The sequence below is a fragment of the Geothrix terrae genome (assembly GCF_022808775.1).
GTDB classification, from domain to species: domain Bacteria; phylum Acidobacteriota; class Holophagae; order Holophagales; family Holophagaceae; genus Geothrix; species Geothrix terrae.
In genome coordinates this window covers 55603-111168 of sequence record NZ_JAKZLA010000006.1, presented here as the reverse complement: position 1 = coordinate 111168, position 55566 = coordinate 55603, and the positions used below count along the sequence as shown (strand labels likewise).

Annotated in this window: 52 protein-coding genes, 1 tRNA gene and 1 riboswitch (2 of these 54 cut by a window edge); of the genes, 21 read left to right on the top strand and 32 right to left on the bottom strand. The window is 68.0% G+C overall.

Annotated features, from left to right (window positions below; genetic code table 11):
- The 4 genes from MLE42_RS12200 to MLE42_RS12185 form a co-directional block, all read right to left on the bottom strand.
- Positions 1–675, bottom strand: the 5' portion of a protein-coding gene (locus MLE42_RS12200) for a branched-chain amino acid ABC transporter permease (protein WP_243288162.1). The gene continues 375 nt to the left of window position 1, outside the view; only the first 675 of its 1050 coding nucleotides appear in the window; the start codon lies at positions 673–675; its stop codon lies off the left edge, out of view.
- A 10-nt stretch (positions 676–685) separates the two neighbouring features.
- Complete coding sequence (locus tag MLE42_RS12195; protein ID WP_243288161.1) at positions 686–1555, bottom strand: branched-chain amino acid ABC transporter permease; 870 nt, start codon at positions 1553–1555, stop codon at positions 686–688.
- 106 nt (positions 1556–1661) lie between these two features.
- Positions 1662–2807 carry an ABC transporter substrate-binding protein gene (locus MLE42_RS12190; protein WP_243288160.1) on the bottom strand — a complete coding sequence of 382 codons (1146 nt, stop codon included), beginning with the start codon at positions 2805–2807 and terminating at the stop codon, positions 1662–1664.
- Positions 2808–2956: 149 nt separating this feature from the next.
- Positions 2957–4219: a porin gene (locus MLE42_RS12185; protein WP_243288159.1), complete on the bottom strand. Its 1263-nt coding sequence runs from the start codon at positions 4217–4219 to the stop codon at positions 2957–2959.
- 477 nt (positions 4220–4696) lie between these two features.
- On the opposite strand from MLE42_RS12185, the gene MLE42_RS12180 reads away from it, so the two are divergent.
- The 6 genes from MLE42_RS12180 (at position 4697) to MLE42_RS12155 (ending at position 12259) form a co-directional block, all read left to right on the top strand.
- Positions 4697–5938, top strand: coding sequence for a porin (locus MLE42_RS12180; RefSeq protein ID WP_243288158.1), 1242 nt, complete (start codon positions 4697–4699; stop codon positions 5936–5938).
- 129 nt (positions 5939–6067) lie between these two features.
- On the top strand, positions 6068–7348 hold the full coding sequence (locus MLE42_RS12175; protein ID WP_243288157.1) for a sensor histidine kinase: 1281 nt from the start codon (positions 6068–6070) through the stop codon (positions 7346–7348).
- Positions 7345–8088 carry a LytR/AlgR family response regulator transcription factor gene (locus MLE42_RS12170; RefSeq protein ID WP_243288156.1) on the top strand — a complete coding sequence of 248 codons (744 nt, stop codon included), beginning with the start codon at positions 7345–7347 and terminating at the stop codon, positions 8086–8088. Before MLE42_RS12175 ends, MLE42_RS12170 begins: the two co-directional genes overlap by 4 nt.
- Positions 8089–8218: 130 nt before the next feature.
- A complete protein-coding gene (locus MLE42_RS12165) occupies positions 8219–9622 on the top strand; it encodes an SLC13 family permease (RefSeq protein ID WP_243288155.1) in 1404 nt (467 codons plus the stop codon).
- 4 nt (positions 9623–9626) lie between these two features.
- Positions 9627–11030 carry an FAD-binding oxidoreductase gene (locus tag MLE42_RS12160; RefSeq protein WP_243288154.1) on the top strand — a complete coding sequence of 468 codons (1404 nt, stop codon included), beginning with the start codon at positions 9627–9629 and terminating at the stop codon, positions 11028–11030.
- Positions 11027–12259: a (Fe-S)-binding protein gene (locus tag MLE42_RS12155; RefSeq protein ID WP_243288153.1), complete on the top strand. Its 1233-nt coding sequence runs from the start codon at positions 11027–11029 to the stop codon at positions 12257–12259. Before MLE42_RS12160 ends, MLE42_RS12155 begins: the two co-directional genes overlap by 4 nt.
- Before the next feature lie 160 nt (positions 12260–12419).
- On the opposite strand, the gene MLE42_RS12150 is transcribed toward MLE42_RS12155, so the two are convergent.
- Positions 12420–12496: transfer RNA gene (locus MLE42_RS12150), tRNA-Arg, on the bottom strand.
- 16 nt (positions 12497–12512) lie between these two features.
- Positions 12513–13745, bottom strand: a complete 1233-nt coding sequence (locus MLE42_RS12145; protein WP_243288152.1) for an FAD-dependent oxidoreductase — start codon at positions 13743–13745, stop codon at positions 12513–12515.
- A gap of 60 nt (positions 13746–13805) precedes the next feature.
- Between MLE42_RS12145 and MLE42_RS12140 the strand changes: the two genes are divergently transcribed.
- Positions 13806–15029 carry an MFS transporter gene (locus MLE42_RS12140; protein WP_243288151.1) on the top strand — a complete coding sequence of 408 codons (1224 nt, stop codon included), beginning with the start codon at positions 13806–13808 and terminating at the stop codon, positions 15027–15029.
- A gap of 120 nt (positions 15030–15149) precedes the next feature.
- Here MLE42_RS12140 and MLE42_RS12135 read toward each other — a convergent pair whose 3' ends face one another.
- The 3 genes from MLE42_RS12135 to pgsA all read right to left on the bottom strand — a co-directional run bounded on the left by MLE42_RS12135 (position 15150) and on the right by pgsA (position 17271).
- A complete protein-coding gene (locus MLE42_RS12135; protein WP_243288150.1) occupies positions 15150–15878 on the bottom strand; it encodes an SDR family NAD(P)-dependent oxidoreductase in 729 nt (242 codons plus the stop codon).
- Positions 15875–16513, bottom strand: coding sequence for a DUF502 domain-containing protein (locus MLE42_RS12130; protein ID WP_243288149.1), 639 nt, complete (start codon positions 16511–16513; stop codon positions 15875–15877). The genes MLE42_RS12135 and MLE42_RS12130 overlap by 4 nt, the downstream gene beginning before the upstream one ends.
- A gap of 104 nt (positions 16514–16617) precedes the next feature.
- Positions 16618–17271 (bottom strand): CDP-diacylglycerol--glycerol-3-phosphate 3-phosphatidyltransferase, encoded by a 654-nt coding sequence (gene pgsA, locus MLE42_RS12125; protein ID WP_243288148.1) that lies wholly within the window; start codon positions 17269–17271, stop codon positions 16618–16620.
- Positions 17272–17396: 125 nt separating this feature from the next.
- On the opposite strand from pgsA, the gene queG reads away from it, so the two are divergent.
- A complete protein-coding gene (gene queG / locus MLE42_RS12120) occupies positions 17397–18341 on the top strand; it encodes a tRNA epoxyqueuosine(34) reductase QueG (RefSeq protein WP_243288147.1) in 945 nt (314 codons plus the stop codon).
- A gap of 92 nt (positions 18342–18433) precedes the next feature.
- A complete protein-coding gene (gene speA, locus MLE42_RS12115) occupies positions 18434–20323 on the top strand; it encodes a biosynthetic arginine decarboxylase (protein WP_243288146.1) in 1890 nt (629 codons plus the stop codon).
- 24 nt (positions 20324–20347) lie between these two features.
- Here speA and MLE42_RS12110 read toward each other — a convergent pair whose 3' ends face one another.
- Together MLE42_RS12110 and MLE42_RS12105 are read right to left on the bottom strand one after the other, a co-directional pair.
- Positions 20348–20800, bottom strand: a complete 453-nt coding sequence (locus tag MLE42_RS12110; RefSeq protein ID WP_243288145.1) for a nucleoside deaminase — start codon at positions 20798–20800, stop codon at positions 20348–20350.
- A gap of 70 nt (positions 20801–20870) precedes the next feature.
- Entirely contained in the window at positions 20871–21353 is a 483-nt protein-coding gene (locus MLE42_RS12105; RefSeq protein ID WP_243288144.1) for a DinB family protein, read from the bottom strand.
- Between the two features lie 121 nt (positions 21354–21474).
- Between MLE42_RS12105 and MLE42_RS12100 the strand changes: the two genes are divergently transcribed.
- A complete protein-coding gene (locus MLE42_RS12100) occupies positions 21475–22362 on the top strand; it encodes a 3-hydroxyacyl-CoA dehydrogenase family protein (RefSeq protein WP_243288143.1) in 888 nt (295 codons plus the stop codon).
- Positions 22363–22386: 24 nt separating this feature from the next.
- Positions 22387–22734 carry a hypothetical protein gene (locus tag MLE42_RS12095; protein WP_243288142.1) on the top strand — a complete coding sequence of 116 codons (348 nt, stop codon included), beginning with the start codon at positions 22387–22389 and terminating at the stop codon, positions 22732–22734.
- 40 nt (positions 22735–22774) lie between these two features.
- Here MLE42_RS12095 and purD read toward each other — a convergent pair whose 3' ends face one another.
- Positions 22775–24079, bottom strand: a complete 1305-nt coding sequence (gene purD, locus MLE42_RS12090) for a phosphoribosylamine--glycine ligase (protein WP_243288141.1) — start codon at positions 24077–24079, stop codon at positions 22775–22777.
- A 221-nt stretch (positions 24080–24300) separates the two neighbouring features.
- Between purD and MLE42_RS12085 the strand changes: the two genes are divergently transcribed.
- Complete coding sequence (locus MLE42_RS12085) at positions 24301–24870, top strand: hypothetical protein (protein ID WP_243288140.1); 570 nt, start codon at positions 24301–24303, stop codon at positions 24868–24870.
- 49 nt (positions 24871–24919) lie between these two features.
- Here MLE42_RS12085 and MLE42_RS12080 read toward each other — a convergent pair whose 3' ends face one another.
- Positions 24920–25672 (bottom strand): LytR/AlgR family response regulator transcription factor, encoded by a 753-nt coding sequence (locus MLE42_RS12080; protein ID WP_338029971.1) that lies wholly within the window; start codon positions 25670–25672, stop codon positions 24920–24922.
- Complete coding sequence (locus MLE42_RS12075; protein ID WP_243288139.1) at positions 25669–26748, bottom strand: sensor histidine kinase; 1080 nt, start codon at positions 26746–26748, stop codon at positions 25669–25671. Before MLE42_RS12075 ends, MLE42_RS12080 begins: the two co-directional genes overlap by 4 nt.
- Before the next feature lie 154 nt (positions 26749–26902).
- On the opposite strand from MLE42_RS12075, the gene tpx reads away from it, so the two are divergent.
- A complete protein-coding gene (tpx, locus tag MLE42_RS12070; protein WP_243288138.1) occupies positions 26903–27448 on the top strand; it encodes a thiol peroxidase in 546 nt (181 codons plus the stop codon).
- A 9-nt stretch (positions 27449–27457) separates the two neighbouring features.
- On the opposite strand, the gene MLE42_RS12065 is transcribed toward tpx, so the two are convergent.
- The 8 genes from MLE42_RS12065 to polA all read right to left on the bottom strand — a co-directional run bounded on the left by MLE42_RS12065 (position 27458) and on the right by polA (position 36698).
- A complete protein-coding gene (locus MLE42_RS12065) occupies positions 27458–27808 on the bottom strand; it encodes an antibiotic biosynthesis monooxygenase family protein (protein ID WP_243288137.1) in 351 nt (116 codons plus the stop codon).
- Positions 27805–28146: an NIPSNAP family protein gene (locus MLE42_RS12060; protein WP_243288136.1), complete on the bottom strand. Its 342-nt coding sequence runs from the start codon at positions 28144–28146 to the stop codon at positions 27805–27807. The genes MLE42_RS12065 and MLE42_RS12060 overlap by 4 nt, the downstream gene beginning before the upstream one ends.
- Positions 28147–28721: 575 nt before the next feature.
- Entirely contained in the window at positions 28722–29213 is a 492-nt protein-coding gene (locus MLE42_RS12055; protein WP_243288135.1) for a 3-isopropylmalate dehydratase small subunit, read from the bottom strand.
- Positions 29214–29216: 3 nt separating this feature from the next.
- Positions 29217–30503 (bottom strand): 3-isopropylmalate dehydratase large subunit, encoded by a 1287-nt coding sequence (locus MLE42_RS12050; protein WP_243288134.1) that lies wholly within the window; start codon positions 30501–30503, stop codon positions 29217–29219.
- A gap of 10 nt (positions 30504–30513) precedes the next feature.
- On the bottom strand, positions 30514–31713 hold the full coding sequence (locus tag MLE42_RS12045; RefSeq protein ID WP_243288133.1) for a CaiB/BaiF CoA transferase family protein: 1200 nt from the start codon (positions 31711–31713) through the stop codon (positions 30514–30516).
- On the bottom strand, positions 31710–32618 hold the full coding sequence (locus MLE42_RS12040; RefSeq protein WP_243288132.1) for a hydroxymethylglutaryl-CoA lyase: 909 nt from the start codon (positions 32616–32618) through the stop codon (positions 31710–31712). Before MLE42_RS12040 ends, MLE42_RS12045 begins: the two co-directional genes overlap by 4 nt.
- Before the next feature lie 7 nt (positions 32619–32625).
- The gene (locus tag MLE42_RS12035; protein WP_243288131.1) at positions 32626–33744 is read right to left on the bottom strand and encodes an isocitrate/isopropylmalate dehydrogenase family protein; all 1119 of its coding nucleotides are present in this window, start codon (positions 33742–33744) and stop codon (positions 32626–32628) included.
- A 155-nt stretch (positions 33745–33899) separates the two neighbouring features.
- Complete coding sequence (gene polA / locus MLE42_RS12030) at positions 33900–36698, bottom strand: DNA polymerase I (protein ID WP_243288130.1); 2799 nt, start codon at positions 36696–36698, stop codon at positions 33900–33902.
- 126 nt (positions 36699–36824) lie between these two features.
- Between polA and MLE42_RS12025 the strand changes: the two genes are divergently transcribed.
- Together MLE42_RS12025 and MLE42_RS12020 are read left to right on the top strand one after the other, a co-directional pair.
- Positions 36825–37478 carry a TetR/AcrR family transcriptional regulator gene (locus tag MLE42_RS12025; RefSeq protein WP_243288129.1) on the top strand — a complete coding sequence of 218 codons (654 nt, stop codon included), beginning with the start codon at positions 36825–36827 and terminating at the stop codon, positions 37476–37478.
- A gap of 7 nt (positions 37479–37485) precedes the next feature.
- Complete coding sequence (locus MLE42_RS12020; RefSeq protein WP_243288128.1) at positions 37486–38415, top strand: alpha/beta hydrolase; 930 nt, start codon at positions 37486–37488, stop codon at positions 38413–38415.
- On the opposite strand, the gene MLE42_RS12015 is transcribed toward MLE42_RS12020, so the two are convergent.
- The 3 genes from MLE42_RS12015 to ispH form a co-directional block, all read right to left on the bottom strand.
- Complete coding sequence (locus MLE42_RS12015; RefSeq protein WP_243288127.1) at positions 38412–39236, bottom strand: SDR family oxidoreductase; 825 nt, start codon at positions 39234–39236, stop codon at positions 38412–38414. The two genes, MLE42_RS12020 and MLE42_RS12015, sit on opposite strands and share 4 nt — an antisense overlap.
- A gap of 249 nt (positions 39237–39485) precedes the next feature.
- A complete protein-coding gene (locus MLE42_RS12010) occupies positions 39486–39773 on the bottom strand; it encodes a hypothetical protein (RefSeq protein WP_243288126.1) in 288 nt (95 codons plus the stop codon).
- Positions 39774–39831: 58 nt separating this feature from the next.
- Positions 39832–41553 (bottom strand): 4-hydroxy-3-methylbut-2-enyl diphosphate reductase, encoded by a 1722-nt coding sequence (ispH, locus tag MLE42_RS12005; protein ID WP_243288125.1) that lies wholly within the window; start codon positions 41551–41553, stop codon positions 39832–39834.
- Between the two features lie 143 nt (positions 41554–41696).
- Between ispH and ppc the strand changes: the two genes are divergently transcribed.
- Positions 41697–44459, top strand: a complete 2763-nt coding sequence (gene ppc / locus MLE42_RS12000; protein ID WP_243288124.1) for a phosphoenolpyruvate carboxylase — start codon at positions 41697–41699, stop codon at positions 44457–44459.
- Between the two features lie 51 nt (positions 44460–44510).
- Here the strand turns inward: ppc and MLE42_RS11995 are convergent, their stop codons facing one another.
- Together MLE42_RS11995 and MLE42_RS11990 are read right to left on the bottom strand one after the other, a co-directional pair.
- The gene (locus MLE42_RS11995) at positions 44511–45695 is read right to left on the bottom strand and encodes a S53 family peptidase (protein ID WP_243288123.1); all 1185 of its coding nucleotides are present in this window, start codon (positions 45693–45695) and stop codon (positions 44511–44513) included.
- Positions 45696–45895: 200 nt separating this feature from the next.
- The gene (locus MLE42_RS11990; protein ID WP_243288122.1) at positions 45896–48127 is read right to left on the bottom strand and encodes a nitric-oxide reductase large subunit; all 2232 of its coding nucleotides are present in this window, start codon (positions 48125–48127) and stop codon (positions 45896–45898) included.
- A 212-nt stretch (positions 48128–48339) separates the two neighbouring features.
- On the opposite strand from MLE42_RS11990, the gene MLE42_RS11985 reads away from it, so the two are divergent.
- On the top strand, positions 48340–48780 hold the full coding sequence (locus MLE42_RS11985; RefSeq protein WP_243288121.1) for an ATP-binding protein: 441 nt from the start codon (positions 48340–48342) through the stop codon (positions 48778–48780).
- Positions 48777–49400: a cation efflux transmembrane domain-containing protein gene (locus MLE42_RS11980; RefSeq protein ID WP_243288120.1), complete on the top strand. Its 624-nt coding sequence runs from the start codon at positions 48777–48779 to the stop codon at positions 49398–49400. The genes MLE42_RS11985 and MLE42_RS11980 overlap by 4 nt, the downstream gene beginning before the upstream one ends.
- Before the next feature lie 24 nt (positions 49401–49424).
- Here MLE42_RS11980 and MLE42_RS11975 read toward each other — a convergent pair whose 3' ends face one another.
- The 5 genes from MLE42_RS11975 to MLE42_RS11955 all read right to left on the bottom strand — a co-directional run bounded on the left by MLE42_RS11975 (position 49425) and on the right by MLE42_RS11955 (position 53494).
- On the bottom strand, positions 49425–49754 hold the full coding sequence (locus MLE42_RS11975; protein WP_243288119.1) for a DUF190 domain-containing protein: 330 nt from the start codon (positions 49752–49754) through the stop codon (positions 49425–49427).
- 9 nt (positions 49755–49763) lie between these two features.
- A complete protein-coding gene (gene crcB, locus MLE42_RS11970; RefSeq protein WP_243288118.1) occupies positions 49764–50150 on the bottom strand; it encodes a fluoride efflux transporter CrcB in 387 nt (128 codons plus the stop codon).
- Between the two features lie 14 nt (positions 50151–50164).
- A riboswitch (Fluoride riboswitch) is annotated at positions 50165–50230 on the bottom strand.
- A gap of 3 nt (positions 50231–50233) precedes the next feature.
- Positions 50234–51148, bottom strand: coding sequence for a divergent polysaccharide deacetylase family protein (locus MLE42_RS11965; RefSeq protein WP_243288117.1), 915 nt, complete (start codon positions 51146–51148; stop codon positions 50234–50236).
- A 1-nt stretch (position 51149) separates the two neighbouring features.
- On the bottom strand, positions 51150–52313 hold the full coding sequence (locus MLE42_RS11960; protein ID WP_243288116.1) for a S41 family peptidase: 1164 nt from the start codon (positions 52311–52313) through the stop codon (positions 51150–51152).
- Positions 52314–52396: 83 nt separating this feature from the next.
- Positions 52397–53494: a D-alanine--D-alanine ligase family protein gene (locus MLE42_RS11955; RefSeq protein ID WP_243288115.1), complete on the bottom strand. Its 1098-nt coding sequence runs from the start codon at positions 53492–53494 to the stop codon at positions 52397–52399.
- 140 nt (positions 53495–53634) lie between these two features.
- Between MLE42_RS11955 and MLE42_RS11950 the strand changes: the two genes are divergently transcribed.
- The 3 genes from MLE42_RS11950 to coaD form a co-directional block, all read left to right on the top strand.
- Positions 53635–54873 carry a DUF438 domain-containing protein gene (locus tag MLE42_RS11950; RefSeq protein ID WP_243288114.1) on the top strand — a complete coding sequence of 413 codons (1239 nt, stop codon included), beginning with the start codon at positions 53635–53637 and terminating at the stop codon, positions 54871–54873.
- Between the two features lie 8 nt (positions 54874–54881).
- On the top strand, positions 54882–55391 hold the full coding sequence (locus MLE42_RS11945) for a DUF1858 domain-containing protein (protein WP_243288113.1): 510 nt from the start codon (positions 54882–54884) through the stop codon (positions 55389–55391).
- 73 nt (positions 55392–55464) lie between these two features.
- Positions 55465–55566, top strand: partial view of a pantetheine-phosphate adenylyltransferase gene (gene coaD / locus MLE42_RS11940; RefSeq protein ID WP_243288112.1) — the 5' end (the start) only. Its footprint extends 381 nt past the window's final position; only the first 102 of its 483 coding nucleotides appear in the window; its start codon is at positions 55465–55467; the stop codon falls past the right edge of the window.

Genomic DNA, 55566 nt, shown 5'->3' with positions numbered 1-55566 from the left:
CGACGTCAGCACCGCCGAGATGACCAGCCCGATGTTCTTGTAGACCGAGATGTGGATGCCCAGGGAGTGGGCCGCGTCCTGGTCCTCCCGGATGGCCTGGAAGTAGTAGCCCAGCTTGGAGTGCTGCACCCAGTAGGCGATCGCGAGGGTCAGCAGGGCCAGGAAGAGGCCGATGTAGTAGAAGGGCACCTTCGTGAGGAAGTCCGTCACCACCCGCCCGCCGATCTTGAAGGCGGGGATCTCGGTGACCAGGATGCCCTCGGCGCCGTTGGTGAGCGTGGTGAGGTTGATGGCGGACAGCCGCATGATCTCGGCCACCGCGATGGAGGCCAGCACGAAGTAGGGGCCGCGCAGCCGGAAGCAGATGCTGCCGATCACGAGGGCCACGACGATCACCGCCGCCACGCCGGCCCAGACCCCCACCCAAGGCGCCACCTGCTTGGAATACATGAGCATCATGGTGGTGTAGGCGCCCACGCCGAAATAGGCGGCGTGGCCGACGGAATACTGACCCGCGTAGCCGCCGAGGATGTTCCAGCTCTGGCCCTGGGACACGCTGAGGAACAGCAGAATCATCATGTGCAACGCGTACGGGCTCTCCACGAAACGCGGAATGACCAGGAGGCCCGCCAGTACGATGAGGCCGATCGCGGCCTTGAGCATGCTCTTGTTCATGTCGTCCTCCTCAGGTCCGCGACTTGCCCATCAGGCCCGAGGGCTTGAAAAGGAGTACGAGCAGGAAGAGCACGAAGACCACCACATCCTTCCATCCGGAGGAGATGTAGACCGCGCTCATGGATTCGGTGATGCCGATGAGGATCCCGCCCAACGTGGCGCCCACCACGCTGCCCATGCCGCCGAGCACCGTGATGACGAAGGCCTTCAGGGTGAAGGTGCCGCCGACCTGCGGGAAGATGTAGTAGGTCGGCGAGATCAGTGCCCCCGCCGTCCCGGCCAGGGCCGCGCCGAGACCGAAGGCGATGACGGACATGCGGCTGACGTTGATGCCCATCAACTGGGCCGCGTCACGGTCCTGGGCCGTGGCCCGGATGGCCTGGCCCGTGTCCGTCTTCAGGAGGAACCAGCCCAGGGCCGCCGTGATGACGGCCGTGATCAGGAAGGAGACCAGCAGGGGGGTGGAGATCGACACCCCGCCACCCACCTGGATGGTGGAAGAGGAGTACGAGGTGGTGAGGATCTTGTAGTCCGACGTGAAGATCAGCATCACCGTGTTGCTCATGATGAGGCCCAGGCCGATGGTCAGCAGGATCTGGTTCTGGGCGACGGCGTTGAGCACGCGGTTGATGAAGACCTTCTGGAGGAATCCCCCGAAGAAGAACATCAGCGGGAAGCTGATGAGCACGGAAACGAAGGGGTCCACACCCATCAGCGTGAACAGCAGATAGGTGAGGTACATCCCGACCATCATGATGTCGCCGTGGGCGAAGTTGATGACGCGCATCACGCCGAAGATGAGCGTGAGCCCGATGCCGATGAGCGCGTATACGCCACCGATCAGGACGCCGCTGATGAGGGATTGTAGGAAGACAGCCATGGATTCGCGGGGCTCCGGAAGGAAAGTCCCAGTCCGGCTCCGCCGGACCGGGACACGGGGGCCCGGGGGTGTGCGCGCAGCGCGGAACCCCCGGTCAGATTCAGCCTCACTTCCACTTCGGGAAGGGGAAGATCGCCTTCTTGGTGGCGAACTTGGCGGGCAGCACCGTCTCGTAGTTCCCCTGGATGATCTGCTGCACGAGCATCTGGTGGTTGTTCTGGTTGGTGAAGCCGTCGTAGTCGGCGAACTGGACCTCGCCCATGACGCCGTTCCACTTGCCGGCCTTCAGGCCATGCTGCGTCTTGGCCCGGTCGCCGCCCGCGTTCCGGGCGGTCTCCGCCATGATCATCATGGAGGCATAGGCGCAGGCGGCGTGGTAGGTGGGCTCCTTGCCGAACTTCGCCTTGAAGCGGGCCTCGAATTCCTTGGCTCCGGGCCAGTTCACGTCGCCAGTCCACTGGGTGCAGGAGATGACGTTCTCGGAGATCGCGCGCTCCTTGGCGAACTCGGGTGTGGTGAAACCCGCGCCGGCGCCCAGGAAAGCCTGGGGCTGGAGGCCCACTTCCTTCGATTGCCGCATGAGCAGGATGGCGTCGGCCACGTACGACACCATGAACACCAGGTCCGGGTTCCTCGACTTCACCTTCGCCAGAGTGGACCGGTAGTCCGCGGCGCCCTTGGGGTAGGGTTCGTCGGCCACGACCTGCATGCCCTTCTTGGCCACGTACTCCTTGGCGGTCTTGGTCGTGGACGTGCCGAAGTCAGTGTTTTCGTAGATGAAGGCGATGGATTTCGGCTTGCCGAGGGCGGCGGCGGCATCGATGAGGCTGGAGGCGTACTTGTCCGCGGGGGCGTTCATCCGGAAGACGTACTTGAGGCCCTGGCGCGTGATCTCCTCCTTGGCGGCGGCGGGGATCAGGAGGGGGACCCGGTACTTCTCCGCCAGCTTGGCGACGGCGTTGGAGCAGGCCGAGGTGTAGGGGCCCACCACGCCCACGACGTTGTCCCGCGTGGCCAGCTTCTCCATGGCGCTCATGGAGATCTGCGGCTTGCCCGTGTCGTCCTCCCACACGAGCTGGAGGTTGATGCCCTTCTTCTTGAGGTCCTCTTCGGCGAGCTTGATGCCGTTGGTGATGTGTTCCCCGATGGGTGCCTCGGGTCCGCTCATGGAGTTGATGACGCCGATCTTCTGCGCCATGAGACACGGAGAAAGGGCTAGAACGGCGCCCAGGGCCAAGAGGTGCTTTCGCATGGCAGCTCCAATGCAAAAGAGATGTGGTTGGAAGGTATGGGAAGTCTACACCTGCCGAGGGCCAAAAAAATCACGGAACCCGCGGGTTGTGACCCGTGAGTTCCGTGACCGTGCAGAGAGAAGGATCTGCTAGGTAGAACGTGCTCTGATCAGAAGCCGATCATGAGCGAAGCGACGAGGCTGTCGCCGCCCTGCTCGCCGGTCTGGCCGGCGCGGGGAGCCAGGAAGTTCTTGCTGCGGTGGACGTAATCGAGCTTCAGCTTGCCCGCGCTGTACTTCGCCGGGTTGAAGAGGAAGTTGTAGCCCACGGTGACTTCGGTGTACTTGGGGCTGTAGTCGCCACCAGCGGCGGGCGTGTAGGGGCTGGTCGCGGTGTACCAGTCGTCGCCCGAGTTGTAGTTCATCACGTCGTAGCGGGCGGTGAACCAGTGGCGGCCCATCTTGTAGGCGCCATCCACGGCGATGCCCTGGAACTTCTGGTCGAGGTGCTCGCGGAGGGGATTGGTGGTGGCAGCCGCGAAGAGGGTGGGGAAGCGGCGGCCCAGCAGGCCCGTGGCGAACTCGGCGCTGGCATGCCAGGTGGCGTTGTCGAAGGCGTAGTAGGCGCCCATCAGGGTCGTCTTGTCCTTGTTGTCCTTGATCTGGGCGGCGCTGACATAGCCGGCGGTCACCCAGGCGGAGGCGTTGTTGAAGGTGGAATCCTTCAGGTTCGTCACGCCCTCGCGGTAGTAGGCGCCGAACTTGTGCTCGGGGCCGTAGGCGAACTCGAGGCGGGTGGTCCAGTCCTTCTGGGCGTTGCCGGAGCCGGTCACGGTGTTCTCGTTGTTCTTGCCGCCGCTGCCGTCATCGGTGGTGCCGTTGGAGACGGCGAGGTTGATCTTGCCGTTCCAGCCCTTGGCGTCGCCCCAGCTGTAGATGCCCCAGACGCCGCGGTCGCGCTTGTCACCGAACACGCGGTTGATCTGGTTGCGCTCGAAGAACAGGATGTTCGTGGCGGCGACCATGGTGGCTTCATAGGTCGTGGGCATCTTGAACTGGCCGGCCTTCACGCTGAAACCGCTGCCGATGTTCCAGGTGATGACGGCATCGTGCAGCACGTTGTTGGGAACGGCGGCAGTGTTGCTGTTGTTCGGATCGAACATCAGGTTCCAGCTGACGTCGTCGGTGATCTTCCCGTTCAGGTAGATCTCGGCGCGCTTGACCGCGAAGTTGTTCTCCTGGAACCGGGAGTCGAGGCCGTAGTACTTCGAGGCACCGGCCGTGGCGGTCGCGTTGTTGCGCAGGTTGCTGTCCAGCATCTGGGTCTGCCAGAACTCGATGAGGACGCCGGTGAGCTTGACGTCCTGGGCCTGGGCCTGGGTGACCCCAGCGGCGAGAAGGGCGGCAACGCCAGCAAGGCGGGTGATCTTCATGGGTGGGCTCCTAATAAGGGAGGGTTGAGGGGATTGAAGGGTGGAGGAGATGAGCGGACGGATCAGGTCAGACCACCAGATGTCTGGGACATCAGTCGCGGAAAATCTGGGGGATGATCAAACGGATTCAAGCTAAACGGGGGAGTCGCTTGCGTCTATCAAAAATGAACCAAAAGTTCCGATGGTTGTGATGATAGGCACAAAGGTGTGGCGACACCTCGAGGGCCGCCTGGCTGGCAGGAGATCCCGCCCCCTTCGCAACGAGTGATCGGCCAAGGTCCGCACTGGTCAAGAACCGTGGGTGGATTGGGCAAATCCAGATTTCCATAAGCCTGCGCCCCCTGTAGAAAATCGGGACCGGCGGGGGGCGGACTGAATTCACGTCTCAGACACAGGACCGGACCAAGGTCTTCGCGGGCATGTCACAGGGAGCCGGGAACCTTTCCCCCATCGGCCTGTCGGCCCCTAGGAGACCTCATGAAGCGCACGCGCACCCTCAGCCTGGCGGCCCTCGCCCTGGCCACCCTGCCCGCCTCGGCCCAGACCGCGAAGATCGGCGGCGACATCCAGCTCTGGTACACGCAGATGATGGACAGCAATCTCCGGTACAACAGCGCTGCTCCCGGTGGGTACTACAACCTCCGCAGCGAGTTCAAGGAGAACACGTTCGCCATCCGCCGGTCCGAGATCAAGATCTCCGGCAATGTGGCCGAAGGCGTGGATTACGAGGTCATGTTCGACCCCTCCATCTCCACGGGAGCGTCGAATCCCATCATCCTGCAGGACGCCTTCGTGGTCTGGAAGCCCATCGCCGGCATCGATGTGAAGGCCGGCCAGTTCAAGAACCTCCAGACCTACGAGGGCGTGACCAGCTCCACGGAACTGCTCTTCGCGGAGCGCAGCCAGCTGGGCCGGATGTTCGGCGACAAGCGCGACCGTGGCCTCGCCCTCGGCTTCTCCTACGGCGACCCCAAGGGCTTCGCCGGCAAGGTCACCGCGGCCGTGTTCAACGGCATGAACGACGCGACCTCCGGCAAGACCAACGACACCAATGCCCAGAAGGACTTCGTCCTGCGCCTGGACTTCAGCCTGGGCAAGGCGCACAAGTTCGGCGCCTACACCCTCCAGGGCGGCACGGACGTGGCCGACAAGGGCAACCCTCCCACCGCCATCGCGGCGAACCCTGGGGGCCTCTGGCCCAGCCAAGCCGCCATCTACGACAACAAGGACAAGACCACCAACCTGGGCGCCTTCTACGCCTACCAGGACGGCACCTGGACCTTCACCGCGGAATACATGACCGGCCAGCTCGGCCGCCGCTTCGCCACCCTCGCTGCCACCGCCCCCGCGGTGAAGCGCGAGCACCTGGACCAGAAGTTCACGGGCTACTACGTGACGGGCGGCTACACCTTCGGCCCCCACAGCTTCCTGGCCCGCTACGACCTGATGAACCTCAACAGCGGGGACGACTGGTACACCGCCACCAACCCCTACACCACGAACGTGGCCACCGGCCTGCCCACCGGCACCGACTACAGCCCCAAGTACACCGAGGTCACCGTCGGCTACACCTATGCCTGGATTCCCGAGAAGGTGAAGGCCGCCAACTTCAAGCTCAACTACATCGCCCGCAGCAAGAACTTCCTCAAGCCCTTCGGCACCGAGACCGGCGAGCAGGGCGGGAACACCGTCGTCGCCGCCCTGCTGGTGGCGTTCTAGGGCCCGGAGCCTTCCCCGGCGATCCAGCCCAGGCCTGCCTGACCGGGCAGGCCTGGGCTTTGCCGTGTCGTCCGGGGGCGGGACGCGCCCTTGGTGGGGCCGGTCGCGCGGTGGATACTTGAGCGGATGATGGACTGGACGAACTTCTCGTGGGGTCCGTTCGAAGGCAAGTTGCTCTGGGATGTCCTCCGCAACCTGGCCCTCAACGGCATGGGCGCCTATTTCGTGACCCGCCTGAGCGCGGTGCGACGCGCCCTCACGGGAACCCGCTCCCGGCGCCTGGACACGCTGGTGCTCATCCTGGTCTTCGGGCTGTTCTCGATCCTCGGCAACTTCCTGGGATTGCCCATCCATGGAGCCATCGCGAACACACGCATCGTCGGGCCCATCGCCGGCGGGCTGATCGGAGGCCCCTGGGTGGGGGCCGGAGCCGGCATCCTGGGCGGCCTGGCCCGCTATGCCATGGGCGGCTATACGGCCCTGGCGGCCCTCGTGGCGAACGTGCTGGCGGGCCTCGTGGGGGGCTGGGTCCAGACTGGGCTGGGCTACCGGCGGATCACGGTTCCCGTGGCCTTCCTCACGGGTGTGGCGGGGGAGCTGGTGCTGAAGGCCTGCATCCTGACCCTGTCCAAGCCCTTCGACATGGCCTGGAAGCTCGAGAAGACCATCGCGGTGCCCACCCTCCTGGCGAACGCCACCGCCGTGGCCATCTTCCTCCTGGTGGTGAAGGACGTGTACCGGGAACAGGAGAAGGCCACGGCCGACGCCCGCAACCAGGCGCTCCAGGTCCAGGCGGAACTCCAGGCCCTCCGGGCCCAGGTGAACCCGCACTTCCTCTTCAACACCCTGGCCACCATCGGCGCCCTGACCCGCACCAGCCCCGACCGGGCGCGGGAGATCGTCAAGCATCTCTCGGAGTTCCTGCGGAGGTCCCTGCACCGTCGCGAGGAGCAGATCCCCCTGGCCGAGGAGCTGAAGACGGTCGAGCTCTACCTGGGCATCGAGAAGGCCCGCTTCGGCCCCCGGATCGCCAGCCGGATCGAGGTGGACCCTGCCCTGTCGCACGCCCTGGTGCCCGTGTTTTCCGTCCAGGTCCTGGTGGAGAACGCCATCAAGCACGGGATCGGCCCCCGGCCGGAAGGCGGCCAGGTGGCGGTGACGGCTGGGCGCGAGGGCGGACGGCTGCTCATCCGCGTCGAGGATGACGGGTTGGGCCTCCCCCAGGACCGGCTGGACCAGATCAACCGCCGGGAGCCCGGAGGCTACGGGGAAGGCAGCGGGCTGCGGAACCTGCAGCGCCGGCTCGAGCTGTTGTGCGGTGATCCCGCGGGGCTGACGCTCTCGCGGGCCCGGGAGGGCGCCGGAACGCTGGCTACCCTGGACTTGCCGCTAAGCGAGGAGGCCCCATGAAGCGCCTCAAGGCCGTCCTCGTGGACGACGAGCCGCTCATCTGCGGGGAGCTCAAGTGCCTGCTCGAGGAGCAGGGCTGGGCCTGGGTGGTGGGCGTGTACCACGATGGCCCCTCGGCCCTGGCCTTCCTCGAGGCGGAAGGAGCCGATCTGGTTTTCCTGGACGTGGACATGCCGGGCATGGATGGGCTGGAGGTCGCGCGACGCCTGTTGTCCCTCCCGCAGCCTCCCAGGGTGGTCTTCGTGACCGCCCACGCCTCCTTCGCCCTGGAGGCCTTCTCGGTGAGGGCCGTGGACTACCTGCTCAAGCCCTTCGACGCCAGCGATCTCCGGCGGGTGGCGGAGCGGGTGCTTCCACGGCCGGCCCCGGCTCCGCACCCGGACCGTGAACCCTGGGTCCGCACCCTCCTGGTGGAGCACGGGGCCAGCCTGGAGGTGGTTCCGGTATCCGGCATCCGCCTGGTACTGGCACGGGAGCGGGAGGTGCTCGTCGAGACCCTCGACGGGCGCCAGTGGCCCATCCGCGCCAGCCTGCGGGACCTGGAGGAGCAGCTGGATCCGCGGATGTTCATGCGGTGCCACCGCAACTTCATCGTGAACCTCGACCAGGTCCAGCAGCTCACGCCCTGGTTCAACCACGGCTACCTGCTGAAGCTCCGGGCCCCCCGGGACCAGAAGGCCACCGAGGTGCCCGTGGGCCGGGCCTACGCGGACCGGATCCGGACCCATTTCCACCTTTAAGGTTTCCGCAAGGCCGCTCGTAGGCGCCTGAGGGCCGTTCGTCGCCCAGGGGATTTTCTTGACCCCCTTGTCGCGATCTGATGCCTGTGGCGGGCCGAGGGGCCCGGTTGCGCCTACGAGGAGGGTGGACATGGGTCCAAGGAAAATCGCATCGCTGGTGGCCGCGTTCGCGCTGCTCGCCGCGATCCTGTGGCTGACGCCCGCCGTCAAGGGGCTCAGCCCCCAGGGCAAGGCCTCCATCGCCGTGGCGGTCTTCGCCATCGTGGTGTGGGTCACAGAAGCCCTGGAGGACGCCCTCAGCGGCCTGGTGATCGTGTTCCTGCTGGCGGTGCTGAACGCAGTCCCTCTGGCGGCGGCGTTCGCCGGGTATTCCAACACCGCGCTCTGGCTCATCGTGATCGGCTTCATCATGGCCGGCGCCATGGAGAAGTCCGGCTTCTCCAAGCGGGTGGCCCTCTGGCTCGTGGCCCGGGCCGGAGGCAGCATCATCCGCATCTACTGGGCGGTGGCGCTGGTGATGGCGGTCATGACCTTCCTGGTCCCCTCCATCACGGCCCGCACCCTGCTGATGCTTCCGATCATCCTCGGCATCGGCCAGGCGGTGAGGGCCGAGCCCGGGAAGAGCAACACCATGAAGGCCCTGATGTTCATCGTGGCCATGAGCGGCACGATGATGAGCCTGGGCGTGCTCACGGCCCACGTGGGCAACCCCATCACGGCAGGCCTCATCGAGGCGGCCACGAAGCGCGCCGTCTCCTGGTCCTATTGGCTGAAGGTGGGCGGCATGCCGGCCTTCCTGCTGGCGTTCCTCAGCGTGTTCGTGATCCGCTGGATGTGGCCCCCCGAATCCGAAGCCGCCAGCGGCGGCGCCGACTACATCCAGAAGGAGCTCGAGGCCCTCGGTCCCTTCTCGGCTGCCGAGAAGTACACCCTGGCGGTCTTCCTGCTGACGCTGCTCCTCTGGGCCACGGACGCCTTCCACAAGGTGAACGTCGTCCTCGTGGGGGCGGCCTCCGTCATCGCCCTGCTCTGGCCGGGCAAGGGCATCATGAAGTGGAAGGAAGCCCAGACCCGGGTACCCTGGAACGTGTTCGTCCTCTACGGGGCGGGCCTCTCCCTGGGCACGGCCCTGGCATCCTCCGGCGCGGCCAAGTGGATGGCGGGCGTCTTCCTGGGCCCCATCGCGGGGATGGCCCACGTCCTGCAGGTGATCATCCTCATCTGGGTCGTGACGGCCCTCCAGATCTTCTTCACGGGGGGCGGCCCGAAGACCACGGCCCTCACGCCCATCGTCATCGCCCACGCCCTGGCCATCGGGGTGGATCCCATGGCCTTCGCCCTCGTCCTCGGCATGAACATGCAGCACCAGTACCTGCTGCCGGTCACCAACATGCCCAATGCGGTCGCCATGGGCAGCGGCCATGTCACCTCCCGGGAGATGATCCGCACGGGCGCCGTCATGAGCGTGCTGGCGGCCACCTTCATGTCCCTGGTCTCCCTCACCTACTGGTACTGGCTCGGCCTGACGCGGTGATCCCATGACGACCTTCACCGCATTCGAACCGGAGGTGCTGGACGGGTTCCGCGACGCTGTCGGCCGCGAGCACGTCATCGAGTCGCCCCTGGAAGTCTTCGGGTACTCCTACGACGCATCCTTCCTGCCCCTGGACCGGAACACCATGCCCCAGGCGGTGGTGCGCCCACGGACCACCGCCGAGATCAGCCGGGTCATGGCCCTCGCCCACCAGCGGCGCATCCCCATCACGCCGCGGGGGGCCGCCAGCGGCCGGACAGGGGGATCCGTACCGCTGCAAGGAGGGATCGTCTTGTCCCTGGACCGGATGACCTCCATCCTGGAGCTGGACACCGCCAACATGATGGTGAGCGCCGAGCCCGGCGTGCGCACGGTGGACCTCCACGACCACTGCGCCCGCCACGGGCTGTTCTTCCCCCCGGACCCCGGAAGCTGGAAGTTCTCCACGCTGGGGGGCAACGTCGCCGAGAATGCCGGAGGCATGCGCGCCGTGAAATACGGCGTGACCCGGGACTATGTGATGGGCCTGGAGGTGGTCCTGGCGGACGGCTCGATCCTCGAGACCGGGGGCAAGGCCGTGAAGAACGTCACCGGCTACGACCTCACGGGCCTGTTCGTGGGTTCGGAGGGGACCCTGGGCATCGTCTCCCGGGCCCTCTTCCGGCTCCGTCCCCTGCCGAAGGCCCGGGGCGTCCTCCGGGTGGTCTTCCGGACCATGGACGAGGCCTGTGCCGCCGTGCAGGAGATGCTGCTGGACGGGGTCACCCCCTCGGCCGCCGAGATCATGGACGCCACCTGCCTGGAAGCGGTGGCGCGGGCCCGGAACACCCCGGTGGAGGAGGAGGCCGGCGCCTGCCTCATCCTGGAGATCGACGGGGACGGCGCCGAGGCCCTGGAAGCCCAGTCCAGGCGGATCGAGGCCATCACCGGCAGGGCCGGATGCATCGCCTTCCGCTCCGCGGCCTCCCGCGAGGAGACCGAGGCGATCTGGGCCGAGCGCCGGGGTCTCAGCTCCGCCGTGGCGGCCATGGCGCCGAACCGGCTCGGTGAGGACATCTCGGTGCCCCGCAGCGCCTTCCCCGAAGTCGTGCGACGCATCAACGCCATCTCGACATCCAGCAGACTCCGCATCCCCGTGTTCGGGCACGCCGGAGACGGCAACCTCCATCCCTCCGTGCTCTGCGACCTGGCGGACCCCGACCAGGCGGCCCGGGCTCACCAGGCGGTGGACGGCATCTTCCAGGCCGCCCTGGACCTGGGGGGAACCCTGTCCGGGGAGCACGGCATCGGCATCACCAAGCGGCCCTACTTTGCCAACGCCGTGGGACCCGTGAGCCTGGAGACGCACCGGGCCGTCAAGCGGGCCCTGGATCCCCTGGGGCTCCTCAATCCGGGGAAGATATGGTGACCGCCGCCACGAAGGCCGGCCAAGGGCCCTTCGCGGCCGCTCGGGGGAAGGTGCTGGGCTGCGATCGCTGTGGCACCTGCCTGCCGGTCTGCCCGCTGTTCCAGGTCCAGGATGTGGAGCGGGCCAGCGCCCGGGGCAAGAACGCCCTCGTCCGGGGGCTGGCCGAGGGCCTCATCCCGCCGGACCGGGAAGCCCAGGAGGCCCTGGAGTTCTGCCTCCTGTGCCGGGCCTGCACGGACGCCTGCCCCGGCAAGGTCCCCACGGAGGAGGCCATGCTGCAGGTCCGCCAGGCCCTCGCCGACACGCTCGGGAGCACCCCACTCCGCAGCCGCTGGATCGGCCGGGTGCTCCGCCGCCGGAGGATGGTCGCCCTGGGTGCCGCCACCCTGGCCGGGCTGCGGGCGGTGGGGCTCCATCGTCTGCTACCGTCCCAGCTCGTACCCCGGGAGACCTCCCGCCAGGCCTACCTCGCGGAACACGCCGGCCCCGCCCTGCTGGGCGCCCCCGGTCCGAGACCGGAACCCGCCCTTCATCCTGGCGCCAAGGTCGCCTACTTCCAGGGCTGCGGCATGAAGCTGCTCTTCCCGGATGCCTCCCGGAGCACCCAGCGGATCCTTGCCCAGCTCTCGCCCTTCCAGCAGCCGGACCATCCCTGCTGCGGCCTGCCCCACCTCGCCCACGGCCAGCGCGAGGCGTTCCTCGAACTGGCGCGGGAGAACATCCGGGCCTTCGAGGCTGCGGACCTGGTGGTGACCGACTGCGCCAGCTGCGGCGGAACCCTCAAGCACCTGGCGTCGTGGTTCGCGGACGATCCCGTCTGGGAGCACCGGGCCGCGCGGTTCTCCACCAAGGTCATGGACCTGACGGAGTACCTCGCCGCGGCCGGCTACCGTCCTCAGGCTCTTCCCGGAGCCACCTTCACCTACCACGACCCCTGCCACCTGGCCCGGGGCCAGGGCATCCGCCGCCAGCCCCGGCAGCTCCTGGAGCAGGCCGGAAGGCTGATCGAGCTGGCGGAGAAGGAGCGCTGCTGCGGCGGCTCCGGCAGCTTCCACCTGGAGCACCCCCGCGCGGCCGAGGCCATCCTCCGCCGCAAGCAGGAGGACATCCAGGGAACCGGGGCGCAAGTCGTCGTCACCGCCTGCCCCGGCTGCCTGATCCAGCTGACCCGCGCCGCGGAGCAGAGCGGCGGGGCGTTCCAGGCGATGCACATCAGCCAGGTCATCTGATCCGCCCGGTTTCTCAACTCGGGGTGGCTTCTCCAGGCCGGTCATGCCCTGGCAGAAGGCCCCGAGGAGAAGCCCATCTTCCCGCGCGAGTCGACGCAGGAAGAAGGCAGGACCAAACAAAAGGCCCACCGGATCAGGTGGGCCTAAGTGTTGTAACGAGTGGTGGTCCCGGAGCGACTCGAACGCCCGACCCTCAGATTCGTAGTCTGATGCTCTATCCAGCTGAGCTACGGGACCGCGTGAAGAAATGATTCTACCGGATCTGCGCGGGCTGTCCATCCCAAAGGCGCAGGGGCGCGGTGCGGGAGGCGTCGCAGGGGCGGCCGGTGAGGTCGGTGGCCAGGCGGTCCATGAGGGCGCGGGCGGTGGTTAGCTTGCCGCCGAGCACCAGTGTGAGGTTCCGGAACTGAGAGTGGCGCTCGAGCACGGCCTCTCGGCTGAGGTGGGTCGTGGCGCCCCGGGCCGCCACCAGCGGCCGCACGCCCAGCTCCTCGGCCTGCACGGGCATCTCGCGCCAGGGGAGGATGGGCAGGTTGGCCTCCAGGGCGTCGAGGAGTTCCTCTCGCTCCGCCTTGAGGATGGGCACCCAGCCGTCCTCGACCTCCCGCTCGGTGGTGCCCACCTGGAGCATGCCGTCCCGGGGGATCACGAAGAGGATGCGCCCCTTCGGACGCCGGATGGCCCAGGGCCGCTCGCAACCGGGGACCGCATCGAACCAGAGGTGGACGCCCGCCGACAGGCGCAGGCGCTTCCGGCTCTCGCCGAACCAGCGCGCCATGGCACCGTCCGTCCAGGGCCCCAGGGCGAACACCCAGCGGCGAGCCGCGAGTTGCCGGAGGGAACCATCCCGGCGATCCACGAGGTGGAGGAGCTTCAAGCCGTCGCTGCCCTGATCGAACCGCTCCGCCTCGTGGAAATCCAGGAGCAGCGCCTCGCTGGAGGCCGCCAGGTCCTTCGTCAGGTCGCGGTCCCAGGTCATGAGGTCGGCGTAGGCCGTGGCCCCGCGGAAGGGACCGAGGGTGGCCCGCGGATCGATCAGGAAATCCGGCCGAGAAACGCGGCCCAGGCGCAGGTCCGCGGGCCAGCCGGGGCGCTCGGAGCCCCAGAAGTCGTAGAGGCCGATGCCCACCCGATGGGCGAGCCCTTCCAGCCGCGACCGGTGGGGCATCCAGAAAGCCTCCCAGCGGCAGCGGCGGGGGGCGATACGGGCCCAGGTGGCCCGCTCGGCCAGGCCCTCGCGCATCTGGCGGATGTCACCCGTGAGCATGTAGCGGATGCCGCCGTGCAGGAGCTGGCTGGACCACTGGCTGGTGCCGCCGCCCACCTCTCCCCGGTCCACGAGGGCGCAGGACACGCCGCGCAGGGTCAGCTCCCGGGCGAGGGCCGCGCCGTGGATGCCGGCGCCGAGGATCGCCACCTCGACCTCCAGGCGGGGCGGAAGGGCGCAGGGTCCCTGGGGTGGGGCGGGCCAGGCGGCGTCGGACATGGGCACCTCCCCAGCAGTGTGCCGGGATCTCACAAGGATTCGTATGGTTCAATGACCCCCATGCCCCAGACACGCCTTCGCGCCATCCTGAACCTCACGGTCCTCGTGGCCGCCCTGGGGTACTTCGTCGACATGTTCGACCTGCTGCTCTTCCCCATCGTGCGCCAGCCCAGCCTCACGGCCCTGGGCGTGCCCCAGGGCGACGCCCAGGTCTCGGCCACCTTCCTGCTGCTCAACGCGCAGATGGTGGGCATGCTGCTGGGCGGCATCCTCTGGGGCGTGCTGGGAGACAAGAAGGGCCGCCTGAGCACCCTGTTCGGCAGCATCGCCCTCTATTCCGTGGCCAACATCGCCAACGCCTTCGTCCACGGCATCCCCGCCTACGCCGTGTGGCGGTTCCTGGCGGGCCTGGGGCTCGCAGGCGAGCTGGGCGCCGCGGTGACGCTGGTGAGCGAGATCCTCCCCACGGACCTGCGGGCCTACGGCACGGCCATCGTGGCGGGCGTGGGGATCTTCGGGACCGTGACCGCCAGCCTGGTGGGCAAGTACCTGCCCTGGCGCGTGGCCTACCTCGCGGGGGGCGGCCTGGGCCTGCTGCTGCTGGCCACCCGCTTCGGTCTCCGGGAGAGCGGCATGTTCCGCGACCTGGGCCACCAGAACGTCAAGCGGGGCGACTTCTTCAGCCTGTTCACGAAGGGCGAGCGGTTCCTGCGCTACCTTCGCTGCATCCTCATCGGCCTGCCCACCTGGTTCGTGGTGGCCATCCTCATCACCTCCGCGCCGGAGTTCGCCCCCAAGATCGGGGTGGCCGGTCCGGTCAGCGCAGGCACGGCGGTAGCCTTCTGCTACAGCGGCATCACCCTGGGGAGCCTGGCCTCCGGCATCCTCAGCCAGGTGTGGGGCAGCCGGAAGAAGGTGGTGCTGCTCTTCATCCTCGGGGCCCTGGCCGGGGTGGCCATCTACCTCACCCTGCATGGGCTCACGCCGGCGGCCTTCTATGCCCTGGCCGGATTCCTGGGCCTGGCCACGGGCTACTGGGCCGTCTTCGTCACCATCGCCGCGGAGCAGTTCGGCACCAACCTCCGCTCCACGGTGGCCACCACCGTGCCCAACTTCGTGCGGGGCGCGGTGCCCCTCATCACCAGCAGCTTCGTCATGCTGCGAGGTCACCTGGGCTACATCGGCTCCGCCTGGACCGTGGGCGGCGTCTGCTTCGCCCTGGCCTTGGTCTCCCTGTGGGGCATGGCCGAGACCCACGGGCGGGACTTGGATTTCGTGGAGTAGTCCACGCTTCAGTAGGCGGCGTCAGCCCCGCCGCGAAGCAGAGGCGGGTCGCGAGCGGAGGCTGCGCGGCAGCCTCCCGAGCGGGGCCCCGCCCTGCTGAGCATCACCTGGCCAGCGGGCCTAGTAGACCGCGTCGGCTCCGCCATCAATCGGGATCACAATCCCCGTCGTCCACCCGCTCTCGCTGCCCAGCAGGTGCGCCGCCAGGGCGGCCACTTCGACCTCGGTGCCCATGCGCTTCAGGGGATTCACGGCCGACAGCGCGGCCAGGTCGCCCTCGGGGTCTGCGCTGGCGGCGAGGCGGGCCTCCACCATGGCCGTCCGGATTGGCCCGGGCGCGATGGCGTTGCAGCGGATCCGCCGGGGCGCCCACTCCAGGGCCAGCACCTTCGCCAGCATGTGGACGCCGGCCTTGGCCACGCTGTAGGCCGCGCTGTCCGGGATGGCCCGGAGGCCGATGTTGGAGCCCACCAGCACCACGCTGCCGCCAGGTTTCATCCGTGGGCCCAGGTGGTGGGCCATGAGCCAGGGGCCCCGCAGGTTCACGGCGATCGCGGCATCGAAGTCGGCCGCCGGCGTCGATTCCACCGAGCCCAGCAGCAATCCGCCTGCGTTCAGGAGCATCCCGTCCAGCTCCGGGCACTCGCGGGCGAAGGTGGCCACGGCCGCGTCGTCCGTGTGATCCAGGACCACGTGGATCGCGTCCGGCAGCGTCTCCCGCAGCGTGTCCAGGCGCCGGCCTGCCAGGATCAGGTCCGCGCCGCGGTCCCGGAAGAGCCGTGCCGCCGCGCGTCCGATGCCGCTGCCGGCGCCGGTGACGAGGAGACGCCGCCCCTGGAGGGCGCTCACGGCTTCCCCGGCATCCGGAAGGAGCCCGTTCCCGGACGGGGCGGGGTCACCACACCGCCGCTGATGGCCCAGGTCAGGGCCTGGTCGGCGCTGAGGTCCGCCGGCTGCACCTTGGAGGCCTCGATCATCACCACGTAGCCCGAGGTGGGGTTGGGGGCGGTGGGGATGTAGACCGCGATCAGGTTCTGCCCCCCGGGGATGGCCCAGGAGCAGTCCCGGCTGGCCACGAAGCCGAGGGTGTGGGACCCGGGATGGGGCCACTCCACGATCACCACTTCCTTGAAGCTGCCCCCCTGCCCCGATTGGATGGCGCCCATGAGCTGACGGGTGGCGCCGTAGACGGTCTTCACCACGGGGAGGGACATCATCAGCTCGTCCATCCAGCCCAGCAGCTGGCGGCCGATGAAGTTGCCCATCAGGGCGCCCACCACCAGCAGCAGCAGGACGGTGACCAAGGCGGAAATCGCGGCCAGCGCCCAGGTGGGCGGATCGGGCATGTGGGTCAGGTGGGCCACCCAGGTGAGCGGTTCCCGCGAGATGCCCACCAGTGCCGTGAAGATGCCCTTGAGGATCCAGAGCGTCACGACGAGGGGCAGCAAGGTGAAGAGGCCCGCGAGGAGGTACTTCCGGATCATCGGCACACCCCAAGTCGGCACACGGACCACGCCCCACCGAGCGTCTCGCGCATCCCCACAGGGGATGCCGAGAGCAGACCTGCGAGGAGGTACTTGCGGATCATTCAGTGTCCTTCGGTGTCCTTGTTTCCGGTCAGGCGGCCGTCCTCCGCCATGATGCTGGGCCCCACCACCTTCCAGAAGCCGTGGAAGTAGGAAATGGCGCTCCAGATGGCCAGGATGACGGCGCCCCAGAGCAGCAGCACGCCCATGCCCCAGAAGAAGCTGTAGGGCCGGTTGAGCTGGATGAAGAGGTGGAAGATGTCCTTGTGGGTCCACTCGTAGAGCCAGTAGTCGAGCCTGGGGCCGAGGATGAGGCAGGAGATGGCCGCCACCTGGAAGCCCATCTTCCACTTGCCGATCGTGCCGGCCGGAATGGTGTGGCCTTCCTCGCTGGCGATCCCGCGCAGGCCAGTCACGGCGAACTCCCGGGCCAGGATGATGAAGGTCATCCAGGCTGGCGCCAGGTTCAGCTCCACCAGGGAGATCAGGGCCCCGGACACCAGCAGCTTGTCCGCCAGCGGATCCAGCAGCTTGCCGAGGGTGGTCACCTGCTTCCAGCGCCGGGCGAAGTAGCCGTCCAGGGCGTCGGTGATGGAGGCCGCCCAGAACACCAGCACGCCGATGACCTCGTGGTTCGTCACTTTGGTCATGAGCACCACGACCAGGACAGGGACCATGAGGATCCGCGCGAGCGACAGGACGTTGGGCAGGTTCATGGCGGGCGTTCGGCTCCGCATCCAGCCTACCGCCTTTTCCCGGACCGAGCCGCCGCCCAGGCCCGGAAGGCCGTGACATCCGGGGATCCGGGGGCGAGGATATCCCCTGGGGAGGAGGCCGCCGCGTGCCAGTCGAACCGCCGGAACCGCTGGCATTCAGGGATTGGCTTCGATCCGAGGCCCTCGCCGCCGGGTTCGCCCGGGCGGGGTTCGCCGCCTGCGGCCCCTTCCATGAAGAGGAAGGCCATCTCCGGACCTGGTTCCAGGAAGGCCGGAGCTCCTTGCTTCCCTACCTGAACCCGGCCGCGCTCCTGGATCCGCGGGCCCTGTGGCCCCAGGCCCGCACGGCCCTGGTGGGTTTCTTCCCGTACGCCCGGCCCGACGCCGTCCCCGGCGCGGCCCCCGCCACCCTCAAGCTCAGCCGATATCTCTGGGGCCCCGACTACCACATGATCCTCAAGCCACGGCTCGCCCGGCTGCTGGAAGCGGCCCAGGTCCGCTGGCCGGGGCTGGAAGGCCGGGTCTGCGTGGACACGGCCCCCCTGCTGGAGCGGCAGCTGGCGGCCCGGGCGGGTCTGGGCTGGCAGGGCAAGCACACCCTCCTCATCGCGGAGAAGGACGGCTCCTGGGGCTTCCTGGGAGTGCTGCTCCTGTCCGTGGAGCTGCCCCCGGACGAGCCCTTCGGAACCCAGCAATGCGGAACCTGCACCGCTTGCCTGGAGGCCTGCCCCAGCCAGGCCCTCTCGGCTTTCCGCCTGGATCCGGCCCGCTGCCTCACCACCTACACCATCGAGACCGAGACCGAGCCGCCTCCGGACATCGCCGCCGCCCTGGCTTCGAGCCGCTGGGCGGCGGGCTGCGACGCCTGCCAGGAGGCCTGCCCCTGGAACCGGGCCCCGGTATGGGGGGATCCGGCCCTCTGGGGCGGCCCCAGCCCCCTCCACACCCGCCCGGCGGAGGATCTCCCCCAAGGTGCCGCCCAGTGGCGGAAGCTCACCCGCCGGACCGCCCTGAGGCGCGTACGGGACCGCCACTGGCGGGCGACCCTGGCCAGAATTCTGAACCCGTGAATTTTCATTGGTAATGCTTGGCTTTTTTTCCTATAAACAAACTTCCGGCCAAAGGTGGCCGCCTTGGTATTGAGGAGGCACCTCGGATGCCCATGAAGCACTGGACGGTCCAGGACGCCGCGACCCTGTACGGCGTGAAGGAGTGGGGGAACGGCTACTTCGGCATCAATGCCAAGGGCCATCTGGAGATCACGCCCACCAAGGACGAGTCCCTCAGTTGCGACGTCTACGAGATCGTCCAGCACCTGAAGAAGAAGGGCATCCGCACCCCCGTGAACCTGCGCTTCCCGCAGGTGCTGGACCACCGCGTGGTGGAGGTCAACGAGGCCTTCCGGCGCGCCATCATCGAGTTCGGCTACGAGGGCGGCTACCAGGGCGTCTACCCGGTGAAGACCAATCAGACCAAGGAAGTGGTCGAGGAGATCATCCGCTCGGGCAACAAGTACCACTACGGGCTGGAAGCCGGCTCCAAGCCCGAGCTGATCATCGCCCTCAGCCAGGACCTGCATCCCGAGGCCCTGGTGCTCTGCAACGGCTACAAGGACGAGTCCTTCATCCGCATGGCCCTGCTGGCCCGCAAGGCCGGGCGCAAGGTGGTCATCACGGTCGAGAAGATGACCGAGCTGCCCCTGATCCTGAAGGTGGCCAAAGAACTGAAGGTCGAGCCCCTCATCGGGCTGCGCGCCAAGCTCAATGCCCAGGGTTCGGGCAAGTGGGAGACCAGCGCCGGGGACCACGCCAAGTTCGGCCTCACCACCCGAGAGATCCTGGACGCCGTCGAGGTGCTGGAGAAGCGCGACCTCCTGGACAGCGTCATCGAGCTGCATTTTCACATCGGCAGCCAGATCACGGACATCCGCAAGATCAAGTCGGCCATGAAGGAGGCCACCCGCATCTACGCCAAGCTGCGGAAGCTGGGCGTGCCCATCCGCTACCTCAACGTGGGCGGCGGCCTCGGCGTCGACTACGACGGCAGCAAGACCACCTTCAGCAGCTCCATGAACTACACCATCGCCGAGTACGCGGCGGACGTGGTCTACACCACCAAGGACATCTGCACCCAGGAGCAGGTGCCCATGCCCGATCTGCTCAGCGAGTCCGGCCGCGCCATCGTGGCCTACCACGAGGTCGTCGTGGTCGACATCATCGGCCTCATCGACACCACCCACACCAAGTACACGGTGACGCTCACCGGCAACGAGCCCCAGATCCTCAAGGAGCTGGCCTACACCCGCGACAACATCTCCGTGAAGAACTTCGCCGAGATGTACCACGACGCCATCACCCAGAAGGACGAGCTGCTCACCCTCTTCAACCTGGGCTACCTGGGCCTGGAGGACCGCAGCAAGGGCGAGACGCTGTTCTGGGAGGTCTGCCGCAAGCTCTCCCGCATCCTCAGCAGCAAGAGCCTGAAGTACGTCCCCGAGGAGTTCCAGGACCTCAACAAGAGCCTGGCGGACAAGCTCATCGCCAACTTCAGTCTCTTCCAGTCCATGCCGGACCACTGGGCCATCGAGCAGCTCTTCCCGGTGATGCCCATCCACCGGCTCAAGGAGAAGCCAGGCCTCTCCGCCACCCTCTGCGACATCACCTGCGACAGCGACGGGAAGATGGAGAAGTTCATCGACCTGAAGGACGTCCGCGACGAGCTCCCCTTCCACGAGCCCCGCGGCGGGGAGGCCTACTACGTGGCCTTCTTCCTGACCGGGGCCTACCAGGACATCCTGGGCATGCGCCACAACCTCTTCGGCGCCCCCAACGAGGCCCACATCGTGGTGGATGAGGATGACACCTTCAAGATCCAGCACCTCGTCAGGGGCGACACGGTGGATCACGTGCTCCGCAGCGTCCACTACGATCCCGACGTGCTCGTCCAGGGCCCCCAGACCAAGCGGAAGACCAGCGCCAAGAGCGACGCCGCCGAGGCCCTGCGGGCCCTGCTCACTGAAGAACGGAACCTGCACACGTATCTGGAAATCTAACTGTCAGCTATCGGCTCTCAGCGGTCAGTAGGGGATCTTGTCCGTCTTGGCGTCCCAGGCGTGGAAGACGGGCAGGGCCTCCTCGCGGAGCAGCTGGAAGGCGGGCAGACGGCGCGCTTCGAGGGGGAGTGCCAGCTCGCGGTAGAGCCAGTCGTCGTCGAAGCGGATGGCTGCGGCGTCGGCCCTGCCGTTGGCGTACCAGACGCGGTCCAGGCGGGCCCAGTAGATGGCCGCCAGGCACATGGGGCAGGGCTCGCAGCTCGTGTAGATCTCGCACCCCCGCAGCTGGTGGGTGCCCAGGCGCGCGCAGGCCCGCCGGATGGCCATCACCTCCGCATGGGCGGTGGGGTCATGGCTCGTCGTGACCTGGTTCCAGCCCTCCCCCAGGATCTCCTCGCCTCTCACGATCACCGCGCCGAAGGGCCCGCCTTCGCCCGCCTCCATGTGGATGCGGGATAGCTCGATGGCGCGCCGCATGAATCGCAGGGCACTCCCATCTATCCTCATCGGCTTCCCCAGAGATGGTTCCGTCCCACGGTCACCGCGTTCAAAGGTCCCAGCGCGGTTCGGGCCGCTGCTTCCAGAGCCAGATGATGTAGTCCACGTTCTTCGCCCCAGCGCCCAGGGCCTTCAGGCGAGCCATGTTCTGGGCGCGGTGGTGCTGGGAGTGCAGGCATACCTGGGTCAGCGCCTCACCGACGGAGACCAGGCAGGGCGGATCCGGAAACCAGGGCACCCGCACGACGCGGGCCAGAGAAGCCTCGTCGAGGCCCCGGCCCAGCGCCCGGAAGGCCTCCTGGGCAGAGCGGCACCGGCGCAGCAGGTCGGGAAAGGCGCCCGTGGGCGGCTCTTCCGAAGGAGGCATCCCGCCTTTGAGGATGTCCAGGAAGGCCTCCTGGACATCCACCTGATGGCTGGTCCTGGCCCGCAGCTCGGGATCCTCCGTGAAACCCGATTTGCCCCAGGCATGGAAGAACATCGCATCCGCCCAGGCCTGGTGGCCAAGCAGATCTTTCAGAAGGCCGGTCATGGGCACCCCCGGGCACTGGCCGATCATAGCGGAAGCACCCTACTCCAGGTCATCGCTCCGCCCGGACCCCAATCGTCGGAGAATGGAGACCAGACCATCACCATTCCAGCGGGAGAGCGACATGGACATCCAGCGCATCGGCATTGTCGGCTGCGGACTCATGGGTTCGGGCATCGCCCAGTGCGCGGCCGAGACGGGCTGCGAGGTCTGGGTGAAGGAGGTGGACGACTCCCTGCTGACCAAGGGCCTGGCGCGGATCCAGGACACCTGGGGCCGCGCCGTGGCCAAGGGGAGGATCACCCAGGACCAGAGCACCACCTTCGCCCGCCGCCTCCACGGCACCCTCACCTTCGCCGCGCTGGCCGGCTGCGACCTGGTGGTGGAGGCCGTGCCGGAGCGCATGGACCTCAAGCTCGAGACCTTCGCCGCGCTGGACAAGGTCATGGAGCCGAACGCCATCCTCTGCACCAACACCTCCAGCCTCACGGTCGCCCACCTCAGCCCGGTGCTGTCGCCGGGCCGCCTGCCCAACCTGGCGGGCCTGCACTTCTTCAATCCGGTTCCCGCCATGCCGCTGGTGGAGATCGTCCGCACCCTCGCCACGGACGGCAACACGCTGGCCACCCTGAAGGGCTTCGTCCAGCGGCTCGGCAAGACCGCCGTGCTGGCGCCGGACGCCCCGGGGTTCGTGGTGAACCGCCTCCTGGTGCCCTACCTGCTGGACGCCATCCGCTGCGCCGAGCAGAAGCTCGCCACCGTGGACGACATCGACACGGGCATGAGACTGGGCTGCGGCCATCCCATGGGCCCCCTGCACCTCAGCGACTTCATCGGCCTCGACACCATGCAGAGCGTGGCCGAGGTGCTGTTCGAGGCCTTCGGGGAGCCCCGGTTCAAGGCGCCCCCGGTGCTGCGCCAGCTCGTGGCCGCCGGCCGCCTGGGCCGCAAGTCCGGCGCGGGCTTCTACCGCTGGGAGGGCGAGAAGCGCCAGGAAGCGCTCCCGCTCTGAGCCACCTGAGGTACCCTGGCCCGGATGCTGGATCTCCTGCTCATCCCCGCCGCCATCCTGCTGGCCTTCGCCCTGCGCGCCGTCCGGCGGGGGGACCACCGGCTCCATGGGCACCTCATGGCCGCCACCGTGACCGTGGTGCTGCTCCGGGTGGTCCTGCATCCCCGGGCCCTTGCCCTTCGCCACCTCCTCCTGTGGCTGGCGCTGTTGGCCGTGGCCGGGACCACCCTGCTCCTGGGCCGGGCGGCCCTGGCTTGGCGCGAAGGCCGCAGCACCCGGGCCACCGTCCCGCGGATCCATCGCGCGGCCGGGGCCGTCACCCTGATCCTTACGGGCCTCACGCTGGCAGCCTGGTTCCTCCGGAACCGCTAGGAAACCAGTTTCACCAGGGCTCACCAGCGCTCACCAAGCCTCACCAGCGGTCCTGGACGGTCTTGCCCGCCTGGGCGTGCCGCAGGGCCTTGAGGCCGATGTCGCGGCGGACCTGCATGCCGGGCCAGTGGACCTGCGGCAGGGCCGCCTCGATGGCAGCGCGGGCCGCGGCCAGGTCCGGCCCTGACGTAGCCAGGTTCAGGACGCGGCCCCCGTGGGTGAGCCACTGTCCGGCTTCCTTGCGCGTGCCGGCGTGGATCACCGTGACGCCGGGCGTCCCGAGGGAGATGGGCACACCCTTCTTGGCGCCTTCCGGATACCCCTCCGCCGCCAGCACCACGGTGATGGCGGTATGGGCCTTCAGCTTCAGCTCGCGGGAGGCCAGCCGGCCCTCGGCCACCTCCAGCAGCAGAGAGGCCAGGTCCTCGTCCAGCAGCTGCATGAGCACCTGGGTCTCGGGGTCGCCGAACCGGACGTTGTACTCCAGCAGCCTGGGGCCCGCGGTCGTCCACATGACGCCCAGGAACAGCACGCCCCGCCCCGAGAGGCCGTCCTTCTGAAGACCGCGCACCGTGGGCTCCACCAGCTCGACCCGCATCCGCTCGACATCCTCGGACCGCAGGAAGGGGATGGGTCCGAAGGCGCCCATGCCGCCGGTGTTGGGGCCATGGTCGCCTTCGAAGATGCGCTTGTGGTCCTGGCAGGCGGGCAGCATGGCGTAGGCCACGTGGCTCGCGTCCACGTCCACCAGCACGTGCAGGGAGAGCTCCATGCCGTGCAGGGGTTCCTCGAAGACCACGGTGCGGCTGGCGTCCCCGAACTGGCCCTCCAGGAAGGCCCGGAAGGTCTCGAGCGCCTCGGCCTCGCTCTGGGCCAGCACCACGCCCTTCCCCGCCGCCAGGCCGTCGGCCTTGAGGACGATGGGATAGCCGTAGGACCAGCCCCGGATCAGGGCGACGCCCTCGGCGAGGTCGGTCAGGGTCTCACTCGCGGCGCAGGGAATCCCATGGCGCTGCATGAAGGCCTTGGCGAAAGCCTTGCTGCCCTCCAGGCGGGCCGTGGCGGCATCGTGGCCGAACACTGGGATGCCCATGGACCGCACCAGATCGGCCACCCCGGCCACCAGGGGCAGCTCGGGACCGACCACCACCAGGTCCGGCCGGTTCGCGGAACACCAGGTCGCCACGGCGGCCGGAGAGCCTAGGTCAAGTGCCACGCAGGTCCCCAATTCCGCCAGCGCATCGCTGCCCGGCGCGGAGACCAGTTCCACCGGGGTGGCCGAAGCCTTGAGCTTCAGCGCCAGCGCGTGTTCCCGTCCGCCCGAGCCGAGGATCAGGATTTTCATGGGTGCCTCCGAACCCCAAGTATCGCCCGGAGCAGGGCCGGACCCACCCCCGGAAAGAAACCCCTCGCCCCCATCTGGGCCTGTTCGTCCCAGATCCATGGCCTGAGCTGAGACGGCCGCTCATGTTTGGCGGCGTTCACCCCGCCCGTCGGACATCGTTCGGGCTCCCTTCCACCCGTCGCCGGGGATCCGTCCCCGACCGCCTTTCTTCCGGAGGCATCATGAACCGCATCTCAGCATCCCTCGTGGTGGCCGCGACGGCCCTCGTCGGCCTGGCGCTCCATGCCGAGGACTTCCGCCCGCTGATGAAGACCACCCAGGCCACCTGGCCCGCCAAGCAGCACATCGGCGTGATCTGCGACTACCCGGCCAGTCAGGACGCGGTGCTGGCCCTGGCCCGGGCGGCCGGCGAAGGCGCATACATCACCGTGGTGGACGCGCGCAGTTGGGACAAGGCCGTCCCCGCCGCCCATCTCATCGCCAACCACCATGCGGACTACCTGGTGCTGCTGCCCGGAGACCGGATGTTCCGGGATGGTTCCATCGGCGCCACCCAGGCCATCTCCCAGCTCGGGAGGCGCGGCGTGCCCGCCATCGCCACCACCCCCGTGGCCCTGAGGCAGGGGGCGGTCTTCAGTGTGGGTGACGGCACCAACGGCGAACTGCTTGTGACGGACCGACTCATCGGGACCGTGGACGTCATCCTGCCCAGCCGCACCATGACCGAAAAGGGCGCCCTGGTGCTCCGCGAGGCGGGCATGGCCACCGTCACGGTCCTCGCCCCGGAGTGACCCGCTCCCCCGCGCAGAAAGGCCCGGCTCGGCGCCGGGCCTTTCTGCGTCAGAGCCACTCGCCGAACTGGTCCCGGTAGGTCCGGCTGAGGGTCAGGCGGGTGCCGTCGCGCATGATCACCAGGTGGTCCCCTCCGCTCCAGGGCTGGAACTCCCGGATGCAGTCGAGGTTCACGATGGCGGAGCGGTGGATCCGCCGGAACCGGGCGGGATCGAGCCTTGCGAGGAGACCGGCCATGGTCTGCCGGACCAGGTGCGAGGTACCTTCGACGTGAAGGCGGACGTAGTTGTCCTCCGCTTCGATCCACTGCACGGCGTCCGTCCTCACCAGAAGGTGACGGTCCCCCTGCCGGACCAGGAGGCGATCCGCCCAGGGCCGGTCCCGGCGCAGGCCGGCCATGAGGGCTTCCAGGTCCTGCCCCTTCTCCCGGGTGGAGGACCGGCACCACCGCCGCGCGCGCTCGAGGGCATGGTGGAACCGCTCAGGCGAAAAGGGTTTCAGCAGGTAGTCCACGGCATGGACCTCGAAGGCCCGGAGGGCGTGCTGGTCGTAGGCCGTGATGAAGAGGGTGGGCGGCATGCGATCCGCGCCCATGGCCTCCACCACCCCGAAGCCATCCAGCTCGGGCATCTGGATATCCATGAAAACCAGGTCCGGAGCCAGCTCCTCGATGGCCTTCACCGCCTCCAGGCCGTTGGCGCACTCCCCGACCACCTCGATGTCCGTGGACCGGCGGAGCAGATGGCGGATACGCTGCCGGGCCAGCGTCTCGTCATCCACCACCAGGGCGCGGAGATTCACGACACGCCCCCGCCAGCATCCCCAAGGGGCAACTGGAGCGTCACCAGGGTGCCGCGGCCGGCCACACCGAGGATGTCCAGGTGATAGAAACCCTTGTAGATCAATCCCAGGCGGGCCCGGACATTGCTCAGGCCCACCCCCTCCCGGCCCGGTCGGTAGCCCGCACCATCGTCCCGAACTTCCAGCACGAGGCATTCGGAATCCCGCGAGGCCCGCAGCCCGAGCGTGCCGCCTTGCTGCCGGTCGGAAAGGCCGTGCTTGAGGGCGTTCTCCACCAGGGGCTGGAGGATGAAAGTGGGCACCCGCAGGTTCTGGACGGTGGAGGGCGCATCCACTTCGACCCGCAGGCGGCCCTGGAAACGAACCTGCTCGATGGAGAGATAGGCCTGGATGAAGGCCAGTTCCTTCCACAGCGGCACCATCTGGTCCGGCGTCGCCTCCAGGGTCATCCGGAGGAAGTCCCCCAATCGGCTGATCATGTCGTCCGCCCCCTCGGGGTTCGTATGGACAAGGGCGGAGATGGAGTTGAGCGTGTTGAAGAGGAAGTGAGGCTGGAGCTGCATGCACAGGGCCTGGTTCCGGGCCTCGGCGAACCGGGCCTCGAGTTTGGCGGCCTCGATCTCGCGGATCTGGTACTTCCGGTAGATCCGCAAGCCGTGGAAGGCCGCCACCACCGCCCACATGAAGAGCAGATTCGTGTGGAAGTAGGCCCGGTAGAACCGGGGCAGCCCCTTCCGGACCGTCGCGAGATCCAGGTGCCTCCCGCCTCCTTCCACGGCCAGGGAGATCAGGTAGGCCAGGAACAGCCCGAGGGTGGCCGCCAGGACGCTGGCCAGCAGGTGCAGGCCCCAGGTGCGCCACTGGCTCCACGCGAAGGACTCGATGGGCTTCCGGTCCGCCAGCCGGATGAGGAGGAGACCCAGCAGGCCCCAGGCCCCGTTCTGGAGGAGGTTCATCCCCAGCAGCCGCAGCACCGGCGCGGCCGGATACATAGCCATGTCCCAGGTGGCCATGTACAGGCCCATCAGGCCCCAGATGCTCCAGTACCAGCGCCACTTGCCGAGCGTGGGTTCCATGGTCCAAGACTAGGAACGTGAAGCCGTTCCCGCCAGGAAAGGTGGGGCGAGTCGAGGCTTATCAGGGGCGAGCCCAGCCAAAGGCTCGCGCTCGGCCAAGAATTCGTGCCGGAATTCTCCATTGGGAGTAGCATGTGCGCGCCGGGAGGTCCCCATGGCCACGATCACCCTGAACGGCACCCCCACCCATACCTGTGGCGAGCTGCCCGCAGTCGGTTCCCCCACCCCTGCGTTCGCCCTCACCCGCACGGACCTGCGTGACATCACGAGTGTGGATCTGGAGGGGAAGCGCGTCCTGCTGAGCATCTTCCCCAGCCTGGATACGCCGACCTGCGCGGAGAGCGTCCGCAAGTTCAATGTCCTGACGCAGGATCTGAGCGACACGGTGCTGCTGTGCGTCTCCATGGACCTGCCCTTCGCTCAGGACCTCTTCTGCGGCTCCAGGGAGCTGGAGCGGGCGCACCCGATGTCCGCCTTCCGCCACCCCGAATTCGGGGCGCAGTTCGGGGTCACCCTCATCGACGGGCCCATGCGCGGCCTCCTGGCCCGGGCCGTGGTGGCGCTGGACGAGAACGGCACGATCATCCACACCGAGCTGGTACCGGAGCTCACCAAGGAACCCGACTACGACCTGGCCGTCCACGCCATCCGGAGCCATCACCACCCCTGCCCCGAGGACGCCCTCGAGACGACGGAGTAGGGGCGCGCCTCAAGCGTGCTTGTGACGGGTGCGGCTGTCCGCGGGAGCCTGTTCCCGTTCATGCAGGCCATAATCCCGCATCACCTCGGCCACCCGAAGGCGGTAGTCCCGGAAAACGCCACCTCGGCCCATGGACTGCGCCTCGCGATGAACCTCGGTGTTCCGCCATGCCGCCACGGCCTGCTCGTCCCGCCAGAAGGAGAGGGACAGAAATTTTTCAGGATGCTTGAGACTTCGGAAGCGCTCAATGGAGATGAAGCCATCCGTGGATTCCAGAGTCGGCACCAGTGCCGCGGCCGTGTCGAGGTAGGTGGAAAGCTGATCTTCGGCGGGAATGACTTCGAAGAGGACCGCGATCATGACCGGGCCTCCATTGGCCGCAGTCCGAAAGTTCCGTCCACCACTTCGACGAAGGTGCGCTCTTCCCGCAAGATGAAACGCATATCCTGGGCCCACTGGAAATTCTCGCGACCCTCGGCATCGGCCCGCAGGCGCGAACGGTAGGTTTCATAGGCGGCCAGACTGTCGAAAGCGATCAGGCCCCAGGCGATGTCGTTGGTGCCTTCGTGGGGCAGGAAGTAGCCCACCAGGTGGCCGCCGCAGCGGGGGATGATGCGACCCCAGGCCTCCGCATAGGCCTTGAAGGCCTCACGCTGGAAGGGATCGATCTGGTAGCGGATCATGCACGTCAGGGTCATGTCAGGCTCCTTTCACCTCCGGTCCATCCTGGGCGACCCATGTTTCGGTCTGGATCGAAATGAGCTCAGATCCCGATTTGGCCACCGCGGCCGCCCTGCTCGCCGGTCCCGCCCGGGCCGCGATGTTCAGCCGATTCCTGGATGGACGGAGCTGGACCGCCGCGGAGCTGGCCAAAGCCGCCGCCATCCAACCTTCCACGGGAAGCTCGCACCTGTCGAAGCTGCTCGAACGGGGCTGGATCACCGTGCATCCCCAGGGCCGCTATCGCTACTACCGCCTGGCCGGCGGAGGCATCGCCTCCTTCCTGGAGAGCTCCGCCAGCATCGCGCCCAAACCTGGGACCCGCACGCCGGGCGAGGTCCGGGCTTTCGGAGGCGCTGCGCCACGGCCGCCTCTGCTATGGCCACCTGGCCGGCCGCCTCGGCCGCTCGCTGGCGGGGGCCATGGCCAGTGCGGCCTGGTTCCAGCGGGATCCGAAAAGCCGGGCGCTGTGGATCACGCCCCTAGGCCGCGACGAACTGGAGCAGGGGCTTGGCCTGTCCCCGGTTCATCGCGGTAGTGGCCCAGATCCGACTTAGGTGCGCGCCATCAGCCGGGCGCGGGTGTAGGGGATGAGCCCACCCGCGTCCATGATGCCCTTGCGCGCGGCGGGCAGCTTCATCTGCTCGAAGCGCTGGCCGGTGGTCCGGTTGATCACCTGGTCGGCAGTGATCTCCAGCTCGTCGCCCTCGCTGGCCTCGATGCCCGGGCAGATCACGACCTGCAAACCAAGGTTGATGCTGTTCTGCAGGAAGATGCGCGAGATGCTGCGGGCCACCACGGCCACCTCGTGGCCCTTGAGTGTGGAGCAGGCCTGCTCGCGGCTCGAGCCGCAGCCGAAGTTCTCGCCGCCGACGATGATCGATCCGGGCGGGAAGGCCTTGGCCTTCAGCTGCGCGTTGAACTCCGTGCGATCAAAGAAGGCGAACTGGGGGGTCTCCGAAGGCAGTACCGTGGCCATGAAGCGGCCGGGGTAGATGTCGTCCGTGCTGATGTCGTTGCCGAGCGCGATGATGACCTTGGACATGGATCAGCCCTTTCTCGGATCGGTGATGACGCCGGTGATCGCGGAGGCCGCCGCCACCACGGGACTGCAGAGGTAGACCTCACCCGTGGGGTTGCCCATGCGGCCCTTGAAGTTGCGGTTGGTGGTGCTGAGGGCCACCTCGTGGTCGCCCAGGGCGCCCTCGTGGACGCCCAGGCAGGGCCCACATCCGGAGTTCATCACCACCGCGCCGGCCTTCATGAGGTCGTGGACGATGCCCTTGTCCAGGGCCTTCGCGAAGATCTTGCTGGAGGCCGGGAACACAAGCATGCGGGTGCCCTCCGCGACCTTCTTCCCGCGGAGGATGTCCGCCGCGGCCTCGAGGTCATCCAGGCGGCCGTTGGTGCAGCTGCCGATGACGATCTGCTGGACTTTGGTACCCGCCACCTGATCCACGGACTTCACGTGGTCCACCATGTGCGGGCAGGCGACCTGGGGCGCCAGGGTGGAGACGTCGATCTCCACGGTCTGGATGTAGGTGGCCTCCGGATCCGGCGTGACACACGGGATGGGGTCGGTCACCCCCGCCTCCTCCCGCAGGTACCGCAGGGTCTCCGCATCTCCGGGCACGATGCCCGAGGTGGCGCCCGCCTCCACGCTCATGTTGCAGATGGCGAGGCGGCCGCTGGTGCTCATCTTCCGGATGGTCTCGCCATGGAACTCCAGCACCTTGTAGTTGGCCCCCTGGGCCGTCAGCTTGCCGATGAGGTGGAGGATCAGGTCCTTGGGCCCCACCATGGGCGGGAACTCGCCCTTCACCACCACCTTGATGGTGGCCGGCACCTCGATGTTGACGGCGATGCCCAGGCTCCACACGGAGGCCATCTCCGTGGCGCCGATGCCGAAGCTGAAGGCGCCCAGGGCCCCGTGGCTGGTGGTGTGGGAGTCGGTGCCCACCACCACGTAGCCCGGCCGGACATAGCCGTACTCCGGGAGGATCTGGTGGCAGATGCCGCCCACGTCGCCCCGCACATCATGGAACTTGGTGATGCCGTGCTCGGCCACGAAGCCGCGGATCTTCTTCTGGTTGGTGGCGGTCTTCGGGGACTCCGCCGGGACGCGGTGGTCGAAGATGATGGCGATCCTCGAAGGGTCCCAAATCTTCGGCGCCAGGCCCGTACCCTGGAACACCTCGAGGAACTGGTTGATCACCAGCGCCGCGTTCTCGTGGGACATGGCGAGGTCCACCTTGGGCTCCACCACATCCCCGACCTTCACGGATGGCAGGCCCGCGGCGCGGGCCAGGATTTTCTCGACGACCGTCATACCCATGGGAACCTCCTCAGATGACACCTTTGGTTTTCAGGTCAGCCAGATCAGGCTCGCCAAGCCCCAGGTGGCCATAGACCTCGGCATTGTGCTCGCCCAGCGCTGGCGGTGGCGCGTCCACGGAGCCCGGCGTCTTCTCGAACAGCGCCGTGAGGCCGAAGACCTCGATCTCGCCCACGCCCCCGACCTGCACCTTCTGGAGCACCCCGCGATGCGCGATCTGCGGCTGCCGCAGGGCCTCCTCCAGCCCCAGGATCTCCCCGCTGGGGACATCCTTCGCATTCAGTTCCCTTACCCAGAAACCGGTGGGTTTCTGGGCTAGCTTGGCCTCCAGCAAGGGCGTGAGTTCCCGGCGGTGCTTCTTGCGGGTATCCCGCTCCTGGAACCGGGGGTCCGTCTTCAGCTCCGGCACCTCCAGCACGTCGCAGACCGCTTCCCACTGCTCCTGCTTGTTGGCGGCGATGTTGATGTGGCCGTCCTGGGTGCGGAAGGTGCCGCTGGGTGCCGCCGTGAAGTTGTCGTTGCCCATGAGCGCGGGCTGCTCGCCGCCGATGAGGAGGTTCGCCGCCACCCAGCCCATGAGGGGCATGATGCTGTCCAGCAGCGCGATGTCGATGGCCTGCCCCTGCCCCGTGCGCTCCCGGTGGAAGAGGGCCGCCATGACGGCGAAGGCGGCGTTCAGGCCACCCACGGTGTCGCACACCGGGAAGCCCGTGCGCAGGGGGTTCAGCCGCTCGTCGCCGTTGACCGCCATCTCGCCCGAGAGGCCCTGGATGATCTGGTCATAGGCGGGCTTGAGGGCGTCTGGCCCCGTCTGGCCGAAGCCGGAGATGGCGCAGTAGATCAGGCGGGGGTTGAGCTCCGCCAGGGCCTTGTAGCCGAGACCTAGGCGGTCCATGACGCCAGGGCGGAAGTTCTCCACCACCACGTCAGCGTCATTCACCAGGCGACGGAACAGCTCCTTGCCTTCGGGGGACTTGGTGTTCAGGGTGACGGACTTCTTGTTGCAGTTCTGAGCCAGAAAGCTGGTGCCCATGAGCTTCTTGTTCAGCTCAGGCACGATGCCCAGCTTGCGGGCGAGGTCGCCGTCCTTGGGATTCTCGACCTTGATGACCTCGGCCCCCAGCAGCGCCATGTGGAGCGTGGTGAAGGGCCCGGAGAGGACGTTGGTGAGGTCCAGGACCTTGATGCCTTCGAGGATCTTCCTGCTCATGCCGTCACCTTCGCAGCGATGGGGCCCGTCTTGTAGACGCAGCCGGGGAGCTCGCGGCCGAAGTGCATGGCCACATCCCGGGTGACGCCGATGAGAGCCGCCAGATCGATGTCCAGGCGCTGTCCGGTCCGCTGGAGGCCATGCACCAGGTCTTCCGTGGCCACGTTGCCTGCCGCCACCTTGGTGAAGGGGCAGCCGCCCAGGCCGCCGAAGCTGGTCTCGATGGCCGTGGCACCGGCCTCCATGGCGGCGTAGACGCTGGCCATGCCCAGGCCGTAGGTGTTGTGGATGTGGGCCGTGACCTCCGCGGCGGGATCCAGCGCCAATACCTTCTGAACGTAGCGGCGGACCTGGTTCGGGTGCGCGTGCCCCGCCGTGTCCGCGAGGCTGATGGCGGTGAGCCCGGACTCCAAGTAGGCGGCCACGATGTCCAGCACGCGTTCCTCCGGGATGGAGCCCTCGAAGCCGCAGCCGAAGGCGCTCTGGACGCTCACCTGGACCTTCCGGCCGGCCTGCTTCGCCACCAGCGCCGTGGCGATGATGCGCCGCTGGGCCTCCTCCGTGCCCATGCCGGTGTTCTTGCGGCTGTGGGTCTCCGAGGCGGACACCCCCAGGCAGATGAGCGGCACGCCCACCTCCAGGGCCCGCTCCAACCCCTTCTCGTTGAGCACCAGGCCCGACAGCAGGGCCCGGCGGGGCTCCTTCGCCAGGATGCGGAACAGGTCGTCCGTGTCCGCCATCTGGGGCACCTTGTCGCCCCGCACGAAGGAGCCCACCTGCACGATGTCCACGCCCGAGTCCGCCACGCGGCGGATCCAGTCGAGCTTCAGCTCCGTGGGCACCACGGCGGCTTCGACCTGGAGGCCGTCGCGGGGGCCGACTTCGTGGATGAGGATGCGATCCATGGCGACCTCAGAGCTTCCGCGCGATGGCCTCGCCCATGTCGAGGGTGGAGGCCCTGCCGCCCATGTCGTAGGTGCGGACCTGGCCCTCGGCGATGACGGCGGCCACGGCCTTCTCCAGGCGCGCGCCCTTCTCCGTCTCGCCCAGCCAGTCGAGCATCATCTTGGCAGCCAGGATGGTGGCGATGGGGTTCACCTTGTACTGCCCGGCGTACTTCGGCGCGCTGCCGTGGCTGGGCTCGAAGACCGCCAGCTTCTCGCCGATGTTGCCCGAGCAGCCGAAACCCAGGCCGCCCACCATCTGGGCCGCCAGGTCGCTCACGATGTCGCCGAAGAGGTTCGTGGCCACCATGACGCCGTAGTTCTTCGGGTTCTTCAGCATCCACATGGTGATGGCGTCCACGTTGGCGTCGTCCATGGCGATGCCCGGGTACTCCTTGGCGATGCGCTTGCCGGTCTCAAGGAACATGCCCTCGGTGGCGCGCACCACGTTGGCCTTGTGGATGATCGTCACCTTGGGATAGTTGAACGCCTTCGCATACTCAAAGGCGGCGCGGATGATGCGGTCGCAGCCCTTCTTCGTGTTCACCTTGCAGGTGATGGCGAACTCGTCGCCCGGCAGCTCCGCGAAGTGGCCGAAGGGCTTGCTCAGCTTCTTCAGCGTGTCCTTCAGCTCATCCGGAACAGGGCTGAACTCCACGCCGGAGTAGAGATCCTCCGTGTTCTCGCGGAAGATCACCATGTCGATGCCGTCCTGGTAGTTCAGGGGGTTGCCCGGATAGGCTTTGCAGGGGCGCAGGCAGGTGTAGAGGTCGAACATCTGGCGCATGCGGACGATGGGACTGCGGTAGACGAGCCCCTTGCCCTTGAGCTCGGGCACCAGCTCCGCCTCGGCGTCCTTCACCGGCTTCGAGGTGATGGCCCCGAACATGGCGGCGTGGCTGTGCTTCAGCAGGTCGATGGTGCGCTGGGGAAAGGACTCGCCCTCCTTGCACCAGAACTCCCAGCCGATGTCGCCATGGGTGTACTGGGCGTCGAACTTCAGCGCATCGAGGCAGATCTTCGCCGCCTCCATGACTTCCACGCCCACACCATCACCGGGCAACCACGCGATGTTGAACTGGCTCATGATCAGGCTCCTTCGCAAGGGGTCTGCGGGTACGGCACAGGCTGCGCCGGGAACGCCCAATCATGACCTCCCCGTTAACTTCGGGCCCGGGCGGCCATCACAAATCCAGCCGAAAACGTGCGTTTCGGCTCTCCGGACCTACAGATCGTCAAAAACTACTTGGCAGCCAGCCAGCTGTCGCCGGTCCGGACCTCCGCCGCCAGCTTCACGCCCAGGGGACCCAGGTCGTCCGCCCCTTCCATGGCCTCCTTCAGCAGGGCCGAGGCACGCTCCACCTCCTCCGGCGGCGCTTCCAGGAGCAGCTCGTCGTGGACTTGGAGCAGCAGGCGCGCCTGGAGGCCCGAGGCCTTCAGGCTGCGGTGCAGGCGGACCATGGCCCGGCGCATGAGGTCGGCGGCGGTGCCCTGGACGATGGTGTTCACGGCCTCGCGCAGGCCCTGGGCCTGGAACTGCTTGTTGGGGCTCTCCAGCTCGGGGATGCGCCGGATGCGGCCCCAGTGGGTGCGCACCAAGCCCTCGGCCAGGGCGCGCTCCTTGGCGTGCTCGATCCAGGCGGCCACCTTCGGCATGCGCTCGAAGTAGCGCTCGATGAAGGCTTTGGCCTCCTTCTGGCTGACCCCGATGTTGGCGGCGAGGGCGAAGGCCCCCTGGCCGTAGAGCAGGCCGAAGTTGACGGCCTTGGAGGCGCTGCGCTGGTCGGAGGTGACCTGGTCCATGGGCACGCCAAAGACCTCCGAAGCCGTGCGGCGGTGGATATCCTCGCCGGCCGCGAAGGCCCCCAGCAGGACCGGATCCTCGGCCAGGGCCGCCACCACGCGCAGCTCGATCTGGCTGTAGTCCGCGTCCAGCAGCACCCAGCCGGGCCCGGGCACGAAGGCGCCCCGGATGGCGCGGCCCTCCTCGGTGCGGACGGGGATGTTCTGGAGGTTGGGATCGCTGGAGGCCAGCCGCCCCGAGGCCACGGCCGCCTGGTGCAACCGCGTGTGCACCCGGCCCGTGACGGGGTTCACCATCTGGGGCAGCGCCTCCACATAGGTGCCCAGCAGCTTCACCATCTGGCGGTGGCGCAGCAGCTCCTGCGCGATCTCCGCGCCCTGCTTCTCCGCCAGCTCCTGGAGCACGTCCTCGTCCGTGCTGGGCGCCTTGGTCTTGCCGGTGTACTTCACTGGCTTGAAGCCCAGCTTGCCGAAGAGGATGCCGCCCAGCTGGGTGGGGCTGTTGAGGTTGAAGGGCTCGCCAGCCAGCTCGAGGACACGGGCTTCCGCGCGCTTCCGCTCTCCGTTCATGCGCACGGCGATCTGGGAGAGGACGTCCAGATCGAGCCTGACGCCATGGCCCTCCAGCGCGGCGAGCACGTCCACCAGGGGCAGGTCCACCTCCTCGTAGAGCCGCTTCAGCCGCTCGTCCGTGAGCCGGGCCCGCAGCTTGTCGCAGAGCTGGAGGGCCAAGTCCGCATCCTCGGCGGCGTACTGCACGGCCTGCTCGAACACGGCCTCGTCGAAGCGCTTCTGGGCCTTGCCCTTCCCCACCACCTCCTCGAAGGCGATGGGCTTCACGTCCAGGTGGCGCACGGAGAGATCATCCAGGTTGTGGCGCACGCCGCTGTCCAGCAGGAAGCTCAGCACCATGCTGTCGTCGGCCAGCCCGGCCACCGGCAGGCCGTGGCGGGCCAGCACCTGCAGGTCGTACTTGAGGTTCTGGCCGCACTTGCCCACGGCGGGATCCGCCAGCAGTGGAGCGAGGATGCGCCGGGCCTCTGCGAAAGGCACGTTCCGGGGATCGAGGTGGGGCGCCAGCTCGCCGAAGAAGGTCACGGCATCTCCCCGCAGGTCCAGCAGGGACGCGGGCAGGCCCGAGTCCGGCAGGAGCCCCGGCAGGGAGCCCTCCATATCCGCGGTGGCCGGCTTCAGGTGAGCCAGGGGCACGTAGAGCCCCTCGTTGGCCGTCCAGGCCAGGCTGAGGCCCACGATGTGCCCCCGCGTGGGATCGATGCTGGTGGTCTCCGTGTCGAGGCCGAAGCGGCCCGCGGCGCGGCAGGCGGCCACGGCGGCTTCCAGATCCGCCACGGTGGCCGCGGCCCGGTACTTCCGGGCGCTGCCCGCCTCCTGGGCGCTCTGCGTGAACTCCTTGGTGAGGGTCTGGAAGCCCAGGGCCTTGAAGGTCTCCCGGGCCCTGGCTTCGTCCACGCCGGAGTAGACAAGATCCTTCGGATGCAGGGGCAGGTCGAGGTCGGTCACCACCGTGACCAGGCGCTTGGTGAGGTCCAGCCACTCGGCGGCGGCCTCCAGACCCTCCCTCTGCTTGGGCTTGAGGTCGGCCTTGGCGGCGATCACGCCCTCCAGGCTGCCGTGCTTCTCCAGCAGCAGGGCTGCGCCCTTCTCGCCGATGCCGGGCACGCCCTTCACGTTGTCGGAGGCGTCGCCCACCAGGCTGAGGAAGTCCACCACCTGCTCGGGCCACACGCCCATGCGGGCCTTCACGCCCTCGCGGTCGTGCCAGATCTCCCCATCTTTGGTGTTCAGCACCTGGATCTTCAGGCTGTCGTCCACCAGCTGGAGCAGGTCCTTATCCGGGCTCACGATGACGGCCGGCAGGCCGTGGGCGGCGGATTCCCGGGCCAGGGTGCCCATGACGTCGTCGGCCTCGTATCCAGAGAGTTCCACGATGGGGATGGAGAGGGCCTCCACCAGCTGGCGGATCATGGGGATCTGGGGCCGCAGGTCCTCGGGCATCTCGGCACGGTTCGCCTTGTATTCGGGGTAGATCTCGTGCCGGAACGTGGGCCCCGGCATGTCGAACACGCAGGCGATGTGCGTGGGCTGGTGCTTCTCCAGCAGCTGGAGCACCAGCCTCGTGAAGGTGTAGGCGGCGCCGTTCTTCAGCCGGGGGTTGGCGAAGTAGCTTCGAAAGATGAAGGCGAAGGTGTCGATGAGATACAGGCGGTCTTCGGACATGCCTCCAGTGTCTCAGAACCCACCTCGTTCAAGCGTGCCCAGGTCCCCCCTCCTCGGGCTGTTTGGATAGCCTCTTGACAGCACGAACGATCGTTCTATTTTTGGATGACCGATCGGGAGCTTCCCATGCCCGCCTCAAACGCCAGCCCTGCCATCCCCCTCGCCTTAGGGAAGGGCACCCTCACCCGGCAGGCCATCCTGCATGAGGCCATGGACCTGGCCTCCGTGAACGGACTGGAAGGGCTCACCATCGGCTCCCTTGCGGCGGCGACGGGCATGAGCAAGAGCGGCCTCTTCGCCCATTTCGGATCCAAGGAGGAACTCCAGCTGGCCACTGTCCAGGCAGCCAGGGCGGCTTTCCAGGAACGGGTCCTTCTGCCTGCGCTCAAGGCGCCTCGGGGCCTCAGGCGCCTCTGTGCCGTCCTCGCGGCCTGGCTGGACTACGCCGAGCGCGAGATGTTCCGCGGCGGATGCTTCTTCGCCGAGGTGTCAGTGGAATTCGACGGCCGCCCCGGTCCAGTCAGGGACCTCGTGGCAGCCTGCATGATGGACTGGATGGGTTCCCTCGCCCGCCTGGTACGGGAAGCCAAGGACACGGGCGAGCTGTCCCGCGGCGCGGATCCGGAGCAGTTGGCCTTCGAGTTCGATGCGCTGTCGATGGGCGCCAACGGAACTTATCAGCTCCACCGGGATCACCGCACCTTCGCCATGGCGCGCCGCGCCATCAAGGAGCGGCTCAAGACCTTCAGCGCGCCCGGCGCGCGCTTCTCACCGCTGTGAGGACGCCATGAACCGGAGATCCGCCCTTCCCTTCAAGTTCCGCGCGCTGCGGCTCGGTTTCCTGGTGCTGCGGGCCGCATCGCCCGATCTTGCGCTTCGCTGGGCCGAGCGGCTCTTCTGCACGCCCCGCCGGCACCGGGAGCCGGAGCCGGAGTTGGCCGCCCTTCGCCGGGGCCGTGCCTTCCAGGTCCAATCGAATGGTCTGCGCCTGCAAGCGCACGCCTGGGGCGAAGGCCCGGCTGTGCTGCTCCTCCACGGCTGGGAGGGCCGCGGCGCCCAGTTCCACGCCTTCATCGATCCCCTGGTGGAAGCGGGCTTCTCCGCCATCAGCTTTGACCAGCCCGGCCATGGCCGTTCCCAGGGCCGCCAGGCCGGGCCGTTGATCTGGGCACAGGCTGTGGAGGCCCTGATCAACGAGATCGGCCCCATCCACGGAATCGTGGCCCATTCGCTCGGCGCGGCCGGCGCGGCCATCGCCATGGATCGCGGCGCGTGCGTACCGCTCGCGGTCTTCATCGCGCCGCCCGCAGAGCCGGATCCCTTCTACGGTGGACTCCTTTCGGCACTCGGCGTCCCTGAAAAAGAGCACCCGGCCGCCTTCGAGGCCTTCGCGGCCCGCCTCGGCGTCCCCTGGGCCCGTGTGCGTCTGCGCAGCCTCGCGCCGCGACTCTCCGCACCGCTGCTGGTGATCCATGACCGAGGGGACCGGGAAGTTCCCTGGTCCAGCGGCGCGGCCATCGTATCGGCCTGGCCCGCGGCACACCTCCACAGCACGGAGGGACTGGGTCATCGCCGGATCCTCCGGGATGCCGCCGTGGTGGAGCGATCAGTGGCCTTCCTGAGCCAAGGCGTGAGTGCCGCGATCCTTCCCTTCCATGGAGACGGACTCCGCGCCCTGGAATGGCACCTCTTTCACCGCGATCTCAGAACGGCTTAGCGCAGCCCGTAGGCCCTGCGCAGGATCGCCTCCCACCAGGCCGCGGGTAGGAGGGCCTTCAGCTTGCCCACCCAGAAAGCGTCCCGGCCGATGACCACGCGCCGCGGGGGGCGCCCGGCCACCAGGGCCTTCATAATCTTCCGGGCGCAGCGCTCGGCATCCATGGCGAAGCGCTCACCCTGGTGCTTCCGCACCGCCAGGTAGCGGGCGAGGATGGCCTCGTACCGGGTGCCGCGGGCCCGCTCGGGCAGGTCGCCCCAGGCCTTGGTCAGGGTTTCCCTGAACCCCGTCCGGATGGCGCCGGGTTCCACCAGCACCACAGCCACCGACTCGCCGATCTCCAGGCGCAGGCTCTCCGCCAGGGCCACCACCGCATGCTTGGAGGCGTTGTAGGGCCCGGCCAGGGGGATGGACAGGCGCCCCAGCATGGAGGCCACCTGGAGGATCCGCGCCCCTGACTCCCGGCGCAGCAGGGGCAGGAAGGCGGTGGTCACGTGGTGGAGGCCGATGACATTGGTCTCGAACTGCGCGCGGAGTTCCTCCGGACGTAGAAGTTCAAGGGGCCCTACCTGGCCGTAGCCGGCGTTGTTCACCAGGGCTTTGAGGGGCAGGTCTCCACAGGCGGTGACTGCTGCGGCAACGCTCGCGCCATCGGTCACATCGAGCGGCAGCACACGCAGGTCCTCGCCCGCGGGCAGGTCCGCCAGGGCCTCCACCCGCCGCGCTGTGGCCACCACGCCCCAGCCCGCCGCGCGGCAGAGGGGCACCAGCGCCCGCCCTATACCCGTCGAACATCCCGTGATGAGGACCCAGTTCCGCATGCAGCCATCTTTCCATACATGGCAAAACGGGGCGCGAACGCGCCCCGTTTTGCCGTTGCCGCCTGCGGCGGAACTGCTACTTCTTCTCGGTATGACCTGCGGCCATACGCGAGACCGCCGAGGCAACACTCCTCATCGTGAACTACTTCTTCTTCGCGGGGGCCTTGGCCGCAGCCTTCGCCTCGATCTTCTCGGCATGGCCTTGCGGCCATACGCGAGACCTCGAAGGTGGGCAGTGCGAAGAACCGACTACTTCTTCTTCGCAGGAGCCTTGGCGGCGCCCTTCGCCTCGATCTTCGTGGCCACCTGCTTGTAGGTGACGGTCACCTTGTCGCCGACCTTGAGGGCCTCCTTGCCGGCGGTGCCACCGTCGGTGTAGAAGCGCCAGGCTTCCTTGCCGAGGTCGAGGGTGAAGCTGTCTGGGGCCACTTCCTTCACGGTGCCGGTCTTCTGGTAGCTGGCGGCCGCGGCGGCCCAGCCGAGGGCGGCGCCGAGAATGGCCGTGGCCGACAGGACGGCGAGAGACTTCATGCGCATGGGGCTCTCCTTAGAAAAGGTGCCCCAAGGCTAGCAGTCCCCCATGAAAGGGCAAGAACTACACGATGGCCAGCAGCCCCACCATCCAGAAGCTCAGGTCCACGCTGAGCTCGAAGCGGTGCTTCCCCGCCGTGAAGCGCTCGTGGTAGAGCCACAGGTAGAGCACCGGGTAGGCCGCGCAGGCCACCAGCACCAGGGCCACGGCCAGGGGATGCCCATGCTGGCGGTTCTCGAAGGTGAGCCAGAGGGTGCCTGCCAGCAGCGTGCCGAGGAGGCCCACCAGCACAGCCTTGGTGGCGGACTTGCCCATGAAGATGGGCAAGGTCTCCTTCCCCACGATCTGATCGTTCTGCATGTCCCGGATTTCGTAGATGACCGTCCGGACGAAGGTGAGCACCCCCACCAGGAACATGGCCGCGAAGGCGCGGAGGTCCCAGGCCCGGCCCTCCTGCCAGACCGGCATGATGACGGCCACCGTGGCCAGGGCCAGGGCCACCACCACATCCTTGGAGCCGGGGACCTTCCTGAGGCTGAGGACCCACCCACCGACTTGGAAGCGCCGCTTGTAGCCCGCGCCCACCAGAGACGCGGCCGCCGCCACGGCCAGGGCCTTCGGCCCCAGGCTCGCCGCGAGCCCCAGGGTAAGAAGCAGCGCCACCACCCCCAGGGCCACGAGGACCCTGCGGTTGCGCTCCAGGAACCGGGCCCGCGCGGGCCCCTTGACGCCCAGACCCAGGGGGTCCAGGAACGGCGTCAGCAGGTACATGGCCAACACGTAGGTTCCCGTCAGGAGCGGGTAGCGCCAGCCCATGCGCAGGTCCAGCCACCTGTGGACACCGAGGGTCATGAGCGCCGCGCCCACCGCCATCAGCGAGGAACTGCCGAAGGTCGCCTGGAGGAAGCTGCGCCAGCGGCTCGGGCCGTCCCCCAGCTGCTCCAGCACATCCACCACCTCGTCCACCAGCCAGGTGGGGGTGGATGCGCCCGCCAGCACGCCCACGGTCTCGCGGCCTGTGAAGGCGCCCAGATCCAGCTCCATGGCCGTCTCCACGTACTGCACGGGCTTGCCGTAGTGGTGGGCCAGCTCGGCCAGGTGCTTGGTGTTGCTGGAGGTCTTGCCGCCCACGACGATGACGGTATCCACGGTGCGGGCCAGTTCCCGGGCCTCGTCCTGGCGCATCCAGGTGTCTTCGCAGATGGTGTTCTCGAAGACCGCGTCCACCGCGCGGGCGCGGAGGTAGTCCGTGATGGCGTGATAGTCCTTCACCGTGAAGGTGGTCTGGGCCACCACCAGGACCTTCTTCAGCTGTTCGTCCGTGAGGGCTTCCGCCTCCGCCATGTTCGAGACGATCACCGAACCGTTCTCCGCGAAGCTGCGGTGGGCCACGCTCTCCGCATGGCCGTGGCTGCCCAGGATCACCGTGAAGTAGCCCTTGGGGCTCCACTTCTTGATCTTGTGGTGGACCTTGGCCACTTCGGGACAGGTGGCGTTCACGATCTTGAGCTCGCCCTTCTTCTGCCGCTCCTTCAGGCCACGCAGATCCTGGATGGGAATGCCGTGGGCCCGGATCACCACCGTGCCGTTCTGCACCTTCTCCGGCGCTTCGGCCACCCCCACGCCGCGCCGGCCGATGAGCTCCAGGGCCTGGGGATTGTGGATGAGCGGGCCCAGGGTCTGCACACTGCGGCCGTCGTTGCGCACGGAGGCCTCCAGCACCGCGTCCATGGCGCGCTTCACTCCCCAGCAGAACCCTGCGGTCTTGGCGACGATGACTTTCATGGGAGCCCCATAAACCTGACCGAGTTGGTCAAGATATTCATCATACCGCGAGTGGGGCGCCTGTCAGATGGGCCGGATGGGATCGGACCAATCGGGTACCCTGGCTCCACTCCGCCCGACTTCCGTTTCCAGGGGATCCCCTCATGGATGCCACGCCCTCCGACAAGGACCTGCCCCTGAAGGAGGACATCCGCACCCTGGGACGCCTTCTGGGAGACACGGTGCGGGAGCAGGAGGGCGAGGAGGTCTTCCAGCTCATCGAGCGGATCAGGCAGAGTTCAGTCCGCTTCCGCCGGACCCGGGAGTCCGGCACCGACGACGACCTGAAGGCGATTCTGAAGAGCCTCAGCCCTGGCCACGCCATCCTAGTGGTCCGCGCCTTCAGCTATTTCTCGCAGCTCGCCAACCTGGCAGAGGATCAGCATCACATCCGGCGCTCCCGGGCCCACCACATGGAGGACGCCACGTCCAGGCCCAGTTCCCTGGACCACGCCCTGGACCGGGCCACCGAGGCGGGGCTGGATGCGGCGGACCTGCGCGCCTTCTTCAGCGGGGCGCTGGTCCGGCCCGTGCTCACGGCCCATCCCACCGAAGTCCACCGCAAGAGCATCCTCAATGCCCACCTCGGGATCGCCCGGCTGCTGGACGAGCGGGACCGCCGCGCCTGGACGCCCAGGGAAGCGGCCCTGTGGGACGAGCACCTGCAGCGACTGGTCCTGCTGCTGTGGCAGACCCGCATGCTGCGCCCCCAGCGCCCCGCGGTCGCCGATGAAGTCTCCAGCGCCCTCTCCACGTTCGACCACACCTTCCTGCGGGAGGTCCCGGCCCTCTATGCGGACCTGGAGGACCGCCTGGGGGAGGATCCCGCCTGGGGCGACACGGAGCTTCCGCCCTTTCTCCAGATCGGCAGTTGGATCGGCGGCGACCGGGATGGCAATCCGTTCGTGACGGCCGAGGTGCTCCAGCAGACCCTGCGCACCCAGTCCCGCGTCGTCCTCGAACACCTGCTGCGGGAGACCCGGGCCCTCGCCGAGGAGCTTTCCCTGAGCCTGCAGGTGTCCAGCGCCTCCCAGGAGGTGCTGGACCTGGCGGAACGGTCCCCGGACCAGACCCTCCGGCACGCGGACGAAGCCTACCGGCGTGCCCTGTCCCTGATCTTCGACCGGCTGACGGCCACCCATCGGAAGGAGGTGACCCAGGAGGCAGGCGCCGCGCCTGGTCCCCGGGAATCCTACGATTCCCCTGCCCAGCTCAAGGATGATCTGGATGCCCTGGACCGCTCCCTGCGAACCCACGGTGGGCGCCGGCTGGCCCGGGGGCGCCTGCGGGAATTGCGGCGGGCGGTTTCGGTCTTCGGCTTCCACCTCGCCCCTCTCGACCTGCGTCAGAGTTCCGATGTCCACGAGCGGGTGGTGGCCGAGCTCCTGGAGGCGGTGCGCCCTGGCGCTGGATACCTGGCCGTTGGCGAAGCGGAGCGGGTGGCCCTCCTGGCCTCCGAGCTGGAAAGCCCCCGGCCCCTCGCCTCGCCCTACCTGGTCTACAGCCCGGAGACCAGCGGCGAGCTGGCCCTGTTCCGGGCCGCCGCCGAGGCGCAGCGGCGCCTGGGAACCGAGGCGCTCCCCAGCTGCATCGTCAGCCACACGGAAAGCGTCTCCGACCTCCTGGAAGCGGCGGTGATGCTGCGGGAGGGCGGGATTCTGCGTCCGGCGGAGGGTCGCCTGGACATCAACCTCATCCCCCTCTTCGAGACCATCGAAGACCTCCAGCGCTGCGGTGGCATCCTGGATGGCCTGCTCACCCTGCCCCTCTACCGGCGTCTGCTGGACAGCCGCGGGGGGGTGCAGGAGGTGATGCTGGGCTATTCGGACAGCAACAAGGACGGTGGCTTCCTCACCTCGCGCTGGGAGCTCTACAAAGCCGAACTCCGCCTCGTGGAGGTGGCCGCACGGCACGGCGTCCGCCTCCGGCTCTTCCATGGGCGGGGAGGGTCCGTGGGCCGGGGGGGCGGCCCCAGCTATGAGGCCATCCTGGCCCAGCCCCCCGGCGCCGTGCAGGGCCAGATCCGCCTCACTGAGCAGGGCGAGGTGATCGCCGCCAAGTACGGCCACCCGGCCGTGGGGCGCCGGAACCTCGAAGTGCTGGTGGCCGCCACTCTGGAGGCGAGCCTTCCGGACGCCGACGGCTCCGGATTGGATCCGCGTTTCGCGCAGGCCATGGATGAGCTCTCGAACGAGGCCTGCCGGGCCTACCGCGAGCTCGTCTACGGCACCGAGGGTTTCGAGCGGTTCTTCTGGGAATCCACGCCCATCGCCGAGATCGCCAGGCTCAACATCGGATCGCGACCCGCCAGCCGGAAGGCGAGCCGGGCCATCACCGACCTTCGAGCCATCCCCTGGGTCTTCAGCTGGAGCCAATGCCGCGTGATGCTACCGGGGTGGTACGGATTCGGCGCGGCGATCTCGGCGTTCGAGCAGAAGCACGGAGAGCGGGGCATGGCCCTGCTGAGGGAGATGCACGCCCGCTGGCCCACCTTCCGAAGCCTGCTTTCCAGCATGGACATGGTGCTGGCCAAGGTCGACCTCGGGATCGCGTCACGCTACGTGGGCCTGGTGGAGGACGCGAAGCTGCGGAGCGAGATCTTCGAGCGCCTCCAGAAGGAATGTGAAACCTCCATCCAGGCCCTGAAGGCCATCACCGGACAGGGTCAGCTGCTGGAGGACAACCCCACGCTGAGACGCTCCATCCAGCACCGCTTCCCCTACATCGACCCCCTGAACCACCTCCAGGTGGAGCTGCTGCGGCGCTACCGCGCCGGCGATCAGGCCCGCGACAGCGACGGCCTCACCGTGCGCAGCATCCTGCTCACCATCAATGGCATCGCCGCAGGACTGCGGAACAGCGGGTGAAGCCGGGCCTCGATGAAGAGGGCTCCGGCTTCACGCGGTCCGATGCGCAGATCAGAACCCTCCGGTCCCCTGGGGCGAGCCCACGCCCGTGACGTAATCCCATCCCACCAGGCACGGGAAGCCGTTGTTCCCGGAGGTGATATCCCGGAAGACCGGCGTGGCTGGCGGATTCAGGTAGTTGGCATAGATGGCCGTGAGCAGCTGGGTGGTGTTGGTGAAGGTCCCTCCGCCCAGGTTCACCATGCCGGCCATGCAGGGGGACGAGACACTCGTACCGCCCACCACCCACCAGCCGGACCGTCCCTGGTAGGACGTGGTGTCGTACACCGCCACCCCCGTGCTCGGATCCGCATCGGAGGAGATGTCCGGCACGCCGCGGCCAGAACCCGTCATGGACACGGCCACCTGCCAGCTGGGCTTCGCCTCGTACGGGCTGTTGCCGCCTCCCCCGGAGCTCCAGCCGGTCTCGCCCGTGAAGGCTCCGTTGGCGTCCGTGGCCACGCTGGTGCCGCCCACGGCGACGACGTACGGCGAGGTGGAGGGGTAGATGGTCTTGCCGCCGGTGTCCCCGCTGGCGGCGAAGAACACGGGCCCGTTCACGTTGAAGTGCGTGTCGTAGGCGGTCTCTCCCGAGGACTCGCTGCCGCCCCAGCTCATGGACACCTGCTTCACGCCTGCGAGAGACACCGCCAGATCCACCGCGGCGTAGAGGTTCGCGTTGCTGTTGGACTGTGCCTCCACGAGGACGATCTTGGCGTTGGGCGCCAGGGCGTGGGCCCACTCGATGTCGAGCGCCGCCTCCAGGGCCCAGCCGGAATTGGTCCGGGGCTTCTTCCCTCCCTGGTAGACGACCTGGAAGACGGTGTTGGTGGAGGCGGTGGGGTTGGTGGACGCCTCCTGCGGCAGGCCGAACTGGGCCGAGAAGGTGTTGAAGTCGCTCAGGGCCGTCGGGTAGTGGTAGGCGTCGATGATGGCGATGACATCATGGCCCCCGGTGGCGGCAAGGTGGTAGAAGTCGCGGAGCTGCGTCGGGGACATGCCGCCCCCCGGTCCCAGGCCCCCGGCTGGACGGAGCAGAATCAGGTGGTTCGTGTGGGATCTGAGGCCGATATCCTCCCGGGCCTCAAGGCTGGTGTCGGGAATCAGGATGTCCCCGTGGGTGACTGGGGGAGCCTCCTGCCCGGCGAGGCTGGCCAGGCCCAGCCCGAATCCGAGGATCACCGAACGTGCTTTCATCCACCTCATACCGCCCTCCGTGATGATGTCCGGGGGATCCGGACGCGATTCAGGACCGAATGGTGATTGATACCGTGTCTCATTATTTTGAAACGGCACGGAAATCTACATTCGCCATCCTTGGGCGTCAATGCATCATGATGGGATAGACAACAAGGCCCCCGCCTCGCGGCGGGGGCCTTGTCCGTGGGCGGGAAACCTCAGTCCTCGTTCAGGGCGAAGGCGGGGGCGCCGTCCACGACCTCGCGGGCGGGCTTGGTCTCTTCCGCGGTTCTCCAACCCCAGGCGCCGATGACGGCCTTGAAGGTGAAGATGATCACCGCCAGGGCGCCGAGGCCGAAGAGGGTGTCGCCGGGCATGCGCAGCCAGGTGAAGGTGCGCATGAGCGGGCTCTGCACCACTTCGGCGCTGCGGGCGTACCAGGTGCCCTGGTTCAGGCTCTGGGTGATCTGGTAGAGACCGCTGGGAACCAGCGACATCGCCAGCATCAGCACCAGGCCCAGGTTCAGGCCCCAGAAGCCCCACTTCAGCCACTTCTCGTCCCAGGCCTTGTCCGGCGTCATGCCGCGCAGGGCGAAGAGCATGAGGGAGATCGCCAGGAAGCCGTAGACCCCGAAGAGCGCGGCGTGGCTGTGGATGGGCGTGGTGTTGAGGCCCTGGCCGAAGTAGAGCACCGAGGGCGGGTTGATGAGCATGCCGAAGACGCCGGCGCCCAGCAGGTTCCAGAAGCAGACCGCCGCGAAGTACTTAAACGGCCACTCATAGCCGCTGCCGAGGGCCCGGCCGGCCTTGAGGCTCATGGCGATCTCGAAGCCCACGATGGTGAGGGGCACGATCTCCAGGGCGCTGAACACGGAGCCCAGGGCCGAGATGGAGGCCGGGGAGCCGGTGTAGTAGAGGTGGTGGAAGGTGCCGATGACGCCGCTGCCCAGGAAGAGGCCCATGGAGAGGCTCACGGCGCGCAGCGCGGTGCCTTCGCGGAGCAGGCCCATGCGGGTGGAGAGCAGCGCGATGGCGACGGTGGCGAAGACCTCGAAGAAGCCCTCCACCCAGAGGTGGACCACCCACCAGCGCCAGTACTCGGCCAGGGCGAGGTGCGTCTCGCGGGTGTACATGAAGCCCGCGGAGTAGAAGAGGGGGATGGCGATGGCGGACAGCACGAAGAGCTTGAGCAGGCCCAGGCGGCCCTTCTCGCCCTTCAGGGCCGGGATCAGCGAGCGCAGCACCAGCACCAGCCAGATGACCATGCCCAGGGTGAGGAGGATCTGCCAGAGGCGGCCCAGTTCCACGTACTCATAGCCCTGGTGGCCCAGCATGAAGGAGCCGGAGAGCTTGCCCACGATGGCCTGGTGCGCGCCGGCGAGGGCGCCGACCACCACCACCACGAGCGCCGCCAGCAGGCCGGCCACGCCCAGCCACTGGCCCTTGGGCTCCTTGGCGCTGAGCTTGGGGCCCAGGTAGAGGCCCGTGGCCAGCCAGCAGGTGGCGATCCAGAAGACCGCCAGCTGGAGGTGCCAGGTGCGGGACGCCGCGTAGGGCAGGATGTGCGAGAGGTCGAGACCGTAGAGCCCGTTGCCCTCCACCGCGTCATGGGCCGTCAGGACGCCCATGCCGATCTGCACCAGGAACAGGGCCATGGCCACCGCGAAGTAGATGGCTGACCAGCGCTGGCTGGGGGTCGCCGGGGCGGGCGGAATGGGCTTGGGGTCCGGGAATTCCTCGGCGGGCTGGCTGGCGTGGTGCCAGACCATGAGGCCCACGCCCAGGATCAGCAGGATGATCGACAGGATGCTCCAGAGGTGGCTGATGGGCGTGATGGTGTTGCCCACCAGGGGCTCCTGGGGCCAGTTCTGGGTGTAGCTGTGGTCCGCCCCGGGCCTGCGGGCGGCCGCGGTCCAGGCGGTCCAGAGCCAGAAGTCGGCCACGCGTTCGCCCTCCTGCATGGTGGGGATCCAGTGGGCAGGAATGGCCGCGCCCTTGTCGCCTTCCACGGCGACCTTGGCCAGCTCCTCCCGGGCCTTCAGGTAGGCGGCGGCCTGGGCGGCATTCAGCTTCAGGGTTTCCGTGGAATTTTCATACTGATTGCTCTGAAATATGGACACAGTGGTGGCCTTCGCGTCCGCGAGGGATGCCCCCTGGGCCTTCACGCCGTCCAGGGTGTGGGCGGCCCACTGGTGCAGCGCCTTGGCCGTCCAGTCAGGCGCCAGATAGGCCCCATGGCCCCAGATGGAGCCGATGTGCTGGCCGCCGTGGCCCAGGTAGCTCACCTGGCCTTCCAGGATCTGGCCGGGGCCCACCAGCTGGGTGCCATCCTCGGCCACCACATGCTGCGGAATGGGCGGAGCGTTCTGGGCGATCTGCCTCCCCCCCAACCCCAGCACGCCGAAGCCCGCCAGGAGCACCAGCAACACCAGCCACCACCTTGCCTTCATGGAAACCTCCGTCTTGCCCGCTCTGGGCGCCGGACAGCAGTGTTCCACAATTCTCCATATTTAGGACCATTAATTCTTAATTGTGATCTCCGACACGCCCCTCACCCTCCCCGGATGCCTATCGGGACATGGCAAAACCTCTGGCTTCGGAAGGCAGATTCCAAGTACCTTGACCTTGGCATGCCTGATCTCTGAAAGGGAATTCCCGTCCCATGGCCCACCCCGCCCTCCTGCCCGTCGTCCTCACCTGCAATACGGACCTGCGCTTCATCGACCTCATCCAGGTGGTGGGCGCGGAGTTCCTGAAGCACCTGAGCTTCACCCAGGAGGATGGTGAGCGCCTGTGGCTGGCGATCCAGGAAGGCATCGCCAACGCCATGCGCCACGGCAACAAGCTGGACCGGGACAAGCCCGTGAAGGTGACCTTCACCCCCAAGACCGACCGCTTCGAGATCCGCATCGAGGACCGGGGACCCGGCGTGGACCTGGAGGCCCTGCCCGATCCGAACCTGCCCGAGAACCTCCTGAAGCCGGGCGGCCGGGGCGTGTACTTCATGCGCCAGGTCATGGACGAGGTCCACATGGAATGCCATCCCCAGGGCTCCACCCTGGTGCTCGTGAAGGCGCGGAAGGTACGGGAAGCCCACGCATGAGCGGTCCGGACTGGCGCCGCCGGGCGCTCTGGCTGGCGGGCTTCACGATCGCCTACAACCTGGTGGAAGGCCTAGTCTCCATGGCCTTCGGCTGGGCGGACGACTCGGTCGCCCTCTTCGGCTTCGGCGCCGACAGCTTCATCGAGGTGGCCTCGGCGCTGCTGGTGCTGTGGAAGCTCCTGGACCACGGCAACCTCGAGCGCGAGCGCAAGGCCACGCTCGGCATCGGCCGGTTGTTCCTCTTCCTGGCCGCGGGCATCGCGGGCGGCGCCGTCCTCCAGCTCACGGCCCGCGCCCACCCACCCACCACAGTGCCAGGACTCGTGATCTCGGCCCTCTCGCTGGCCTTCATGGTGTTCCTCTGGCGCGCCAAGCTCCGGGCGGCCCAGGCCCTGGACAGCGCCACGGTGGCGGCGGACGCGGCCTGCAGCCTGGCCTGCATCCAGCTTTCCGTGGTGCTCTTCGCGGGCAGCCTGCTCTTCCTGATCGCCCCCGCCCTCTGGTGGGTGGACGCCGCCGCGGCCCTGGGGCTGGCGTTCCTCATCGGGAAGGAGGGCCTCGGCATGACCCGCGCGGCGAAGAGCTCCTGCTTCACGGGCGGGTGCGGCTGCGGGCACTGAGCGCGGCTAGAACACCCGCGGATCCTAGGAACGCACCTGCTCGTTGATGAAGCCGCACTCGGCGGGCACGGAGATGTAGAACATGGACTGACCTTCGGCCTGGATGAAGGCGATGAGGCGGTTCGCCTCCTCCTCGGTGGCCATGAAGGTCACTTCCACGGGCAGATCGCCCGCCAGCTCGATGAAGTGGTCCGCATGGATGAGCCCGTGGCGGCCGAAACCGGCGATGGCCTTGAAGGCGGTGCCACCCTTGAGACCCAGCCGCCGCGCCTCCTTCAGCAGCCATTCGTAGACCAGGACGCCGTGGTGTGTCCGGTCCTCCTGGACGAAGAAGGTCAGGTAGGTGCCCTTCATGACGCCTCCTCAGGCTTTCACGAACGCCTTCACCGTCAGCAGGCCCAGCAGGGTCATCGAAAGGGATCCCGCCAGGTGGACGGCCATGTGGCCGGCGGCCCAGGCATATTCGCCGCGGGTCAAGAGATGCACCGCCTCGGCCGAGAACGTCGAGAAGGTGGTGAGCCCCCCCAGGAAGCCCGTGATGACGAGGAGCCTCGCCTCGGGAGCCAAGCCCGGATGCTGGGTGAACACAGCGACGGCCACGCCCACAAGGTAGCCCCCCAGCAGGTTCGCCGCCAGGGTGCCAAGCGGCAGCGAGGGAAGAAATGGATTCAGGAGGGCGCCCAGGCCCCAGCGCAGCCACGCGCCGAGGGCCGCGCCGACGCCCACCGCCAGAAACGAATAGACAGCCATGCCTGTGTCCTCCAGGATCCACAGGCGTCATCAGCCGACCGGCCGGCGGTTATGGGGCGGACGCCATCGCCAGCGTCAGCGTATCACTTCGCCAGTTCACTCGCCTTCACGAAGCGCACCTGCCCCTTGCTGCGGGGCACCAGCTTCTCCAGGGCCTCCACGGTCTCGGGGTAGATGTGCCCGATGATGAGCGCCGAGCCATCCTTCTCCGCGAGCTTGAGGGCCCGGTCCCACTGCTTCTCCATCTCGGGGAAAGCCTTGTCGTCATCCAGGAACACCTTGCGCTGGACCGCCGGGATGCCGAGCTCCTCTGCGACGTCATAGGCCACGCTGTCCTTCTCCGTGCGGCTGTCGACGAAGAAGAGCTTCCGCGCCCTGAGCTCCTGCAGCACCCAGGTCATGCGGGTGCGGTCGGGCGTGATGCGGCTGCCCATGTGGTTGTTCACGCCCGCGCGGTGGGGGATGCCGTCCAGCGCCATGCGGACGCGGCGGCGGACCTCGGGCTCCGGGAGGTTGAAGAGGATGGCGTTGGGCCCTGGATCGCGACCCGGCCCCGGGTACCCGATGGGTTCCATGGGCAGGTGGAGCATGACCTCTTTGCCCAGGCGGTGGGCGATATCGGCGCTGTCGCGGGTGAATTCCTGGTAGGGCAGCACCGCCACGCTGAAGGGCACGGGCAGGCTGCAGAGCCGCGTCACCAGCTCCGGCTGCATGTAGCCCAGGTCGTCGATGACGAGGGCAAGGCGGGGCAGCGAATGTTCCGGTTCCCCGCTCTGGGGCTTGGCGGCCTCGGAGGTGGGCTTCGCCTTCGGCTCAGCGGGCTTTTTCTCGGGCTTCTTCAATTCCGGGCTCGGCGCCTCCCGCTTCGCGGGAACCTGGCGCCGGCCGCAGCCCTGCTGGCCGAGCATCAGGCCCGCGCCCAGGCCCAGGAGCAGGGTGAAGGTGGCCCAGCCCAGCAGGGCCAGGGTGGACGTGCGCTTCCCTTTGCCTCGAGCCAAGCTAGGCGGCCTTCGTCGGCGTGGGTGTGGCGGGCGCCGGCGCCTCGAGGGCAGCCAGCACCTTGGCCAGGGCGTCATCGGCATCCGTGAGCTTCAGCACCTGGTCCGGGGCCACGCCCTGGCGATCGAGTTTCTCGCCGCCCAGGCCCACCCAGCGGCGGGACACCAGCTCCACCGCCCCGCCCTGCTTCAGGAGGAAGCGGCTGCGTTCCACGCCCAGGCCCGGGGTCTTCTCCCCGAAGGTCCGCGCGCCGCCCTTCTTCAGGCAGGAGGCCAGCACTTCGGGAAGGCCCAGGGTGGAGCGTCCCACCAGCAGCGACAGGCGGGCGAAGGGAGCGCCCGTTCCGGCCAGCGGCACCTCCTGGTCGGGCTTGCCCGCTTCCTGGACGGTGCCGAGGGGACCTTTGGCGCCCAGGAGACCCGCCACGGCGGCGGCCTCATCGGGCGTGCCCTTCACGCACTGCCTCAGATCCAGCACCAGCGTCTGCTTCCGGTCCACCGGCGCCAGCAGCTTCTTGAGCTCCTCGGCCCGGCCGGGATTCAGGTCTGGCAGGGACACCATCAGGGCGCCGGCCCCCTGCTTGAGGGTCACCGGCGCCTTGGGCAACCGCTGCATCTGCAGGGTGGTCTTGGTCAGGTCGCCGGTGGCGTTGTAGCGGTAGAGGTCCACGGCCGTGCCTTCGGTCCCCCGAAGGCGGCGCTCCAGGGTCCAGGCGCTGAGCCGGCCCACCGAATCGCCATCCACTTTGCGGATGACATCGCCGGGCTGGATGCCGGCCTTGGCGGCCGGGCCGCCGGGCGTCACCGCCAGCACCGTGGCGTAGATGCCCCGCTTCACGACCACCAGGCCCGCCTCAGCCGGGCCTGGATCCGGCAACCGCAGGTCGTCGGCGGACAGGTAGGCGTTCAGGGGGTGCGAACGTTCGAGCACGGCCTGGATGCCGCCGGAGACGACCTTCTCCATGTCGGGCGGATCGACGTAGTTCTGTTGCACCAGGGACAGGACGTCCTGGATGTCGGACAGGCCCGCCAGGGGGTCCTGGGGCGGAGCCTTGACTCCCGGCTTGGGCTGGGGACGGGATGGCTCGCCCCGCTGGATCACCGGCAGGGTGAAGACCGCGACGAGGGGGAAGGAGAACACCGAGAGCCAGGTACGGGCGTGCATGGGGACAGTCTACGTGGAAATGGGCCGTCCACTGTCAGCTATCCGCGGCCCGCGGAAACCCGGCTCCACCCACCCGGCCGAGCCTAGCCCTGCGAGCCCCGGAACCAGTCGCTGCCCGACCGGAAGCCCCTCTGCTTGGTGGCGGTCTGGGCGTGGCGGGCCAGGGCCAGGTTGATGAGGCGGGTGAGCAGCTCGGCGTAGGGCACGCCGCTGACGGCCATCATCTTGGGATACATGGAGATGCTGGTGAATCCGGGGATGAAGTTCAGCTCGTTCAGGAACACCCGCCCCGTGAGCCGCTCCAGGAAGAAGTCCACCCGGGCCATGCCGTAGCCGTCGGAGGCCGCGAAGGCCTTGGCCGCCAGCTTCCGCACCAGATCCGCCAGCTCCTCGGGGATGTTGGCCGGGATCTCCGTGCGGCTCTTGCCGTGGAGGTACTTGTCCTCGAAGGTGTAGAACTCGTCGGCCACGATGACCTCCCCCGGCTGGGACACCAGGGGCTCGTCGCCGCCGAGCACCGCCACCTCGATCTCCCGGACATCCAGGCCCTGCTCCACCAGCACCCGCCGGTCGAAGGTGAAGGCCCGGTCCAGGGCCGCGGGCAGGTCTTCGGCGCGCTTCACCTTCTCCACGCCGATGCTGCTGCCGAGGTTCGCGGGCTTGACGAAGAGGGGCAGCCCCAGCTTGGCGCATTCCGCCAGGCAGGCCGGCTGCTCCCGCCGCCACCGTTCCTCGGTCAGGCCGACGTAGGGCACGACAGGAAGGCCTTCGGACTCCCACAGGCGCTTGGTGATCCACTTGTCCATGCCTGCGGCCATGGCCAGCAGGCCGGCCCCGGTGTAGGGGCGGTGCAGCAGCTCCAGGTAGCCCTGGATCTGGCCATCCTCACCACCAGCGCCGTGCAGGGCGTTGAAGAAGAGGTCCGGAAGGGGCGTGGCCTCGGCGCCCCTCTCCAGGGGCAGGAAGGGATGGCTGCTGCGCTCCGGAAGCTCCCCGGCCGCCAGGCGCGTGAAGGGGTCGCCGGTCACCACCCACACGCCGTTCCGGGCGATGCCCATGGGCCGCACCTCGAACCGCTCGGGGTCCAGGTGCTCCGCGATGGCCCGGGCCGTGACGATGGAGACTTCGTGCTCGGGGGATTCCCCGCCGAAAAGGAGGCCGACGCTCAGTTTCTCGCTCATGCCCCTACTCTAGCACTCGCCCCTGGCGGGCTCTTCGGGGATGAAACCCAGGTGGGGTGCGACGAAGGTCACATTTAAGAATTGTTGATCATTTTTATCTGATACTCATGTTCCCGGGGATGCCCCCACGGAAAGTCACCATGAGCGAACTCCTCAACAACCGGGAACACCGGATCGCCACCCTCAAGGAGATCATCCTGCACCTCCATCGGGGTGAGGCCCCCGAGGAGGTGCGGGGACGGTTGGCCCACCTCGTGGGCGAGGTGGATGCCAGCGAGATCACGGCCATGGAGCAGTCCCTCATGGCCGACGGCATGAGCCCCGAGGAGGTGAAGTCCATGTGCGACCTCCACGCGGAGGTGCTCCAGGACACCGTGGTCCAGCCCAAGGCCATGGAGCTGCCCGCAGGGCATCCCGTGGACACCTTCCGCCGGGAGAACCGGGCACTGGAAGCCGCCATTGGCACGGCCCGGCAGCAGGTCGCCGCCCTGGAATCCGTGGCGGATCAAGCCTACCCCACTGATGAGCGACTGGCCGTGCTGGGGGCCTTCAACGCCCTCATGGACGTGGACAAGCACTACCAGCGCAAGGAGCATCTGGTGTTCTCCATCCTGGAGCGCCACGGCAACACGGGACCCTCCAAGGTCATGTGGGCCAAGGACGATGAGGTGCGCGAGCTGCTCAAGGGGGCCATCGAGGTGCTGCGGGAGGAGAGCCTCAGCGGCGCCGAGCTGAAGATCCTCGTCCCGACGGTGCTGCGCCCGGCCCTGGCCGCCCTGGAGTCCATGGTCTACAAGGAGGAGACCATCCTCCTGCCCATGTGCCTGGGCCTGTTCACCGAAGAGGAGTGGGGCGAGGTCTGGCGGGACAGCCCACGCTACGGCTGGTGCCTGGTGGAGCCTGCCGCGGGCTACACGCCGCCGGCGGCCACCCTGCCCGAGGATCCCATCCGCCTGCCCAATGCCTCGGCCGTGGCCTTCCCCAGCGGAGCCCTCAGCGTCCAGCAGCTCATCGGCATCTTCTCCTCGCTACCCGTGGATATCACCTTCGTGGACGCGGACGACCGCGTGGCCTTCTTCAGCGAGGGGCCCGACCGGGTCTTCGCCCGCAGCCGCACCATCCTGGGCCGGGAGGTGAAGCACTGCCACCCGCCCAAGAGCGTGGACGTGGTGGAGCGCATCCTCAACGACTTCAAGACCGGCCGCCAGACCGTGGCGGAGTTCTGGATCCAGATGCAGGGGAAGTTCGTCCACATCCGCTACTTCGCCGTGCGCGACGAGGCTGGGGCCTACCTGGGCACCCTGGAAGTCACTCAGGACCTCACCCGCCTCCGCGCCCTTGAGGGCGACCGACGCCTGCTCCATTACGACGAAGCCTGAGGCATCCCATGGCCATCACCCCCGAAACCAAGATCGGCGACTTCCTGGCGGCCCACCCGGACCAGCAGGAGGCCCTCATCGCCCGCGTCCCCGAGTTCGCCAGACTCCGCAATCCCGTCCTCCGCCGCACGGTGGCGAAGCTGGCCACGGTGGAGCACGCGGCCCGCATGGCCGGACTCCCCACGGCGGAGCTGGTGCGCTTCCTACGGGAGCTAGCCGGCGAGGCCGCCGGCTCCGTGGCGGAGGGAACGGCCCCGGTGGAGGATCTCCGCCCCGACTGGGCGCGCTCCAGCACCGTGCGCTCCACCCTGGACGCGGATGCCCTTATGGCAGCGGGCGAGCATCCCCTGGCCCGCGTCCGACGGGCTCTGCTGACCCTAGCCTCCGGCGAGGCTATGCAGCTCCTGAGCCCCTTCCGCCCCGAGCCCCTGCTGGACCAGTTCCGCCAAGAAGGCACACCCTGCTGGTGCGAGGCCGAGGGGACGGGCCGCTTCCGGACTTGGATCCTCAAGCCATGAGAATCGGGATCACCTTTGACGCGGGATGCGACGAGGTTGCGCTAGGCTGATTCCCCATCCTGACGGAGCGCCCGTGCGGTCGGCCATTTATCCAGGCTCTTTCGATCCCGTGACCCTTGGCCACTGGGACCTCATTCAGCGGGCCGCGAAGCTCGTGGATCGCCTCGTGGTGGCC

Coding starts and splice junctions, on each gene's coding strand:
- crcB (WP_243288118.1), bottom strand. CDS start 50,150: ATGGCTGTCTATTCGTTTCTGGCGGTGGGCGTCGGCGCGGCCCTCGGC.
- MLE42_RS12110 (WP_243288145.1), bottom strand. CDS start 20,800: ATGCGGCGCGCCATCGAGCTATCCCGCATCCACATGGAGGCGGGCGAA.
- MLE42_RS12105 (WP_243288144.1), bottom strand. CDS start 21,353: ATGACCGGCCTTCTGAAAGATCTGCTTGGCCACCAGGCCTGGGCGGAT.
- purD (WP_243288141.1), bottom strand. CDS start 24,079: ATGAAAATCCTGATCCTCGGCTCGGGCGGACGGGAACACGCGCTGGCG.
- MLE42_RS12095 (WP_243288142.1), top strand. CDS start 22,387: ATGCTGGATCTCCTGCTCATCCCCGCCGCCATCCTGCTGGCCTTCGCC.
- MLE42_RS11960 (WP_243288116.1), bottom strand. CDS start 52,313: ATGCACGCCCGTACCTGGCTCTCGGTGTTCTCCTTCCCCCTCGTCGCG.
- MLE42_RS12050 (WP_243288134.1), bottom strand. CDS start 30,503: ATGGGTATGACGGTCGTCGAGAAAATCCTGGCCCGCGCCGCGGGCCTG.
- MLE42_RS12190 (WP_243288160.1), bottom strand. CDS start 2,807: ATGCGAAAGCACCTCTTGGCCCTGGGCGCCGTTCTAGCCCTTTCTCCG.
- tpx (WP_243288138.1), top strand. CDS start 26,903: ATGGCCACGATCACCCTGAACGGCACCCCCACCCATACCTGTGGCGAG.
- MLE42_RS11985 (WP_243288121.1), top strand. CDS start 48,340: ATGGCCCACCCCGCCCTCCTGCCCGTCGTCCTCACCTGCAATACGGAC.
- polA (WP_243288130.1), bottom strand. CDS start 36,698: ATGTCCGAAGACCGCCTGTATCTCATCGACACCTTCGCCTTCATCTTT.
- MLE42_RS12015 (WP_243288127.1), bottom strand. CDS start 39,236: ATGCGGAACTGGGTCCTCATCACGGGATGTTCGACGGGTATAGGGCGG.
- MLE42_RS12100 (WP_243288143.1), top strand. CDS start 21,475: ATGGACATCCAGCGCATCGGCATTGTCGGCTGCGGACTCATGGGTTCG.
- MLE42_RS12045 (WP_243288133.1), bottom strand. CDS start 31,713: ATGAGCAGGAAGATCCTCGAAGGCATCAAGGTCCTGGACCTCACCAAC.
- MLE42_RS12055 (WP_243288135.1), bottom strand. CDS start 29,213: ATGTCCAAGGTCATCATCGCGCTCGGCAACGACATCAGCACGGACGAC.
- MLE42_RS12195 (WP_243288161.1), bottom strand. CDS start 1,555: ATGGCTGTCTTCCTACAATCCCTCATCAGCGGCGTCCTGATCGGTGGC.
- MLE42_RS12160 (WP_243288154.1), top strand. CDS start 9,627: ATGACGACCTTCACCGCATTCGAACCGGAGGTGCTGGACGGGTTCCGC.
- pgsA (WP_243288148.1), bottom strand. CDS start 17,271: ATGAACCTGCCCAACGTCCTGTCGCTCGCGCGGATCCTCATGGTCCCT.
- ispH (WP_243288125.1), bottom strand. CDS start 41,553: ATGAAAGTCATCGTCGCCAAGACCGCAGGGTTCTGCTGGGGAGTGAAG.
- MLE42_RS11995 (WP_243288123.1), bottom strand. CDS start 45,695: ATGAAAGCACGTTCGGTGATCCTCGGATTCGGGCTGGGCCTGGCCAGC.
- speA (WP_243288146.1), top strand. CDS start 18,434: ATGAAGCACTGGACGGTCCAGGACGCCGCGACCCTGTACGGCGTGAAG.
- MLE42_RS12020 (WP_243288128.1), top strand. CDS start 37,486: ATGAACCGGAGATCCGCCCTTCCCTTCAAGTTCCGCGCGCTGCGGCTC.
- MLE42_RS12180 (WP_243288158.1), top strand. CDS start 4,697: ATGAAGCGCACGCGCACCCTCAGCCTGGCGGCCCTCGCCCTGGCCACC.
- ppc (WP_243288124.1), top strand. CDS start 41,697: ATGGATGCCACGCCCTCCGACAAGGACCTGCCCCTGAAGGAGGACATC.
- MLE42_RS12035 (WP_243288131.1), bottom strand. CDS start 33,744: ATGAGCCAGTTCAACATCGCGTGGTTGCCCGGTGATGGTGTGGGCGTG.
- MLE42_RS11990 (WP_243288122.1), bottom strand. CDS start 48,127: ATGAAGGCAAGGTGGTGGCTGGTGTTGCTGGTGCTCCTGGCGGGCTTC.
- MLE42_RS11955 (WP_243288115.1), bottom strand. CDS start 53,494: ATGAGCGAGAAACTGAGCGTCGGCCTCCTTTTCGGCGGGGAATCCCCC.
- MLE42_RS12085 (WP_243288140.1), top strand. CDS start 24,301: ATGAACCGCATCTCAGCATCCCTCGTGGTGGCCGCGACGGCCCTCGTC.
- MLE42_RS12145 (WP_243288152.1), bottom strand. CDS start 13,745: ATGTCCGACGCCGCCTGGCCCGCCCCACCCCAGGGACCCTGCGCCCTT.
- MLE42_RS11975 (WP_243288119.1), bottom strand. CDS start 49,754: ATGAAGGGCACCTACCTGACCTTCTTCGTCCAGGAGGACCGGACACAC.
- MLE42_RS11950 (WP_243288114.1), top strand. CDS start 53,635: ATGAGCGAACTCCTCAACAACCGGGAACACCGGATCGCCACCCTCAAG.
- MLE42_RS12065 (WP_243288137.1), bottom strand. CDS start 27,808: ATGATCGCGGTCCTCTTCGAAGTCATTCCCGCCGAAGATCAGCTTTCC.
- MLE42_RS12060 (WP_243288136.1), bottom strand. CDS start 28,146: ATGACCCTGACGTGCATGATCCGCTACCAGATCGATCCCTTCCAGCGT.
- MLE42_RS11945 (WP_243288113.1), top strand. CDS start 54,882: ATGGCCATCACCCCCGAAACCAAGATCGGCGACTTCCTGGCGGCCCAC.
- MLE42_RS12130 (WP_243288149.1), bottom strand. CDS start 16,513: ATGATCCGGAAGTACCTCCTCGCGGGCCTCTTCACCTTGCTGCCCCTC.
- MLE42_RS12010 (WP_243288126.1), bottom strand. CDS start 39,773: ATGCGCATGAAGTCTCTCGCCGTCCTGTCGGCCACGGCCATTCTCGGC.
- MLE42_RS12075 (WP_243288139.1), bottom strand. CDS start 26,748: ATGGAACCCACGCTCGGCAAGTGGCGCTGGTACTGGAGCATCTGGGGC.
- MLE42_RS12175 (WP_243288157.1), top strand. CDS start 6,068: ATGGACTGGACGAACTTCTCGTGGGGTCCGTTCGAAGGCAAGTTGCTC.
- MLE42_RS12170 (WP_243288156.1), top strand. CDS start 7,345: ATGAAGCGCCTCAAGGCCGTCCTCGTGGACGACGAGCCGCTCATCTGC.
- MLE42_RS11980 (WP_243288120.1), top strand. CDS start 48,777: ATGAGCGGTCCGGACTGGCGCCGCCGGGCGCTCTGGCTGGCGGGCTTC.
- MLE42_RS12025 (WP_243288129.1), top strand. CDS start 36,825: ATGCCCGCCTCAAACGCCAGCCCTGCCATCCCCCTCGCCTTAGGGAAG.
- MLE42_RS12140 (WP_243288151.1), top strand. CDS start 13,806: ATGCCCCAGACACGCCTTCGCGCCATCCTGAACCTCACGGTCCTCGTG.
- MLE42_RS12040 (WP_243288132.1), bottom strand. CDS start 32,618: ATGGATCGCATCCTCATCCACGAAGTCGGCCCCCGCGACGGCCTCCAG.
- MLE42_RS12185 (WP_243288159.1), bottom strand. CDS start 4,219: ATGAAGATCACCCGCCTTGCTGGCGTTGCCGCCCTTCTCGCCGCTGGG.
- MLE42_RS12165 (WP_243288155.1), top strand. CDS start 8,219: ATGGGTCCAAGGAAAATCGCATCGCTGGTGGCCGCGTTCGCGCTGCTC.